The sequence below is a fragment of the Micromonospora rubida genome (assembly GCF_009908295.1).
Classification (GTDB): Bacteria; Actinomycetota; Actinomycetes; order Mycobacteriales; family Micromonosporaceae; genus Micromonospora; species Micromonospora rubida.
In genome coordinates this window covers 1-56599 of the sequence record NZ_JAAALO010000007.1, presented here as the reverse complement: position 1 = coordinate 56599, position 56599 = coordinate 1, and the positions used below count along the sequence as shown (strand labels likewise).

Sequence of the window (56599 nt, the reverse complement as noted above, 5' to 3'; positions counted from 1 at the left end):
GTCGACAACCTGGCGCTGACCAACTACGGGCACTTCACCACGATGCGGGTGCAGGACGGTGCGGTCCGCGGGCTAAGCCTGCACCTCGACCGGTTGGTCACCGACTGCGCCACGGTCTTCGGGGCCGAACTGTCCCCCGGGTACGTCCGGGGGCGGATCCGCGCGGCGATCGCCGGGGCCGAGGCCCCGTTGACGGTCCGGGTCACCGTGGCCGACCCCGGCCTGCGGATCGGCCGGCCCGCCGCGCCGGCCGATCCGCAGGTGCTGGTCACCACGCGCGCCGCCACGCCGCAGTGGCAGCCGCCGATGCGGGTGCGCTCCACCACCTACATACGTGACGTGCCCGCGGTCAAGCACACCGGGCTGTTCGGCCCCCTGTTCGAACGCCGCCGCGCCCAACTCGACGGCTACGACGACGCGCTGTTCACCGACGGCGACGGGCGGGTCGGCGAGGGGCCGACCTGGAACGTCGGCTTCGTCGACGGCGACACCGTGGTCTGGCCCCTGGCCGACGTGCTGGCCGGCGTGACCGTGCGGCTGCTCGCCGCGGCTCACGACGGCCCGCAGCGCACCGAGCCGGTCGAGCTGTCCCGGCTGTCCGGCATGGCGACCGCCTTCGCCACCAACGCGGCCGGCGGGATCCGGCCGATCGCCGCCGTCGACGGGGTCACGTTCGCGACCGGTCACCCGATCATCGGCCTGCTGTGCCGGCGGTACGCCGAGGTCGTACCGGAAGCTGTCTGACCGCGACGGGCGGGCCGCCGGGCGATGGGCGGCCCGCCCTCGACGTCGGTCGGCGACGCGCTCAGGCGGCGACGCGCTCAGGCGGCGACGCGCTCAGGCGGCGACGCGCTCAGGCGGCGACGCGCTCAGGCGGCGACGCGCTCGGCCGGGGGGCGGCGTCGGCGGGAGGCCTCGGCGAGCGCGGCCGGCCGCCAGGCACCGTCGGGCGCGTAGAGGTTGGTGCCGGGCGGAACGATCTCGTCGATCCGGTCCAGCGCGGCGTCGTCGAGGCCGACGGCGGCCCCCTTCAGCAGCCCCTCCAACTGTTCCATCGTGCGGGGCCCGATGATCGTGGAGGTGACCGCGGGGTGGGCTGCGGTGAAGGCGATCGCGAGTTCCGGCAGCGTGCAGCCGATCTCCTCGGCGAGCGCGATCAGCTGCTCGACCGCGTCGAGCTTGGCGGCGTTGCCGGGGACGTTCGGGTCGAACCGGGCCGGGGTGAGCGCGGGACGGCCGCTGGTGAGGTCGATGGGCTGATCCCTGCGGTACCGGCCGGTGAGGAACCCGGAGGCGAGCGGGCTCCACACCATGACACCCATGCCGTAGCGCTGGCAGACGGGCAGCACCGCCGCCTCGACCTGCCGGGCCAGCAGCGAGTACGGCGACTGCTCCGTGCGGAAGCGGCCCAGGCCCCGCCTCTCGGCGACGTGGTGGGACTCGACGATCTCCTCCGCCGGGAAGGTCGAACAACCGAACGCGCGGATCTTGCCGGCGCGGACCAGATCGGTCAGCACGGACAGGGTCTCCTCGATGTCGGTCTTCTCGTCCGGCCGGTGCACCTGATACAGGTCGATCCAGTCGGTGTCGAGGCGGCGCAGGCTCTCCTCCACCTCGCGGATGATCCACCGACGGGAGTTGCCGCTGCGGTTGCGCCCCTCCCCCATCTGGAAATGGACCTTCGTGGCGAGCACCACCTCGGCACGGCGGCCGCGCAGCGCCCTGCCGACGATGGTCTCCGACTCACCCGCCGAGTACATGTCCGCCGTGTCGATGAAGTTGATCCCCCGGTCGAGTGCGGCGTTGATGATCCGGCCGCAGTCGTCGTGATCCGGGTTGCCGACGGCACCGAACATCATCGTGCCGAGGCAGTACGTGCTGACCTCGATACCCGTGCCGCCCAGCGTGCGATAGCGCATGAGTGTCTTCCCCCCATTGGTGTTCGGGGCGGCCGTTCCGGTCAGACCGCCTCCGCCCCGCAGCGCCCAGGCTAGGAGTTCGAGTGGACTCGAAGTCAACCGTCAGCGGCGGATGAGACCGAGATCGGTCGCCGTGGCGACGGCGGCGGTACGGGAGTCGACGCCGAGCTTGGCGTAGACATGGGCCAGGTGGGACTTCACGGTGCCCTCGGTGAGATGCAGCCGCTGGCCGACTGCCTGGTTGGACAGTCCCTCGGCGACCAGGACGAGAACCTCGGTCTCGCGCCTGGTCAGGGCGGCCCTGGGGGTGCGCAGCCGATTCATGAGCCGGTCGGCGACGGTGGGCGCCAGGGCGCTGCGGCCGGCTGCGGCGGTGCGCACGGCGGCGGCCAGGTCCTCGGGCGGGGCGTCCTTGAGAAGATAGCCCGTGGCGCCGGCCTCGATGGCGGGCACGACGTCGGCGTCGGTGCCGTAGGTGGTGACGATCAGGACCCGAGGGGCTCCGGGTCGGGATGTGATCGCGGCGGTGGCCTCGGCCCCGTTCATCCCCTTGCCGAACTGCAGGTCCATCAGGACGACGTCGATGTCGCCCTCGGCGGCGCGGGTGACGGCTCCCTCGGCGGTGGCCGCCTCGGCCACGATGGTGAAGCCGGGCTCGGTCTCCAGCACGGCACGCAGCCCGGCCCGCACCACGGGGTGGTCGTCGGCCAGGAGCAGCCGGATGAGGGCCTCAGTCACGGCGGTTCCCGACGGCGGTGAGCGGGAGCTGGGCGGCCAGGGCGGTGCCCCGGCCGGCCGGGGAGTCGATGGTTAGCGTGCCACCCAGGGCGTGCACGCGGGCACGCATGGCGGCCAGGCCGAAGCCGCCGTGGGGCGGGCCGGCAGCGGACAGCCGGTCGTGGGCGAAGCCGACTCCGTCGTCGACGACGTCGACGGCGACGCGGTCGCCGAGATAGCTGAGGGTGACCTCGGCGTGGACGGCGCGGGCGTGCCGGACGGTGTTGGACAGGGCGGACTGGGCGATGCGCAGCAGCGCGACCTCGTGCGCGGTGGGCAGGGGCACGGGATCGCCGGTGAGGTGGAAGCGGGCCGTGAGCGGGTGGCGGGTGGAGGTGGTGGCGCACAGGCGCTCCAGGGCTCCGGCCAGGGTGGCGCCCTCCAGGGTGGGCGGGGTCAGCGCGGCGACGAAACGGCGGGCCTCGGCGAGGTTGTCCACGGCTGCCTGGCGGGCCTGGTCCACGTGGCGGGCGGCGGCGTCGGGCCTGCCGGGCAGGGCGCGTTCGGCGGCGCGCAGCAGCAGTTGGATGCTGGACAGGCCCTGGGCAAGGGTGTCGTGGATCTCGCGGGCCAGGCGTTCGCGTTCGGCCAGCACACCGGCGGCGTGCTGGGCTTCGGCCAGGTCGGCGCGGGTGGCGGTGAGTTCCTCGATCAGCTTCCGGCGCTGTTCGCTCTCCCGGTACAGCGCCTGGTACCCCCACACCACCGCCACCGCCACGGCCGCCCCGAGGGCCGGGCCGACCGCGATGGCCAGGGTTAAGGCGCCGGTGTGGGCGGCAAAGGCCGCGACGGCCGCCGCGGCGGTGGCGACGACCGCGACCAGGCCGGCACGGCGCGGCAGCAGGTGGAGCTGGAGGAAGTACAGCGGGAAGGCGGCCCAGACCCCGTCGGGAGACAGGGCCAGCAGCACCAGCCACAGTGCGCCGACGGTGGCCAGCCACACGGCGGCGGCGCGGCGGTCGGCGCGGACGCGCGGCAGCAGCTGGCCGGCCGCGTACGCCACCCCCATCGCGGCGGCCGTCACGACGACGGCCGTGGAGCGTGGCGCCCCGTCGGCCACGGCCCGGGCCGCGGCCAGGACGAGCAGGCCGACGATCAGCAGGTGCAGGCACCACGCGAGGGTGCGGGTGGTGGGGGTCGGCGCGGGAGCGGTCGTGTTCACGGTCCTTCCAGCGTAGGAGACGGCGGGCCGCCGGCGCGTCGATCGAAAGTTAGAGACCGCCTGCCACCTTCCGATCCGGGAACTGTCCCCCTGCGCCAGATGTCCCGACCGGGGATCGGCTGCGACGGTGGACGGGTACCGATTCCACCGAATGAAAGCGCAGGTCATGGCATGTTTGTCGCCTGGAGGGACCTCAGGTTCGCCAAGGGGCGGTTCGCCCTCGTCGGGGCCGTCATCGTGCTGATCACCCTGCTGGTCGGGCTGCTGTCCGGGCTGACCGCCGGACTGGGCCGGCAGAACGTCTCCGCGATCACCGGCCTGCCCGCGAACAAGATCGCCTTCGAGCCGCCGGGCGGCGGGCAGGACCTCTCCTACGCCAACTCGACGGTCACCGAGGAGCAGTGGCGGCAGTGGGCCGCAGCGCCCGGCGTCACGAGCGCCGAGCCGCTCGGGATCACCACGACCAAGGCCACCGCCGGGGACAGGAGCGCCGGCGTGTCCGCTTTCGGCGTCCGGCCCGGTGCCGCGCTGGCACCGGACAGCGACAGGATCGACGACGACTCGGCGGTGCTGTCCCGCGACGCCGCCGACGAACTCGGGCTCGGGCCCGGCGATGCCCTCACCGTCGCCGGCCACCCGCTGACCGTCGCGGCCGTGAGCGGTGATGCCTCCTTCAGCCACACCCCGGTGATCTGGGTCAGCCTCGACGCCTGGCAGGAGATCACGCCCACCGCCGGCGACGGCCCCAGCGCCACCGTCATCGCCCTGGACACCACCTCCGGCGTCGACGTGAAGGCCACCGACGAGGCCACGGGCACCAGGACGGTCTCCACGAGCAGCTCGCTGTCCGCGATCGGCTCCTACCCCTCCGAGAACGGCTCGCTGCAGCTGATGCGCGGCTTCCTGTTCGCCATCTCCGCCCTGGTCATCGGCGCCTTCTTCACCGTGTGGACGATCCAGCGCAGCGCCGATGTCGCCGTCCTCAAGGCCCTGGGCGCCTCCACCGCCAACCTGCTGCGCGACGCGCTCGGCCAGGCCGTCGTCCTGCTCGCCGGCGGCACCCTCGTCGGCACGGTCGTCGCGGTCGCGTTGGGTGCCCTCCTCGGCGGCACCGCCGTACCGTTCCTCCTCACTCCCGCCACCGTCCTCACCCCCGCCGCGGTGATGATCCTCCTCGGCGCGCTCGGGGCCGCCCTGTCCATCCGCCGGATCACCTCCGTCGACCCGCTGACCGCCCTGGGGAGTGCCCGATGAGCCTCAACCTGACCGACGTCACCCTCACCTACCCGGACGGGGACAGCCGCCTGACCGCCCTCGACCACGTCAGCCTGGACGTCCCCAAGGGCACCCTGACCGCCGTCATCGGCCCCTCCGGCTCCGGGAAGTCCAGCCTGCTCGCCGTCGCCGCCACCCTGATCACCCCCGACTCCGGCACCGTCACCGTCGACGGCACCACCACGGCCGGCCTGACCCGCGCCGAACTCACCGACCTGCGCCGCCACAAGATCGGCATCGTCTTCCAACAGCCCAACCTGCTGCCCTCCCTCACCGCCGCCGAACAACTCCAGGTGATCGCCCACCTCGACGGCCGCTCCCCGACCCGGGCGCGCGGTCGCGCCATGGAACTGCTCGACGCCGTCGGCCTGGCCGCCCAGGCCAACCGCCGCCCCCACCAGCTCTCCGGCGGGCAGCGCCAGCGCGTCAACATCGCCCGCGCCCTGATGAACGACCCCACCGTCCTGCTGGTCGACGAACCCACCAGCGCCCTCGACCACGAGCGCGGCGCGGCCGTCATCGACCTGATCACCCGCCTCACCCACCAGCAGGCCACCGCCACCGTCCTGGTCACCCACGACCGCACCCTCCTCACCGCCGTGGAACAGGTCGCCGAGGTGGACGACGGGCGCCTGCGCCTGCCCGCCCCGGCCCGCTGAGCACGACACCGGAGGATGTCCGGGTATTCCGGGTTGGTCCGGGCGTTCAGGGCCCGCCCACGCAGGGACGATCGCGCTGGATCGAGGACGGTCTTGCACGTCTGGCCGGTCGCCGGCGGTTCCCGGGAGGCCGGCGCCGGCTGTCCGACTCCCGGCCGGTCGGGGCGACGTCATCGGCGCGACTCGATCGGACGGACGGGCAGGCATCGACGCGCCGCTTCTTTAAGATCTTGAAATTAGTCATGTTTCGTTACCTGGGCGTTATTGACGTGCCCCACGTCACTCCGGTTGACTGCGACCGGAACCGCTTCCGCAACCGGTTCCGCAACACTCCCCCACGACCCGGGAGCGTCACGTGCCGATCACCATCGCCGACGTCGCCATCCGGGCGGGGGTGAGCAAGACGACCGTCTCCCGGGTCCTCAACGGCAAGGGCGAGCTCGGCCAGGCCACGGCGGCCCGGGTCCGCGCCGTGATCAAGGAACTGGGCTACGTGCCCAGCGACCGCGCCGTCGGCCTGGCCCGGGGCCGGGCCCGGGTGGTCGGCATGCTGGTCCCCTCGCTCACCTGGCCGTGGATGGGCGAGGTGCTCCAGGGCGCCGTCGACGTGGTGGAGAGCGAGGGCTACGGCCTGCTGCTGTTCACCTGCAACCGGGGGGACGAGTCGATGCGGCGGTTCGCCTCCCAGGTCTCCGCGAAGTCCTTCGACGGCCTGCTGGTGGTCGAGCCGGAGGGCACCCTGGACTACATCACCGCGCTGCACGACCGAGGGCTGCCGGTGATCCTGATCGACGACCGTGGGCGCCAGCCACAGTTCCCCTCCGTCCAGACCACCAACCGGGCCGGCGCCCTGGCCGCGGCCGAGCACCTGCTCGCCCTCGGCCGGCGCCGCCCCCTGGTCGTCACCGGCCTGCACCGGTTCGGCTGCACCAGCGAGCGGCTGGCCGGCTTCGCCGAGGGGTACGCCCGGGCCGGCCTGCCGCTGGACCCGCACCTGGTGGTCGAGGGCGACTTCACCCTCGACTGCGGGCGGGCGGCGGCACAGCGGCTGCTGGCGGCCGGGACGCCCTTCGACGCCGTCTTCGCCCACAACGACCTGTCCGCCGCCGGGGCACTCCAGGCGCTGCGGGCCGCCGGCCGCCGCGTCCCCGAGGACGTGGCGGTCGTCGGCTTCGACGACCTGCCCCTGGCGGCGCACACCCACCCCCCACTGACCTCCGTGCACCAGCCGTTGCGCCAGATGGGCGAGGCCGCCGCCCGCGCCCTCATCGCCCACTTCGACGGCACCCCGCTGCCCGACACGCCGACCGTCATACCCACCACGTTCACCGTCCGCGGCTCGACCGGCGGGGCCTGAGCCGGCCGCACCACCCGCAACCCGAGAGACACACCATCCACGCCACCGGTCGGGGCTTCGAACCGACTGGGCGCGGCACCGCACACCCCTACCCCCACCACCGACCCCGCTCCCCCGGCGGGGAGCATCGAGGGAGACCGCCATGAGAAGACGCCAGTTCGTCGCCGTCGCGCTGGCCGGCGCGATCGCCGCCACCGGGACCGCGTGCAGCGAGACCGCGAACACCCGGGCCCGGGACAAGGGCGGCAGCGGCGCGACCGTGCTCAACGTCGGCATGCCCAACGGCCCGCAGACGGAGAACCACAACCCGTTCCTGACCACCTCGTCGGCGGCGTCGCTGGGCTACCGGTGGCAGATCTACGAGCCGCTGATGATGTGGAACCCGGTCAAGCCCGCCGATCCGTTCAAGCCGTGGCTGGCCAGCAAGGCCGAGTGGACCGCGGACTACCGCTCGGTCACCGTCACCCTCCGGGACAACGCCACCTGGTCCGACGGCAAGCCGGTCACCGCCGCCGACGTCGCCTTCACCTACAACCTGCTCAAGGCCAACGAGGCGCTCAACATCGCGGCCACCCCGTACACCTCGGTCACCACCGCCGGCAACCAGGTGACCCTCAGCTTCGCCTCGCCGCAGTTCGTCAACCAGCAGAAGATCATCGCCCAGGTGCCGATCGTGCCGCAGCACATCTGGTCGGCGATCAAGGACCCGGGCACCAACGTCAACAAGAACCCGGTGGGCAGCGGCGCGTACACCCTCACGTCGTTCACCCCGCAGACCACCACCCTGGCCGTACGCACCAGCGGCTACTGGCAGGAGCTGCCGAAGGTCAAGGAGCTGCGCTACACGTCGTTCACCGACAACAACGCGCAGACCACGGCGCTGGCCAACGGCGAGTCCGAGTGGAGCTTCGTCTTCATCCCCAACGTCAAGACGGTGTTCGTCGGCAAGGACCCGGCCAACCACAAGGTGTGGGCGCCGCCGGTGCTCGGCATCCACGGCCTGTACGTCAACACCACCCGCAAGCCGTTCGACAACCCCGCCCTGCGCCGGGCGATGAACATGGTGGTCAACCGGGAGGACATCTTCCAGCAGGCCTCCGCCGGGTACTTCCACCCGCTGGTGACCAGCGTGACCGGGCTGCCGAGCCCGGCCGGCGACGCCTACATCGCCGCCGAGTTCAAGGGCCAGCAGCACCGGGTCGACGTCGACGGCGCGAAGAAGGTGCTCACCGACGCGGGCTTCCGGTACGCCGGCGAGAAGCTGGTCGACCCGAGCGGCAAGCCGGTCACCCTCACCCTGACCGACCCGTCCGGCTGGTCGGACTACCAGACGAGCCTGGAGATCGTGAAGGACAACCTGTCCACCATCGGCATCACCGCCACCGTGGACAAGGCCAACCAGGACGCCTGGTTCCGCAACGTCGAGGAGGGCAAGTTCGACGCGACCTTCCGGTGGACCAACGGCGGCGCGACCCCGTACGACATCTACCAGACGGTGATGGACGGCCGGCTGCTCAAGCCGGTCGGCAAGGCCTCCCCCGCCGGCAACTTCGGCCGCTTCGACAACCCGCAGGCCACCGCCGCGCTGGCCGCGTACGCCAACGCCACCGACGACGCCGCCCGCACCGCGGCCCTGGCCACGCTCCAGAAGGTCTTCGTGGAGCAGACGCCGATCATCCCGGTCGGCGCGGACAACGTCGGGGCCGCGTACAGCACGAAGAACTGGACCGGGTGGCCGGACGACGCGAACGCCTACGGCGCGGGGCAGCCGACCCAGCCCAACGCGGCGGACGTCGTGCAGCACCTGCGGCCCGCCGGATCCTGAGCCGGGCGCCGGTGGTCCGGGCGGTCCACCCTCCGCCCGGACCACCGGCGGCCACGCCGCGACCATCCCCTGAGCAGACAGGAACCCGGCATGACGACGCCCACCCCGTCGGCCCCGGCCGCCGGCGAGGAGGTGCTGGAGGCGATCGGCCTGACCAAGCACTTCCCCGTCCGCAGGCGGCTGCGCGACCTGTTCTCCCGTACCCGAACGGCCGTGCACGCGGTCGACGACGTGCAGCTGACCCTGCGCCGGGGCCGGGTCACCGCCCTGGTCGGCGAGTCGGGCTCCGGCAAGTCGACCGTCGCCCGGCTGCTCGCGCAGCTCTATCCGCGTACGGCGGGCACCATCGCGCTGCACGGCGAGCCGGTCACCGTCCGTGGTGGGCGGCCGTTCCGGGCGTACGCCCGGCGGGTCCAGCTGATCTTCCAGGACCCGTTCGCGTCGCTGAACCCGGTGCACACGGTGCGCTACCACCTGACCCGGGCGCTGCGCGTGCACGGCAACGCCGGCCGCACCGACGCCGACCTCGACGCGGCGCTGCGGCGGCTGCTCGAACGGGTCCGGCTCACCCCGGCGGAGCGCTACCTGGACTCCTTCCCGCACGAGCTGTCCGGCGGGCAGCGGCAGCGGGTCGCCATCGCCCGCGCGCTCGGCGCCGACCCGGAGGTGCTGCTCGCCGACGAGCCGGTGTCCATGCTCGACGTGTCGATCCGGCTCGGCGTGCTCAACCTGCTGCGCGAGCTCAAGGAGCGGTTCGACCTGGCGATTCTCTACATCACCCACGACATCGCCTCGGCCCGCTACTTCGCCGACGAGACGCTGGTGATGTACGCCGGCCGCCTGGTCGAGGGCGGGGACAGCGAGACGGTCACCCAGCGCCCGGCGCACCCGTACACCCGGCTGTTGATCGGCTCGGCGCCCGACCCGGACCGGATCACCGGCGACGGCGGGGCGGACGTGGCCGAGCGCGGCGACGGCGAGCCGCCCAGCCTGATCCGGCCGCCCGCCGGCTGCCGGTTCCACCCGCGCTGCCCGGTGGCCCTGTCGCGCTGCGCCGAGGAGCTGCCCCCGAGGCTGGCGGTCGGCGACCACGACGGGCACTGGACGGCCTGCTGGCTCTACCACCCCGACGTCACCGAGGCCGGCACGGCGGCGGCCACGGTGGGCGGGGAGGCCGGCCGGTGACCTTCCTGCTGCGACGCCTCGCCTTCTACCTGTTCACCGCCTGGGCGGCGCTGACCATCAACTTCTTCATCCCCCGGATGATCCCCGGCGACCCGGTGAAGTCGCTGGTCTCCCGCTTCCAGGGGCAGCTCAGCACCGACGCCATCCACTCGCTGTACGTGCTGTTCGGCCTCGACTCCGACGACAGCCTGTGGGACCAGTACGTCGACTACTGGCGACAGCTCGCCCACGGCGACCTGGGGCTGTCGTTCACGGCGTTCCCGTCGCCGGTGTCGGAGGTCATCGGCGACGCGCTGCCCTGGACCCTCATCCTGGTCGGCGTCACCACCGCGGTCAGTTTCGTGCTCGGCACCGGCCTCGGGGTGCTGGCCGGCTGGCGGCGCGGCTCCTGGGTCGACGGGCTGCTGCCGGTCACCACGTTCCTGTCCTCGGTGCCGTACTTCTGGCTGGGCCTGGTGGCGATCGCGGTGCTGGCCGGGCCGGGCAGTTTCTTCCCGTCCTCCGGCGGCTACGAGCCGGGTCTGGTCCCCGCCCTGGACAGCATCTTCCTGGGCAGCGCGGTGCAGCACAGCCTGCTGCCCGCCGCCACCATCCTGATCTCCTCGATGAGCGGCTGGATCCTCAGCATGCGCAACATGATGGTCACCGTCGCCGCCGAGGACTACATCACGGTGGCGCACGCCAAGGGCCTGCCCGAGCGGCGGGTCGCGATGAGCTACGCGGCGCGCAACGCGCTGCTGCCCAACGTCGCCGGGTTCGCCCTGTCGCTCGGCCTGATCGTCGGCGGCACCCTGCTCGTGGAGATCGTCTTCTCGTACCCGGGGCTCGGGTTCCTGCTCTTCCGGGCCGTCAGCGCCAAGGACTACCCGCTGATGCAGGGCATCTTCCTGGTAATCACGCTCTCGGTGCTGGTGGCCAACCTGCTCGCCGACGTGGTGTACCTGTTCCTCGACCCGCGCACCCGCAAGGAGGGCTGAGCCGTGAGCATTCCCACCTCCAGCGTGGAGCAGGTCATCCCGGAGCAGGGGGCGATGGCCCAGCCCAGCGTCCAGCCGAGCCGCCGCCGTCGGTTGCGGTTCGTCAGCGGCGGCAAGGCCGCCACCGGGCTGGCCGTGGCCGCCGGGTACGTGCTGCTCGCGGTCATCGGCCCGTGGATCGCACCGTACGACCCGGACGCCCGCAGCTCCGACCTGCTCCAGCCGCCGTCGGCGGCGCACTGGTTCGGCACCACCCACCTCGGGCAGGACGTGTTCAGCCAGATCCTGGTCGGCACCCGTGGGGTGATGCTGGTCGGCCTGACCGCGGGCGTGGTGGCCACCGTGCTGTCCGTCCTGGTCGGGGTGACCGCCGGCTACCTCGGCGGGCTCGCCGACGACGGCCTGTCCGCGCTGTCCAACGTGTTCCTGGTGATCCCGGCGCTGCCGCTGATCATCATTGTCACGTCCACGGTCTCGGGGGCCGGCGACCTGGTCGTCGCCCTGGTCATCGGCCTCACCTCGTGGGCCTGGGGGGCCCGGGTGCTGCGCGCCCAGACGCTGTCGCTGCGTCGGCGCGACTACGTGGAGGCCGCGCGGGCCACCGGCGAGCACACCTGGCGGATCATCGGCTTCGAGATCCTGCCGAACCTCACCGCGATCATCGCCTCGGGCTTCGTCGGCACGGTGATCTTCGCGGTCATGTCGGAGATCACCCTGGCCTTCATCGGCATCTCGTCGGTCTCGTCGTGGAACTGGGGCACCATCCTGTTCTGGGCGCAGAGCCAGCAGGCCCTGGCGCAGGGCGCCTGGTGGTGGTTCGTGCCGGCCGGGCTGGCCATCGCGCTGCTCGGCACCGCCCTGGCACTGATCAACTTCGGCATCGACGAGTTCGTCAGCCCCCGCCTGCGCAGCGCCGGCCGGTCCCGGGTCCGCACGGCCGACGGGCGCACCGTGCGGATGCGGGTGGGCTTCACCCCGGTGCTGGCGCCCCGGCCGGCGCCGCCGGTCGCGTCCGGACAGCGAGAGGAGGCCGGTCGATGAGCGAGCCGGTGCTGGAGATCCGTCGACTCAGCGTCGACTACGGCCTCGGCGACTCGGCCGTGCGCGCCGTCCGCGAGGTCGACCTCACCCTGCACCGGGGCGAGGTGCTCGGCCTGGCCGGGGAGAGCGGCAGCGGCAAGTCCACCCTGGCGTACGGGCTGACCCGGCTGCTTCCGCCGCCCGGGGTGATCAGCGGCGGTCAGGTGCTCTACCACCCCGTCGACGGCCCGCCGGTCGACGTGCTCACCCTGTCCCCCGCCCAGCTGCGGGCGTTCCGCTGGGCGGAGACGTCGATCGTGTTCCAGGGCGCGATGAACTCCCTCAACCCGGTACACAAAATCTCCACCCAGCTCGTCGACGTGATCAGGGCGCACCAGCCGGGGCTGAGCCGCCCGGCCCGGCTGGCCCGGGCCCGGGACCTGCTGCGGCTGGTCGGCATCTCCGCCGACCGGCTGGACAGCTACCCGCACCAGCTCTCCGGGGGCATGCGGCAGCGGGTGATGATCGGCATGGCGCTGGCGCTGGAGCCGCAGGTCGTCATCATGGACGAGCCGACCACCGCCCTGGACGTGGTGATGCAGCGGCAGATCCTCAGCCAGCTCGCCGAGCTGCGCGAACGGCTCGGCTTCGCGGTGCTGTTCATCACCCACGACCTGTCGCTGCTGGTGGAGTTCTCCGACCGCATCGCCATCATGTACGGCGGCCGGATCGTCGAGCAGGCCCCGGCCGCGCAGCTGTACGGCGCGGCGCTGCACCCGTACACCGACGGGTTGCTGCACTCCTTCCCCGCCCTGCGCGGGCCGCGCCGGGAGCTGACGGGCATCCCCGGCTCCCCGCCGGACCTGCGCGCGATGCCCGACGGGTGCGCGTTCCACCCGCGCTGCCCCCGGGCGCTCGCGCCGTGCGACAGCCGGCTGCCGACGCTCGGCCCGCCGGCCGACGACCCGGGCCGGGCGGTCGCCTGTTGGCTGCACCCGGCCGACGAGGTGGTCGCCCGGTGACCGGGCCCGTCCCCGCGTACCGACCCACCGCCGCACCGAGGAGCAGCATGGAGTCCACCGCCGCCGGGTCGGCGACCACCGACCCGATCGACACCCTCCCGGCTTCGTTCCGCTGGGGGGTGGCCACGTCGTCGTACCAGATCGAGGGCGCGGTCGACGAGGACGGGCGAACACCGTCGATCTGGGACACCTTCTGCCGGGTCCCGGGAGCGGTGGCCGGCGGCGACACCGGCGACGTGGCCTGCGACCACTACCACCGGATGCCGCAGGACGTGGCCCTGATCGCGGGCCTGGGCGTGGACGCGTACCGGTTCTCGACGGCCTGGCCCCGGGTGCAGCCGGGCGGGCGGGGCCCGGCCAACCCGGCGGGCCTGGCCTTCTACGACCGACTGGTCGACGAGCTGCTCGGCCGGGGCGTCGACCCGTGGATCACGCTCTACCACTGGGACCTGCCGCAGGAGTTGGAGGACGCCGGCGGCTGGCCGGCGCGGGACACCGCCTACCGGTTCGCCGACTACGCGATGCTGGTCTTCGACGCCCTCGGCGACCGGGTACGGACGTGGACCACGCTGAACGAGCCGTGGTGCTCGGCGATGCTCGGCTACGCGTACGGCAAGCACGCCCCGGGCCGCCGCGACCTCGGCGACGCCATCGCGGCGGCGCACCACCTGCTGCTCGGCCACGGGCTGGCGACCCGGCGGATCAGGGCGGCGGCCACGGGCCCGGTCGAGGTGGGCATCACGCTGAACCTGGGCACCGCCGACCCGGCCACCGACAGCGCCGCCGACCGCGACGCCGCCCGGGCCGCCGACGGGCTGGGCGCGCGGCTCTACCTGGACCCGCTCGTGCACGGCCGGTACCCCGACGACGTGCTGGCCGACCTGGCGGCCGACGGGGTGACGGTCCCGGTGCGCGACGACGACCTGGCGGTCATCGCCGCCCCGCTCGACGTGCTCGGGGTCAACTACTACTTCGGGCAGGTCTTCTCCGGGGTGGACGCCGACGGCCGGGACCGGGACGCCGACGGCCGGCCGGTGCGCCGGGTGATCCCCCGGGGCCGGCCGCGCACGGCGATGGGCTGGGAGATCGTCCCGGAGTGCTTCACCGACCTGCTGCTGCGGATCAGCCGCGACTACCCCGGCCTGCCGATGGTCATCACCGAGAACGGCGCGGCGTTCGACGACCGCCCGGACGCGCGCGGCTTCGTCGCCGACGACGACCGGGTGGACTACCTCGCCGAGCACCTGCGCGCGGTGGCCCGGGCCCGTCGGGCCGGCGCGGACGTGCGCGGCTACTTCGCCTGGTCGCTGCTCGACAACTTCGAGTGGGCGTACGGCTACGAGAAGCGGTTCGGCCTCGTCCGGGTCGACTACGACACCCAGGAACGCGTCCCGAAGCGCAGCGCGCTGTGGTTCCGCGACACCGCCCGGCGGGTGCGCGGGCGGGACTGAGCGGCCGGGCCGCCGGGCGGCTGAGCGAGGGGGCGGCCGGGACTGAACGACCGGGGCGCCGTCCCTGGCTCCGGTGTCCGCAATCCATGCCCTCACTTTTTTCAGTGCTTGACATAAGAGCTGCGGCGGTGTTGTCTCACTCATGACCGTCGATTCCCTGCCGGGCAGGGCCGGGCGACGGCGGCCCCGGCGACGGTCGCGGCGCACTGGCCGCGCCGCCCGCCCGCCCGTCCCGTCCCGGCGGACCGTCCACGCCCCCGCACGGGTGCGCCGCCGGCACCGCCGCCCCGTCGAAGGGAGCACTCCGTGTCCCCCGCCCCACCCACCACCCGCCGCCCGCCGGCCCGCGCCGCGCGGGCCGGCGCCCTCGCGCTCTGCCTGACCGCCGGCGTCCTGACCCTCGCGCCCCCGGCCGCGCAGGCCGCCGGTGAGAGCGTGAACGTCTGGCTCACCACCACCTCCGACTCCGGCGGACGCGCCGTCACCCGCGGGCTGCAACAGCAGGCCCCGGTGGCCTTCGCGGCGTCCAGCGGCGCGGCCACGCACACCGTCACCGTCGACGAGAACACCCGCTACCAGCCGTTCGAGGGCGCCGGAGCGTCGATCACCGACACCACCGCGTACCTGCTGCGCGGCGGCCCGGTCAGCGCGGCCACCCGCGACGAGGTGATGCGCAAGCTGTTCAGCCCCACCGACGGCATCGGGCTGTCCTTCGTCCGCAACCCGATCGGGGCCTCCGACCTGTCCCGCCCGGGCCACGTCTCCCTCGACGACACCTGCTGCGACCTCAACGACTTCGGCGCAGGCGGCTACGACACCAACGTGGAGCTGCTCACCGCCCAGGCCCGGCAGCTCAACCCCGCCCTGCGGGTCAAGGTCGTGCCGTGGAGCGCGCCCGGCTGGATGAAGGACAACGGCCGGATGGACCAGATGGGCTGGCTGAAGTCCCAGTACTACGCCACGTATGCCCAGTACTTCGTCAAAACCATCCAGGCGTACGCGGCGCGCGGCGTGAAGGTCGACTACCTCTCGGTGCAGAACGAGCCGAACTGCTGCCAGTCCGGCAACCCGACGGCGATGGACTACCCCGGGATGAGCTGGAACTCCTCCGGCCTGGCCGAGCTGACCAAGAACTTCGTCTACCCCGCGTTCCGGGCCGCCGGCATCACCACGAAGGTGCTGGTGCACGACTGGAACTACGGCGACTACGCCACCATGGGCGCCGGGGTGCTCGGCGACGCCGCCGTCCGCAACGACCCGCTCTTCGGCGGCATCGCCTGGCACGGCTACTTCGGCGACCCGGCGGTCGGCAGCCAGGTGCAGGGCCAGTACCCGTCGGTGCCGCAGTTCAGCACGGAGCACTCCGGCGGCACCTGGATCGGCAACCAGCACAACGAGGACATGGCCGACATCGTCAACTACGCCCGGAACTGGAGCCGGAGCATCGTCAAGTGGAGCCTGGCGCTCAACCAGAACATGGGCCCGCACAACGGCGGCTGCGGCACCTGCACCGGCCTGATCACCGTGCAGGAGGGCGGCTCCCGCGCCGGCCAGGTCGACTACACGATCGAGTACTACACGACCGGGCACCTGACCAAGTTCGTCCGACCCGGGGCGCAGCGGATCGCCTCCACCGCCAACGGCACGGTGCAGAACGTCGCGTACCGCAACACCGACGGCAGCAAGGCGCTGCTCGCCCACAACGGCGGGACGTCCGCCCAGTCGGTGAAGGTGGTCTGGGGCGGGCAGTCGTTCACCTACACCCTGCCGGCCCGGACCACCGCCACCTTCACCTGGTCGGGCACCCAGTCCGGGCCCGGGACGCCCACCGGGCCGACCGGGACGATCACCGGCCTCGGCGGCAAGTGCCTGGACGTCACCGACAACAGCAGCGCCGACGGCGCCGCGGCGCAGATCTGGAGCTGCGCCGGCAGCGCCAACCAGACCTGGACCCGCGCCTCCGACGGGACGCTGCGGTCGCTGGGCAAGTGCCTCGACGTCTCCGGCGGCGGCACCGCCGACGGCACGAAGGTGCAGCTGTGGACCTGCAACGGCAGCGCCGCGCAGCAGTGGACGGGGACCTCGGGGCGGGACCTGGTGAACCCGCAGGCGAACAAGTGCCTCGACGTCACCGGCAACACCTCCGCCGACGGCACGAAGACGCAGATCTGGTCGTGCACCGGCGGGGCCAACCAGAAGTGGAACCTGCCGGCCTGACGGCCGCACGGTCGGCGGTGCCCGGGACAGGGCGCCGCCGACCGGGGCGGCAGCGCGGGATGGAAGCTCCGGATACCCGCCCCGGCGACTGGTCGTGTCGGCGGCACCGGCCGGGACCATCACCCGGTGTCGGTTCAGTCGACCGGTCGCGTTCTCTGCCTACCCCCTCCGCTCGAACTAGGGTGGTCTCATGATCACCTGCGTGGTGCGCTACACCATCGACCCGACCAAGCTGGAGGCGTTCGAACGCTTCGCCCGCGAGTGGATGCGGCTGGTGGCACGACATGGCGGCCTCCACCACGGCTACTTCCTGCCGGCCGAGGGTGCCAGCGACCGAGCGGAGGCCCTGTTCAGTTTCCAGAGCCTGGCCGCCTACGAGCGCTACCGCTCCCGGTTCGGCAAGGATCCGGAGTTCATCGCCGCCGACCAGATCCGCGACAGGTCAGGATGCGTCCTGCGCTACGAGAGGACGTTCATGCGCCCGCTTCTGCCGGGCTGAGGGCGCGCATACGGGTCGATCTGCTGCTGGGCTGCGGAGTGACCCTGCTCGGCGGGTGGTGGCTGTGCGAGGTGCCGAGACGTTCACGTCCCAGGGCGACTACGGCGGCGGTTGGGGCTGGGAGATCGTGTTCGATGCCACCGACACCGGGGCCCTGCGGATGCGGATGGACAACCTGATCCCCGCCGACCAAGCCACGGCCGAAGTGCCCGCCGGACCGTATCCGGTGATGGTCATGGACGCACGCCGCGCCTGACCGCGCGCCCGCAGCGGCCGTACTGGGACAATGGCGGCATGCAGAAGATCTCGCTCGCAGCCCTCGCCCGCCAACAGGTCGATCGCGCAGCCGCCGCCGGTGGCCGTCACACCGCCGATACCGTCTACGGCGGCCACGAGAAGGTGCTACGCCAGACGGTCATCGGCATGAGCGGGGGCGCACGCCTCGCGGAGCACGAGAATCCGGGTGAGGCCACGGTGCAGGTGCTCCAGGGCCGGGTCCGCATGATCGCCGGTGAGCAGTCGTGGGAGGCGCGCACCGGAGACCTGCTCATCGTGCCCGACGCACGCCACAGTCTCGAAGCGTTGGAGGATTCCGCGATCCTGCTGACCGTTGCCAAGTTGCCCTGATCCACGGCGTCAAACAGGCCACCGGTGGGCGGGCCAACGCCCCGCCGCCGACGCTCCCGGGCGGGGGTGAACCTGCGCCTGATCGACGCCGACCGGGTGGGGACGTGCGGGCCGAGGTGACTCGGGCCTGCGGGGGAGTTCCATTTCGGTTGGCCCGGCGGGAATGGATACTCCCAGGGGTATGTTGTGACGGTCGTAGCCGCGACCCGGGATACCCCCCGGGGTATAAGTGTTAGAGTGGGAGCGGAGGTAGTTGAGATGAAGTTGCGTCCCGAGATGACCGGCGAGGCGCTGACCCGCCTGAAGCGAGCGCGAGGGCAGCTCAACGCGGTCATCGAGATGATGGAGAGCGGTCAGGACTGCCGCGAGGCGCTGACCCAGCTCGCTGCGGTGTCGAAGGCGATCGACCGGGCGGGATACAAGATCATCGCCTCCGGCATGCGGCACTGCTCCGGTGCCCGCGATCGCGGCGAGCAGCCGGAGATGACCGAGGAAGAGCTGGAGAAGCTGTTCCTGGCGCTGGCGTGATCCGCCAGGGCTGATGCCGGCGCCCCGGCGGCGTGTTCGCCGCCGGGGCGGGTAAACGCGTGTTCGAGTTCGGCCAAGGGCCACGACTGTCCCCTACATACCCCGGGGGGTATGCAGGGTGGGTGAAAGGAGTAGACGGATGACGGTGCAGGTGTCGGTCATCGCGACCTCGTCCCTCGGGGACCGCAGCTACCTGGCGACGGACGGCCGGGTGGCGGTGGTGGTGGACCCGCAGCGGGACATCGACCGGATCGTGTATCTCGCGGGCGAGAAGGGTGTGCGGATCACTCACGTGGTGGAGACACACATCCACAACGACTACGTCTCCGGCGGCCTGCAACTGGCCCGCCTGACCGGCGCGGAGTACCTGGTCTCCGCCGCCGACGAGGTGGGCTTCGACCGGATGCCGGTCACCGACGGCGACGAGGTGGCCGTGTCCGACCTGCTGCGGCTGCGGGTGGTCGGCACTCCCGGGCACACCTTCCACCACCTGTCGTACGTGCTGGACGAGGCCGGCGACGGCGGCTGCTCCCCGGTGGGGGTGTTCACCGGCGGGTCGCTGCTGTTCGGCACGACCGGGCGTACCGACCTGCTCGGCCAGCAGCACGCCCACACCCTGGCCCACCACCAGCACGACTCGGCGCGGAAGCTGGCCGACCTGCTTCCCGACGGCGCCCAGGTGTGGCCCACCCACGGCTTCGGCAGCTTCTGCTCGGCCAGCCAGGCCGACGCCCCGGAGTCGACCATCGGCCGGGAGAAGCAGGCCAACCCGGCGCTGCGGCTGGCCGCCGACCAGTTCGTCACCGAGACCCTCGCCGGGCTGGACGCCTACCCCGCGTACTACGCCCACATGGGCGTGGCCAACGCCGCCGGGCCCGCCCCGGTCGACCTCAGCCCGGTGACCCGGGCCGACGCCACCCAGTTGCGGGAGCGGATCGCCGCCGGCGAGTGGGTGGTCGACCTGCGCCACCGCAAGGCGTACGCGGACTCGCACCTCGCCGGGACGGTCAGCCTCGGCCTCGACGGGCCGATGTCGACGTGGCTCGGCTGGCTGATCGACTGGGGGGTGCCGATCACCCTCCTGGCGGAGACGCCGGAGCAGGTCGCCGACGCCCAGCGGGAACTGGTCCGCATCGGCATCGACCGCCCGGCCGCCCAGTCCACCGGAGCCCCCGAGCAGTGGGCGAACGGCCCGGCGGACCTGCGGAGGCTGACCGTCGCCGACTTCCCGGCCCTCGCGGACGCGCAGGCCGGGAACACCCCCGAGGGTCTGCCCGCCCCTCAGGTCGTCCTCGACGTGCGGATGACCAACGAGTGGAAGGCCCGCCACATCGACGGTGCGGTGCACGTGCCGCTGCCCGACCTGCCCAAGCGGCTCGGCGACGTGCCGGCCGGCACCGTGTGGGTGCACTGCGGCTCCGGCTACCGCGCCGCCGCCGCCGCGTCGCTGCTGGCCAACGCCGGCCGCGAGGTCGTCCTGATCGACGACATGTTCGGCCACGCCGAGCAGGCCGGCGTCCGGATGGCCGCCACCACCTGACCATCCCGCCCTCGTGCCCAGGCGACCGGCGCCGGCCCCGGCGCAGGGGGTGCCCCCCTGACCACTCGGGCCCGACCAGCGGAGCGGTTCGCGTCCCGTACCGAAGCGACTTTCGACGAAGGAAGAACATGACCACGACCCCGACCACCCCCTCGACGCTCGACGCGGCCACCCTGCGCGAGCTGATCGCCGCCGGGCGGACGCCCCGGCTGCTCGACGTGCGCACGCCCGGCGAGTTCGAGACCTCGCACATTCCCGGTTCCTACAACGTGCCGCTGGACCTGCTCAAGGAGCACCGCGAGGAGCTGCGCCGCCACCTCGACGAGGACGTCGTGCTGATCTGCCGCTCCGGGGCCCGCGCCGCCCAGGCCGAACAGACCCTCGCCGGGGCCGGCCTGCCCAACCTGAGGGTGCTCAACGGCGGCATCATGGCCTGGCAGGCCGCCCACGCCCCGATCGCCCAGGGCAAGCCCCGGTGGGACCTGGAGCGCCAGGTCCGCCTGGTCGCCGGGTCCATCGTCCTGGCCAGCGTCCTCGGCTCGGTGTTCGTGCCGCAGCTGAAGTGGGTCGCCGGTCTCATCGGCGCCGGCCTCACCTTCGCCGCGGTCACCAACACCTGCGCGATGGGCATGCTGCTCGGCAAGCTCCCCTACAACCGGGGCGCCAGCTGCGACCTGGACACCATCGTCGGCCAGCTCCGTGGGGGGTCGACCACCGGGCGGCGGGCATGACCGGCGGCCTCGCGCTGACCGTCGGGCTGGCCGTGCTGATCGGGATCAGCCTCGGCCTACTCGGCGGCGGCGGCTCGATTCTCGCCGTGCCGCTGCTGGTCTACGTCGCCGACCTGCCGGCCAAGGAGGCCATCGCCACCTCGCTGCTCGTCGTCGGCGTCACCAGCGCGGTCGGCGTGTTGCCGCACGCGCGGGCCGGGCGCATCCGGTGGCGCACCGGCCTGACCTTCGGCGTGGCCGGCATGACCGGCGCGTACGCAGGCGGCCGTCTCGCCGAGTTCATCCCGGCCGGGGTGCTGCTGACCGGGTTCGCCCTGATGATGCTGGCCACCGCCGTCGCGATGATCCGCGGTCGGCGCGACGCCGAGGGCCGGCCCGTGCCGCACGAGCTTCCCGCCGGGCGGGTCGTCCTCGACGGTGTCGTGGTCGGCCTGGTCACCGGCCTGGTCGGCGCCGGCGGCGGCTTCCTGGTGGTGCCGGCGCTGGCCCTGCTCGGTGGCCTGCCGATGCCCGTCGCCGTGGGCACCTCGCTGGTCGTCATCACGATGAAGTCCTTCGCCGGCCTCGCCGGCTACCTGTCCAGCGTCAGCATCAACTGGGGCCTGGCCGCCGCGGTGACCGCCGCCGCCGTCGTCGGCAGCCTGCTCGGCGGCCTGGTCGCCGGCCGGATTCCCGAGGACGTGCTGCGCAAGACGTTCGGCTGGTTCGTCGTGGTGATGGGCGTCTTCGTCCTCGCCCAGCAGCTTCCCGACGCGGTGCGGACCAACCCGCTGCTGTGGATCGCGCTCGGCCTGGCCGCCGTGGTGACGGTCGGCGTCACCGTCCGGCAGTACCGCCGGCGGGGCCGGCACACCACCCGTGAGGCCGTGGCGGCCGGACGCCGCTGAGACCCGCCTCGTGGTGCGGCGGGCGCCGGCCGCTGACGCGGGCAACGCACGGGGTGTGATCGTGCGGGTCAGCGGGCGCGCGGCCTGCGGGCCGGTCGCGTGGACGCCGCAGGGCGGGCGGCGGGCGAGCGGGGCACGCCGCCGTCGCGCAGCAGCCGGGCCATCGGCAGGGTGGCCGCGCCCATCGCGACCGCGTCGGGCCCGAGCTGGCACAGCTCGATCGAGGCCTGGGCGTACGGCTGGCGCAGCGCGTGCCGCGCGGTGGCCTCCCGGATCCGGGGCAGGAACCGCTCGCCGAGGGCCAGCCCGGCCCACCCGCCGAGCACCACCCGCTCGGGGTTGAACAGGTTGATCAGGTTCGCCACCCCGGCGCCGAGGTAGCCCACGGTCTCGTCGAGCACCGCCTCGGCGGTCTTCGTCGAGGAGCGCAGCAGCTCGCCCAGCGCGCTCTCCTCGTCGCCGCCGGCCGCCGGCCGGCCCCGGTTGGCCTGCCGGTAGCGGTCGAGGATGCCCTCCGCGCCGACGTACGCCTCCAGGCAGCCCAGGTTGCCGCAGCGGCACTGGCGACCGCCGTACGCGATGGTGGTGTGCCCCCACTCGCCGGCGCTGCTGTGCGCGCCCCGGTAGCTGACCCCGTCGGTGATCACGGCGGCGCCCACCCCGGAGCCGACCAACGCGACGACGGCGTGCCGGGTGCCCCGGCCGGCGCCGAACCACATCTCGGCCTGGCCGAGCGTCTTCGCGCCGTTGTCGACGTGCACGGGGATGTCGGTGCCGGCGCAGAGCATGGCGCCCAGCGGCACCCCCTCCCAGCCGAGCGTCTGGGCGTGCACGACGGCGTCGGCGGTGCGCTCCACCGTCCCGGAGACCGCCACCCCGAGCCCGAGCACCGCGCCGGGGTCGACGCCGGCCTGCTCGGTCACGGCGGTCAGCCCGTGCAGCAGGTGGGCCACCACCGCGCCGGGGTCGGGCTCGGCGGCGGCGATCGGGTACTCCGCCTTGGCCAGGGCGGTCATCGTCAGGTCGAACAGCTCGACCTGGATCCGGGTCTCCCCGACGTCGGCGCCGACCAGGTAGCCGTAGCTCGGGGTCACCCGCAACAGCACCCGGGGGCGGCCGCCGTCGGACTCGACCGAGCCGGCCTCCTCGACCAGCCCCTCGTCGATCACCTCGCCGACCAGGTTGCTCACGCTGGCCAGGCTCAGCGCGGTGGCCTGCCCCAGCTCGTGCCGGCTCAGCGGCCCGTCCAGCCAGATGCGGGTGAGCAGCACCGCGCGGTTGGCGCGACGCATGTCCCGCACGGTGGTGCGTCTGGCGTCCATCGGTCCGGTCCTCCCCCTGGGGCACCAACGACCGGCACCCACACCAGCATGCATCAGCACCACGATTAATGCCATGAACTAAGGTTTGAAGTATGCTGCGGACCGGCCGGGGCGACGGCCCTGCCCGGCCGGCGCCCCGGTGCGGCACCCCGCCCGGCGCGCGCCGCCGCGACCACCCCCGTCCCACCCACCTCCTGCCGTCCCGCGCCACCCCACCGGAACCCAAGGAGCACGCCCGTGGCCGACCTGACCGCCCTGCCCGCCCACTTCCGCTGGGGCGTGGCGACCTCCGCGTACCAGATCGAGGGCGCCGTCGACGCCGACGGCCGGGCACCCTCCATCTGGGACACGTTCTGCCGGGTGCCCGGCGCGATCGACAACGGCGACACCGGCGACGTCGCCTGCGACCACTACCGACGCTGGCCCGAGGACGTCGCGCTGATGCGCGGGCTCGGCGTCGACGCGTACCGGTTCTCGGTGGCCTGGCCCCGGGTGCTGCCCGAGGGCACCGGCCGGGTCAACCCGGCCGGGCTGGCCTTCTACGACCGGCTGGTCGACGCCCTGCTGGAGGCCGGCATCCGGCCGTTCGTCACGCTCTACCACTGGGACCTGCCGCAGGCCCTGCAGGACCGGGGCGGCTGGCCCGCCCGGGACACCGCGTACGCCCTCGCCGACTACGCGGCCGTGGTGGCCGGCGCGCTCGGCGACCGGGTCCGCGACTGGACGACGATCAACGAGCCGCTCTGCTCGGCCTGGATCGGCCACCTGGAGGGCCGGATGGCCCCCGGCGCCACCGACCTGGCGCTGGCCGTCCCCGCCGCCCACCACCTGCTGCTCGGACACGGCCTGGCCACCGCGGCGATCCGCGCGCACGCCACCGAGCCCGCCTCCGTCGGTGTGGTGTGCAACCTCAGCCCGATCGAGCCGGCCAGCGACCGCCCCGAGGACGTCGCCGCCGCCGCCCGCGCCGACGGGCACGTCAACCGGTGGTGGCTGGACCCGATCTTCGGCCGCGGGTACCCCGCCGACATGCTGGAGGTGTACCGCACCGCGCCGCCGGTCCGCCCCGGTGACCTGGAGACGATCGCCACCCCGCTGGAGTTCTTCGGGCTCAACTACTACTTCCGGCAGCGGGTCGTCGCCGACCCGGACGGTCCCCCGCCGTACGCCCGCCAGGTGCCGGTGCCCGGGGCCGTCGAGACGGCGATGGGCTGGGAGACCCACGCGGCGGGCCTGGAGCAGCTGCTGGTGCGCCTCGCCGAGGAGTACGGCGCCGGACCGGTGCACGTCACGGAGAGCGGCGCCGCCTGGCCGGACCGGGTGGCCCCGGACGGCACGGTCGACGACCCGGAGCGCACCCGCTACCTCGAGGAGCACCTCGCGGCGTGCGCCGCGGCGGCCCGGCGGGGCGTGGACGTGGCCGGCTACTTCGCCTGGTCACTGCTGGACAACTTCGAGTGGGCGTACGGCTACGACAAGCGGTTCGGTCTCGTCCACGTCGACTACGCCACCGGGCAGCGCACCGTCAAGACCAGCGGCCGCCGGTACGCCGAACTGATCCGCGCCCACCGCAGCGTCCTGGCCTGACCAGATCCGGTCATCCGCCCGCGCCTGCCGGGACGCAAGTGGCCCGCGGAGCACATCGGCTCCGCGGGCCACCGTCACGATCGGTGCCGCCAGGGTCAGAGCAGGCCGAGCCCCTGCACGGCCGTGCGCTCCTCCTGGAGCTCGGCCACGGACGCGTCGATGCGCTGCCGGGAGAACTCGTCGACGTCCAGGCCCTGCACGATCTCGAACCGGCCGTCGCGGGCGACCACCGGGAACGACGAGATCAGGCCCGCCGGCACCCCGTAGGAGCCGTCGGAGACGATCGCGGCCGAGGTCCAGTCGCCCTCCGGCGTGCCGTTGATCCAGTCGTGCACGTGGTCGATCGCGGCCGACGCGGCCGACGCGGCCGACGACGCCCCCCGCACCTCGATGATCTCGGCGCCGCGCTTGGCGACGCGGGGGATGAACTCGTCGGCCAGCCAGGACCGGTCGCCGATCAGCTCGGCCGCCGGGCGGCCGTCGACCTCGGCGTGGAAGACGTCCGGGTACTGGGTGGCCGAGTGGTTGCCCCAGATCGTCAGCTTCTTCACCTGCCCGACGGTGACCTGGAGCTTGCGCGCGAGCTGCGCGATCGCCCGGTTGTGGTCCAGCCGGGTCATCGCGGTGAAACGGTCCGCGGGCACGTCGGGGGCGTGCGCCTGGGCGATGAGGGCGTTGGTGTTGGCCGGGTTGCCCACCACGAGCACCTTGATGTCAGGCGCGGCGCCGGCGTTGATCGCCTCGCCCTGGGGCTTGAAGATGCCGCCGTTGGCCGCCAGCAGGTCCCCGCGCTCCATCCCCTTGGTACGGGGGCGTGCGCCGACCAGCAGCGCCACGTTGGCGCCCTCGAACGCCTGCTTCGGGTCGTCGAAGACGTCCACGCCGGCCAGCAGCGGGAACGCGCAGTCGTCCAGCTCCAGGGCGGTGCCCTCGGCCGCGCGCACCGCGGCCGGGATCTCCAGCAGCCGGAGCTTCACCCGCCTCCCGCCACCGAGCAGTTGCCCGGACGCGATCCGGAACAGCAGCGCGTAGCCGATCTGTCCGGCTGCGCCGGTGACGGTCACGGTTAGGGGCGTCTGGGCCATCAGAGCTTCTCCTGCCGAAGGGGCGGTCTGTGCCGATCAGGGGCGCAGTCACCATATCGCGAGTCCCGGACGCGAGCTCACCAGCGCCTGGTGGCCCGGGTCACCTCCCCGCCGGCCGGTTCGGTCAGGCGGGGGCGGGGGCGTGCCTGAGGCTTCGAACACCATGACCTACGTCACCACAGGGTCCCGCCCCGGACCCCCCGAAGGACCGTGACCCCGCACGACGAAGGCCGCCCCGAGGTTGGGGCGGCCTTCGTCGTCGCGCGTGCGGACCGGCGCCGGTCAGGTCATCTCGTCGTAGCGGCGGTCGATCGGCGTCGGGGCGGCAACCGGCTCCGGCGTGCCGATCGAGTCGGCGGCCTCGACCCGCTGGCCGGGGGCGACCGGGTCGTCGTCGAGCTCCAGCGGCGACACCTCGTCGTCGTCGAGCCCGGCGTAGACCTCCTTGCCCCGCCCGCGCCGCCGGTCGTTGAGGAACGCCACCCCGACCGCGCCGAAGTACAGCGCGGTCAGGCAGAGGGCCAGGGCCGTCATGCCGAACGGGTCCGGCGTCGGGGTGACCACGGCCGAGAAGGCGAAGAACACGAAGATCGCGACTCGCCACCAACTGAGCAGCCGCTTCGCGCTGGCCAGCCCGACGAAGTTGAGCATCAGCACGATGAGCGGGAACTCGAACGCCACCCCGAAGAGCAGGATCAGGTTGGTGACGAACGAGATGTACCGGGTCACCTCGAGCGTCGTCGCGATGTCGTCGCCGGAGATGTTGAGCAGGAACTCCAGCCCCTTCGTGGTGACGAAGAAGGCCAGCACCGCGCCGGCGGCGAACAGCGGCGCCGCGAGCGAGGTGAAGATGTACGCGTACCGGCGCTCGTGCCGGTGCAGGCCCGGGGCGATGAACGCCCACAGCTGGTAGAGCCAGACCGGCGCGGCGATGATCAACCCGACCCAGAGGCCGATCTTCAGGTTGAGCAGGAAGACGTCGGCGACGCCGAGCTGCACGAAGTTGCACTTGCCCGTGACCGGATCGATCGACGCCGGAAGATCGCAGTACGGCTTCGACAGCAGCTTGCGCACCGGATCCGCCAACCAGATGCCGAAGCCGAAGCCGACGAGCAGGGCCAGGGACGCCCGGAAAAGCCGGTTGCGCAGCTCACGGACGTGCTCGATGAGGGTCATCGAGCCGTCGGCGGCCCGCTCGAAGGTGCTCGGGCCGCGTTTACGCAGGGCGAAGGCCACGGTGGTGGGCCCTTCCTTCGGTCAGTTGTCGCGGACGCGCTGCACCGGGTCGATGACCGGCTGCTGTGGCGCCTGCGGCGGTGCGTACGGCTGCTGCTGCGGCTGGACGTAGGCCTGCTGCTGCGCGTACGGCTGCTGGGACTGCTGGCCGGCCTGCGGCGGCATCGGCTGGTAGGCGGCCTGGGCGTCGGCCTTCTCCGCCAGGTCGCGGTCGTCGTCGTGCAGGCTCTTCGTCTCGGCCTTGATGATCCGCAGCGAGCGGCCCAGCGAGCGGGCCGCGTCCGGGAGCCGCTTCGCGCCGAACAGCAGGATCAGCACGACCACGAGTACGGCGATGTGCCACGGTCTGAGGGCACCCATGGGAAGCTCCAGTCGCTGTGTCGTCTCTGAGGGGTGTACCGAAGCCCATCGTACGTGCGTGAGGGCTCCTTGCCACCCGCCGGGCCGTTCGGTGGTCACGGCCGGTCGATGAAGTCTCGACCAACCCCGCGCGTCCCGTCAACCATCGGAGGCCGACCGTTTCCGCGCGCTATCGCCCCAAACGCGCAAGATCGCGCGCAGGACCGACCGTCGGTCAGTGGCCGCGCTTGGCCTTGATCACCGCGAGCCGCTGCTGGGTGACGGTCACCTGCCCCTGGAGGGCCTCCGCGCGCTCCTGGAGCGCCTCCGCCCCGACCTGCAACGCCTCCGCCTCGGCCTGGCGGCGTTGCAACGCCACCGCGGCCCGCCGCAGCCGGGGCAGCCGCGCCACCACCGGCCGCACGGCCAACGCCAGCACCACGAGCGCCAACACCACCACCGCCACCACGATCCACGTCACCACGGCGGCCAGCCTACCGGGACGCCATGGACGCCGCCGGGGTGGCCGACGGCGCGGCGTCGGGAGTGGCATACGCCTCCAGGGCGGCGACCGCCTGGGCACGGACCTGCTCGGCCAGCTCCGTCGGGGCCGCCACGGTGACGTCCGGGCCCAGCCCCAGCACGAACCGCCGGGCCCAGCCGAGGTCGGTCACCCGCAGCGACACCAGCCACCGGTCGCCGTCGCCGGCCTCGACCCGCTCGCACGGGTAGTACTCGGTGATCCACCGCTCGCCCCGGCCGATCCGCAGGGTGATCAGCGGCAGGTCCGGGGAGGGCCGGAACACGCCCTCGGAGAGGTCGTACGGGCGGGCCTGCGGCGGCGCCGCCGCCGGCTCATCCAGCTCGGTCACCGCGTCGATCCGGTCGACCCGGAACAGCCGCACCGCCTCCGCGCGGCGGCACCACGCCTCCGCGTACGCCCGGCCGCCCACCATCAACATGCGCAGCGGGTCGATCACCCGCTCGGTGCTCTCGTCCCGCGCGGCCGTGTAGTAGGTGATCCGCAGCGCCCGGCCCCGCTCCACGGCGGCGCGCAGCTCCTCGACCCGCCGGCTGTCGACGGGGAGGCGCACCTCGACCGGGGCGGCGACCAGGTCACCGGCCGCGTCCTCGATCTTGGCGAGGGCCCGCTCCACGGCCTCCCGGTTGGTGACCCCCGGGGTCTCCGCCAGCATCCGCAGCGCCACCACCAGGGCGAGGGCCTCGTCCGGGGTCAGCCGGAGCGGCCGGTCGATCCCGGCGTCGTAGGTGATGGTCACCCGGTCGCCGTCGAAGGCCATGTCGATCAGGTCACCCGGGCCGTACCCGGGCAGCCCGCACACCCACAGCAGCTCCAGGTCCTCCCGCAACTGCCGCTCGGTGACCCCCAGGTCCCCGGCCGCCTCGGCGATCTCGATCCCCGGACGGGCCAGCAGGTAGGGCACCAGGTTCAGCAGCCGGGCCAGCCGGTCCGCCGAGGCCCGGTTGCCGCCGGGGCGCGCAGCCGCCGAGCGGGCAGCGGGACGGGTCATCGGGTACCTCCGGTCACGGTCAGCTCCTCGTGCCGGGCGGCAATCTCCTTGAGTCGTTGGATGACCGCCTCGCGCACCTCCGGCGGGTCCACCACCCGCACGTCCGGGCCGTACCCCACCAGCTGCCGGGCCAGGGACTCCGGGTCCGCGTACGGCAGGACCAGCCGGTCGCCGCCCGGCCCGGACGTGGCCTCCACCGCCCAGCGGCGCAGCCCCGCCGCGCGCCCCGGGGCGACCAGCACGGTCGCCCGCCCGGTGCGTTCCACCGGCCCCGACCAGCGGGCCACGTGGCTGATCAGGTCCACCCCCGCCGGCGGCTGGTAGCCGCCCGGCACGCCGGCCACCCGGACGGCGCCGACGACCCGGGAGAGCCGGAAGCAGCGGGTCGCCGCCCGGTCCAGGTCGTGGCCCACCACATACCACCGGCCGCGCCAGCAGACCACCCCCCACGGCTGCAACCGGCGGCGGGTCGGGGCGTCCCGGTCGGGCACCCGGTAGTCGAAGCTCACCTCGCGGCGGTCCCGGGCGGCGGCCGTCAGCGGCGCGAACGCCGGGTCGACCGTGACCATCGGCTCCAGGCCCAGGGTGGCCTGCGGGTCCACGTCCACCCCGGCGGCGCGCAGCTTCGCCAACCCGGACGACGCTGCGGCGGCCAGCCCGGCGTGCTGCCACAGCCGCGCGGCGATGCCCACCGCGGCGGCCTCGTCGGGCTCCAGCGGGATGTCCGGCAGCGCGTATTCCCGGTGGGCGATCCGGTAGCCGGGCTCGGCGTCGAAGACGCTCGCCGTGCCGGTCTCCAGCGGCACCCCGAGCTCCCGCAGCTCGGCCTTGTCCCGCTCGAACTTGCGCTGGAACGCTTCGTGGTCCTTCGCGTCTTCCGGATCGTGCTCGTAGCCGGGCACGGTCGCGGCGATCTGCGCGGCGGTCAGGAACCGTCGCGTCGACAACAGGCAGATCACCAAGTTGACCAGGCGTTCGGTGCGGGTCCGCGACACGGGGTGAACGCTAGCAGCCCGCGCGGCACGCCCGTGCACCCGCGCGGGCGCGTCGCGGCAACGCCTTCATCGGTGACTCTCCGTCTCCGGGCGAGGATCTCGGCGCGGTCATATGGTGACCCCATGTCGGAAACGGACGTCAAGGCCGAGAGCGTCGGGACCGTGGTGGTGGCGGGCGTGGCGAACCTCGCCATCGCCGTGGCGAAGCTGGTGGCCGGCCTGATCTCCGGCTCCGCGGCCATGCTCTCCGAGGCCGCCCACTCGGTCGCCGACACCACCACCGAGGCGCTGCTCTACCTGGCGCTGCGCCGGGGCGCGCGCCCCGCCGACGTCCGGCACCCCTTCGGGTACGGCAAGGAGAGCTACGTCTGGGCCTTCCTCGCCGCACTGTTCACCTTCGTCGCCGGCGCGGGTTTCGCCATCACCCACGGCGTCACCACCATCCTGGTGCACGAGCACAGCGGCAACTACCTCGTCTCGTACGTCGTGCTGGCGGTCTCGTTCGCCATCGAGTCGGTCTCCCTGGCCCGGGCGGTGCGGCAGATCCGCGGCGAGTCGCGGCGCTGGCGCACCACCCCCCGGCGGTTCCTGCGGCTCACCGCCGACACCGCCGTCAAGGCCGTCTTCCTGGAGGACAGCGCCGCCCTCGTGGGGCTGCTGCTGGCCGCAGTCGGCCTGACCCTGTCGCACTGGACCGGCGACGAGCTCTACGACGGCCTCGCCTCCATCGCCATCGGCGTGCTCCTGCTGGTCGTGGCCGTCGTCCTCGCCAAGGCCAACATCTCCCTGCTGGTCGGCCGGGCCATCCCCGAGCGGCTGCGCCTGGAGATCGAGCAGGAGCTCAACGGGCTGCCCGCCGTCGAGCGCATCGACACCCTGCTCACCATGCAGCTCGGCCCGGACGACATGCTGGTCGCCGCCAAGGTCGACTTCCGGGACGAGGCCACCGGCGCCGACATCGAGGCCGCCGCCGACGAGGCCGAGCGGCGCCTCATCGAGCGCTACCCGGAGATCGGCTACGTCTTCCTCGACCCCACCCCCTCCCGCCCCGAGGCCCGCCACCGCCGCGCCCGGCACACCCAGGAGGACCCGTCCCCCTGACCCCGCCGTGGCGGCACGCACCCGGGGGCCGCTAGCGTGCCGGGCATGGTGCGATGGCGGGCGGGAACCGTGACGGCGCTGCGGCGGGAGTGGACGGGCGCGGTGGAGCTGGACGTCGAGCTGACCGACGGCGGCACCATGCGGGCCCTGGCCTACCCGGAGCTGGTCGGCCGGCCCGTACCCGGCGACCGGGTGCTGCTCAACGCCGGCGCGCTGCTGATGGGCCTCGGCACCGGCGGGTACGCGCTGGTCGTGGCGCTGCCCGACCGGCTGCCGGCGGATCCGGTCGAGGCGGGCGACACCCGCGACGCCGGGCACCTGGTCAAGGCCCGCTACACCCCGCTGCAACCGATCCTGCTCGGCGTCGACGAGGAGGCCAGCCCGCACCGGGCGGCACTGGAGACCGCCGAGGACGTCGCCGGGCTGCCGGTGGTCACCGCCGACCTGCACTCCGCCCTGCCGGCGATCCTCGCCGGGGTCCGCGCCGACGCCCCCGACGCCCGGGTGGCGTACGTGCTCACCGACGGCGGGGCGCTGCCGGCGTGGTTCTCCCGCACCCTCGACGGGCTGCGCGACCAACTCGTCGGCACGGTCAGCGTCGGGCAGGCGTTCGGCGGCGACCTGGAGGCCACCACCGTGCACAGCGGCCTGCTCGCCGCCCGGCACGTGCTCGCCGCCGACGTGGTCGTCCTCGCCCAGGGCCCCGGCAACCTCGGCACGGGCACCCGGTGGGGGTACTCGGGGGTGGCCGTCGGCGAGGCGGTCAACGCGATCGCCGCCCTCGGCGGGCGGCCGGTCGGCTCGCTGCGGATCTCCGACGCCGATCCCCGCCCCCGGCACCGGGGGGTGTCCCACCACAGCCTCACCGCGTACGGCCGGGTAGCGCTCGCCCCGGCGGACCTGGTGGTGCCCGACGGCCTGGCCCCGCCCCTGGCCCGGGAGGTGGACGCCGCGCTGGCCCCGCTCGCGGGGCGGCACCGGATCGTCCGGGTGCCCACCGACGGGCTCGACGCCGCGCTGCGCGCCAGTGCCGTGCCGCTGTCCACGATGGGCCGCGGCCTGGACGCCGACCACGCCTACTTCCTGGCCGCCGCCGCCGCCGGCCGGCACGCCGCCGCGCTCGCCCACTGAGACGACCAGGGCGACAGGGCTAGGACCGGGCAGGCGACAAACCGGGCTGAGCGACGGTTCTGGCAGACGACGGACCGGGCGGGCGATCAGGCCAGGAAAATCAACGCCAGCCAGCCGCCGACGATCACCGCCAGCGCGACCGCCAGCACCCAGGTCGGCACCTTGTAGTCGCCGCGCCGGTTGCGCTCGACCTCGGCCCGGATCTTCTCGCGCCGGCGCTCGACCCAGTTCAGCTTCTCAGCGCCGCGGTCGCGCTCGGGGGGTTCAGACGTCGTCATGGCAGGGCCAGCCTACCCGGCGGGCCCCCGCCCACTGCGGCCAGCGCCGCGGACGGGGGCCCGGCCGGTCACATGCTGGCGATGAGGCGTTCCACCCGCTCGTCGTACGCCCGGAACGGGTCCTTGCACAACACGGTGCGTTGCGCCTGGTCGTTGAGCTTCAGGTGCACCCAGTCGACGGTGAAGTCCCGCCGCTTCTCCTGCGCGTGCCGGATGAACTCGCCCCGCAGCCGCGCCCGGGTGGTCTGCGGCGGCGTCTCCTTGGCCTCGAAGATCTCCGGGTCAGTGGCCACCCGGTCCACCTCCCCGCGCCGCTCCAGCAGCCCGTACAGGCCCCGCCCGCGCCGCACGTCGTGGTACGCGAGGTCCATCTGCGCCACCCGGGGGTGCGACAGCGGCAGGTCGTGCTTGCGCTGGTACCGCTCGATCAGCCGCAGCTTCGACACCCAGTCGATCTCCCGGGACACCGGCTCCAGGTCACCGGTCTCCACCGCGCTCAACACCCGGCCCCACAGCTCCACCACCCGCTTGGCCGTCTGGTCCCCGCCGCGTCGCTCCACGAACTCGATCGCCTTCGCCAGGTACTCCTGCTGGATCTCCAGGGCGCTGACCTCCTTGCCGGAGGTCAGCCGCACCTTGCGCCGGCCGGTGATGTCGTGCGACACCTCGCGGATCGCCCGGATCGGGTTCTCCAGCGTCAGGTCCCGCATCACCACCCCCGCCTCGATCATCCGCAGCACGATGTCCGCGGAGCCGACCTTCAGCAGCGTGGTGACCTCGTTCATGTTCGAGTCGCCGACGATGACGTGCAGCCGCCGGTACCGCTCCGCGTCCGCGTGCGGCTCGTCGCGGGTGTTGATGATCGGCCGGCTCCGGGTGGTCGCCGACGACACGCCCTCCCAGATGTGCTCGGCACGCTGGGACAGGCAGTACACCGCGCCGCGGGGCGTCTGCAGCACCTTGCCCGCGCCGCAGATCAACTGCCGGGTGACCAGGAACGGAATCAGCACGTCCGCCAGCCGGCCGAACTCGCCGTGCCGGGAGACCAGGTAGTTCTCGTGGCAGCCGTAGGAGTTCCCGGCCGAGTCGGTGTTGTTCTTGAACAGGTAGATCTCGCCGGCGATGCCCTCGTCGTGCAGCCGCTTCTCCGCGTCGATGAGCAACCCCTCCAGGATCCGCTCCCCCGCCCGGTCGTGGGCCACCAGGTCCACCACCGAGTCGCACTCCGGGGTCGCGTACTCCGGGTGGGAGCCGACGTCCAGGTAGAGGCGGGCGCCGTTGCGCAGGAACACGTTGCTCGACCTGCCCCACGACACCACCCGACGGAACAGGTATCGCGCGACCTCGTCAGGGGACAGCCGCCGCTGCCCGCGGTAGGTACAGGTGACGCCGTACTCGGTCTCGAGGCCGAAGATTCGCCGCTCCATGATGTGACATTAGCCCTCTCAGGCCCCGAATGGGCAGGGCTGACCACCCCGATGCCGCGACCGACCGGCACGCCCCGCGCCGGGCGGCCCACCGCCCGCCGGGCCTCGGTGGGCGGGCACCGTCCCCCCGACGAAGCGTCCGGGCCGCTGGGGTGGTGTCCGGACACAAGCGACCGGCCGCCCCACGAGGGGACGACCGGTCGCGTGACGGTGCCGTCGGCGGGGACGGGCGGGCTACGCCTCGGGCGTGTCGTCCGCCTGCTGACCCTCCAGGTCCGCCGAGCCGGCCGAGGTGGTCGGCTTCTTCGCCTCCTCGGTCGGCGTGGCCGGGTGCTCCGGGCGCTCCTCGGTCGACGTCGAGCCGTTCGTGGCGTCCGTGTCGGCGTCGGCGTCCAGCAGGGTGGTCAGGGCCGCCCCGGTGATCCGCCGGAACGTCCGGCCCACCCGGCGGCGGTCCAGGACCGCCACCTCGAGCTGGTTGGCCGCGATCGTGCGGGCCGCGCCGCCCTCGCCGCCGACGCTGCTCAGCGCCGCCAGGGCCAGCCGGACCGCCTCGCCGAGCGACATGTCCGGTCGGTGCTGCGACTTGAGCGACCCGGCGATGGCGTCGGCCTGCCCACCCATCGCCATCCGGCCCGGCTCGTCGTTGACCGAACCGTCGTAGGTCAGCCGGTAGAGCGCGTCGTCCTGTGGCGTCGCACCCACCTCGGCCACGCAGATCTCCACCTCGAACGGCTTCGACTGCTCGGTGAAGATGGCGCCGAGGGTCTGCGCGTACGCGTTGGCCAGCGCCAGGCCGGTGACGTCGCGCCGGTCGTAGCTCAGGCCGTTGAGGTCGGCCATCCGGACCCCGGCACGGCGCAGGTTCTCGAACTCGTTGTACCGGCCGACGGCGGCGAAGCCGATCCGGTCGTAGATCTCGCTGACCTTGTGCAGGGTGCTGGAGAGGTTCTCCGCGACGAAGAGCACCCCGCCGGAGTAGCTCAGCACGACCGCGCTGCGGCCCCGGGCGATGCCCTTACGGGCCAGCTCGGAGCGGTCGCGCATGATCTGCTCGGGCGAGGCGTAGAACTGCATGGCCACGGCGGCGGTTCTCCTTCTGGGCGCTGGGCTGACGACTGCTGACTGGGCGGGACGGGCTCAGCCGCCCGGGTTCTCCATCCGGCCGGCGACCACGGCCTCGGCGACGGCGGCCGTCTCGGCGTCGGTGAGCCGGTGGGTGCCCTCCGCCGTCGCGGTCATCACCACCGGGTAGATCCGACGGGTCAGGTCCGGCCCGCCGGTCGCCGTGTCGTCGTCGGCCGCGTCGTAGAGCGCCTCGACCGCGAGCCGCGCCGCGTCGTCGATCGACAGGCCGGCGCGGAAGCGCTTCTTCAGCGCGGACCGGGCGAAGATCGAGCCGGAGCCGATCGCGTCGTAGCCGGTCTCCTCGTAGGGGCCCCCGGTGACGTCGAAGCTGAAGATCCGGCCGGCCCGCGCCGGGTCGCTCGCGGCCAGGTCGAAGCCGGCGAACAGCGGGATGACCGCGAGGCCCTGCATGGCCGCGCCCAGGTTGCCGCGGATCATGGAGGCCAGCCGGTTGGCCTTGCCGTCGAGCGAGAGCATCGCGCCCTCGATCTTCTCGTAGTGCTCAAGCTCAACCTGGAACAGTCGCATCAGCTCGATGCCGATGCCTGCGGTGCCCGCGATGCCGACCAGCGAGTAGGCGTCGGCGGGGTGCACCTTCTCGATGTCGCGCTGGGCGATCAGGTTGCCCATGGTGGCCCGGCGGTCACCGGCCATGACCACACCGCCGGCGGCCGAGATGGCCACGATGGTGGTCGCGTGCGGCGCCAGGTCGGCGGCCATGCCCGGGGGCAGCGGCCGGCGGCCGGGCAGCATCTCGGGAGCGGCCCTGCTCAGGAATGTGGTGAAGGAGGACGTCCCCGCGTTGGTGAACACATCTGGTAGACGCCCGGATGGATCAAAGCCCGCTGCCACGTGGTTCCTCTCAGGTACGTGATCGCCCTGGCCAGCCTCGTGGGACTGTCACGGAACTGGCCAAGACCACCGTTGCAGTTGAAGCAGAGTATCCCGCGCACCCATCCGGTGCGATGGTCGTGGTCCAGATGTTGCGGGTCCGCGCCGCCACAGATCGCGCAGACCCCGCCCTGCTCGGCGAGCAGCTCGTCGAACTCCTTCTGCCCGATCCCGTACCGCCTGCGCAGGTGGTACTCCCTCGTGCCGCCGTAGAGCCGCTGCTTCGTCTCTTGGCCTTTGGCGTTGTGGCAAGGCTTGCAGTATCGGCCGTAGCCGGAGCGCGCGGCGCGGTTGCGCGGGAAGTTCTCAAGAACCTTCGTCTCCCCGCATGCCGGGCAGCGGCGGTAGCCCTCTGGCGTCGAGAGCACCGGGCGAACCTCCCGCCCCTGCTGCTCCCTCACTCGTCTGGCGTAGCTCGCCTTCGACCGCAGGTTGAAGCAGGGCTTACAGTAACTGCCACGGCCGTCAGGACGCCGGCTGTTGGCGCAGAACTGGTCGAGCGGTTTCCACTCTCCGCAGTCGCGGCAACGCCGCCGCCCGTCCTGGTCATCCAAGGGAAGCGGCATGTCCGAATTTACCCTCTATGCCCTATTCGCCCCCTTTCTGCACATAGCCCCTGACAAATTCCTCTGCGTTCTCCTCCAGGACGGAGTCGATCTCGTCGAGCAGGTCGTCGACGTCCTCGGTGATCTCGGCGTGCCGCTCGGCGACCTCCGGGTTCGCCTCGGTGGTGACGTCCTCGATCTCCTCGCCCTGCCGAGCCTTGCCCGACTGCGACTGCCCGCCGCTGTCATGAGTGGCCATTGCCGCCTCCTCCACGATCGTCTCCGATGAACTTACCTCGCGGGGATGACGAAAAGCCCGCCGCGCGCCGGCTTCTCCGGCGTGCCACGGGCTTTTGCCCCGGCGGGTCAGCCGCCGGTCAGCGTCTCCAACAGGTCCTTGGCGCTGACGCACCGGTCGAACAACGCGCCCACGTGCGCGCGGGTGCCCCGCTCCGGCTCCATCATCGGCACCCGCACCAGCGACTCCCGGCCCACGTCGAAGATGACCGAGTCCCAGCTCGCGGCCACCACCTCCGAGGCGTACTGCGCAAGGCAGCGGCCCCGGAAGTAGGCCCGGGTGTCCTCCGGCGGCTCGGTCATCGCGGTGCGGGTCTGCTCGTCGGTCAGCAGCGTCTTCATCGAGCCGCGCTGCACCAGCCGGTGGTAGAGCCCCTTATCCGGTCGCACGTCGGAGTACTGCAGGTCGACCAGCTGGAGCTTGTGCGCGCCCCAGCCGAGCTTCTCCCGCTCCCGGTAGCCCTCCAACAGCCGCAGCTTCGCCACCCAGTCCAGCTCGTCGGCGCACAGGAACGCGTCGCGGCCGAGCCGGTCCAGCACGCTCTCCCAGCGGTCCAGCACGTCGTTGGTCTGCGCGTCGGCGTCCGTGCCGTACCGGTCGTCCACGAAGGACCGCACCCGCTCGAAGTACGCCCACTGCAGGTCCAGCGCGGTCAGCCGGCGCCCGTCGCGCAGCCGCATCCGGTGCTTCAGCGACGGGTCGTGGCTGACCGCGCGCAGCTCCGAGACCGGGTCGGCGATGCCCAGGTCCGGCCCGAGCGCCTTCTCCTCGATCATGGTGAGGATCAGGGCCGTGGTGCCGACCTTCAGGTACGTGGAGATCTCCGACAGGTTCGCGTCGCCGATGATGACGTGCAGCCGGCGGTACTTGTCGGCGTCGGCGTGCGGCTCGTCCCGGGTGTTGATGATCGGCCGCTTGAGGGTGGTCTCCAGCCCGACCTCGACCTCGAAGAAGTCGGCGCGCTGGGAGATCTGGAAGCCGCTGGCGCCGCCGTCCTGGCCGATGCCGACCCGGCCAGCGCCGCAGACGATCTGCCGGGTGACGAAGAACGGCGTCAGGTACGCCACGATGTCGGAGAACGGCGTCTGCCGGCGCATCAGGTAGTTCTCGTGGGTGCCGTAGCTGGCGCCCTTGTTGTCGGTGTTGTTCTTGTACAGGTGGATGGGCTGGGTGCCCGGGATGGTGGCCGCCCGGCGGGACGCCTCGGCCATCACCCGCTCCCCGGCTTTGTCCCACCGCACCACGTCCAGGGGGTTGGTCACCTCCGGAGTGGAGTACTCCGGGTGGGCGTGGTCGACGTAGAGCCGGGCGCCGTTGGTGAGTATCACGTTGGCCAGCCCCAGGTCCTCGTCGGCGAGGGCCTCGGCGGGGTCGTACGCGGCGCCGGAGTAGGTGAAGCCACGGGCGTCGCGCAGCGGCGACTCCTCCTCGTAGTCCCAGCGGGCCCGGCCGCCCCGGTTGAGTTCGGGGCGTGCCCCGTAGGCGTTGACCACCTGGGACGAGGTGACCATCGGGTTGGCGCCTGCCTGGCCGGGCACGGAGATGCCGTACTCGACCTCGGTGCCCATGATCCGTCTTACGCTCATCGACCTACCCGCTCCACTCGCCGACCCGGTCCCCCATCACGTCGAGCGTAGTCCGCGCCGCGCGGTGCGGGGGCGTGGCGGGCGGGCCGCGTCGAGTGTCGCCCGAGGACGGTCCCGGGTGCCGGGACGCGACAGGACCCGCGACAGTGCTGTCGCGGGCCCCGCAGCGTGCTGGTCGGTCTACAGGTACTGACCGGTGTTGCTGGCGGTCTCGATCGACCGGCCGGCCTCCGTGCCCTTGCCGCCGGAGACGAGCGTGCGGATGTAGACGATCCGCTCGCCCTTCTTGCCGGAGATCCGGGCCCAGTCGTCCGGGTTGGTGGTGTTGGGCAGGTCCTCGTTCTCCCGGAACTCGTCGACGCAGGCGTCGAGAAGGTGCTGCAGGCGCAGGCCCTTGCGACCGGAGGTGAGGAACGCCTTGATGGCCATCTTCTTGCCCCGGTCGACGATGTTCTGGATCATCGCGCCGGAGTTGAAGTCCTTGAAGTAGAGGACTTCCTTGTCACCGTTGGCGTAGGTCACCTCGAGGAAGCGGTTGTCCTCGGTCTCGGAGTACATCCGCAGCACGACCGCGTCGATCATCGCCGCGACGGTGGCCTGGGGATCGCCGCCGTGCTCGGCCAGGTCGTCGCCGTGCAGCGGCAGCCCGGCGAGGATGTACTTCGAGAAGATGTCCTTGGCCGCCTCGGCGTCCGGCCGCTCGATTTTGATCTTCACGTCGAGCCGGCCGGGGCGCAGGATGGCCGGGTCGATCATGTCCTCCCGGTTGGAGGCGCCGATGACGATGACGTTCTCCAGGCCCTCCACGCCGTCGATCTCGCTGAGCAGCTGGGGGACGATGGTGTTCTCCACGTCCGAGGAGACGCCGGAGCCACGGGTCCGGAAGATCGAGTCCATCTCGTCGAAGAACACGATCACCGGGGTGCCCTCGCCGGCCTTCTCCCGGGCACGCTGGAAGATCAGCCGGATGTGCCGCTCGGTCTCGCCGACGTACTTGTTGAGCAGCTCCGGGCCCTTGATGTTGAGGAAGAAGCTGGTGTGCCGGTCCTTGCCCAACCGCTCGGCGATCTTCTTGGCCAGGGAGTTCGCCACCGCCTTGGCGATGAGCGTCTTGCCGCAGCCTGGCGGCCCGTAGAGCAGGATCCCCTTGGGCGGGCGGAGCTGGTGCTCGCGGAACAGGTCGGCGTGCAGGAAGGGCAGCTCCACCGCGTCGCGAATCTGCTCGATCTGGGACTGGAGGCCACCGATGTCGGTGTAGTCGACATCGGGCACCTCCTCCAGGACCAGCTCCTCGACCTCGCTCTTCGGAATCCGCTCGTACGCGTACGCCGAGCGGGGCTCGATCATGAGCGAGTCACCGGCCCGGATCGGCGAACCGATCAGGGTGTCGGCGAGGTGCACGATCCGCTCTTCGTCGGAGTGGGACACCACCAGCGCCCGGTCGCCCGGTGCGCCGTCGGGACCCGCGAGGATCTCCTTGAGCATCACCACCTCGCCGACCCGCTCGAAGCCGAACGCGTCGACGATGTTGAGCGCGTCGTTGAGCAGGACCTCCTGGCCACGCCGCAATTCCGCGACGTCCAGCGAGGGTGAGACGGCGACCCGGAGCTTGCGCCCCCCGGTGAACACGTCCACCGTGCCGTCCTCGTGCGCCGTCAGGAAGACACCGTAGCCACTCGGCGGTTGCGCGAGGCGGTCGATCTCCTCCTTGAGCGTCACGATCTGCGCCCGGGCCTCCTTGAGAGTGCCGACGAGCCGTTCGTTGTTCTCGGTCAGCCGCGCCAACTGTGCCTGGGTGGCCGCCAGCCGCTCTTCGAGCTGCCGGACGTGTCGGGGGCTTTCGGTCAACTTGCGCCGCACCAGAGCGAGTTCCTCTTGAAGGAACGCGACCTGCGTGGAGAGATCGTGGGCCTCCTTCTCCCACCGTGCGGCGCGCGAGTCCGCGTCGTCACTGCGTGCCACGTCCCACCTCCCCGGGGGGCTTGAACGTTCTGCCCTAACACTAGCCGCTATGAGGCCGATTCGGTCCCACGCAACGCCCTCGTCACCGAACCTTGATCGCCAGGGTGGCCGCGGGGGCAGGTCCCGGCGTTCGGGTACCGTCGTGACGTGGGACGGGAGAACATGGGGGGTGCACCGATGGCCGAGGTCGCGACCGACACGTTGCAGGTCTGGGTGGATCAGGACCTCTGCACGGGCGACGGCCTGTGCGTGCAGTACGCGCCGGAGGTCTTCGAGTTCGACGTCGACGGCCTGGCGTACGTCAAGGGTCCCGACGGCGAGCTCCAGCTGGCCCCGGCCAGCCGGGTGGACGTGCCCGCGCACCTGCGCCTGGAAGTGATCGACTCGGCGAAGGAGTGCCCGGGCGACTGCATCCACGTGGTTCGCGGCAGCGACGGCGTGGAGGTCGCCGGCCCGGAGGCCGAGGACGACTGACCGAACGACCGGGCCGCCCCCGCGGGGGCGGCCCGGTCGGCCCGGGTCTCAGAGCACCGGCCGGCCGACCACCGAGGCGACCAGCCGGGAGAACTCCTCCAGCCGGGCGATCTGCCCCGCCCCGCCGTCGTCGAGAGTCTTGCCGAACCGCAGCGCGTCGTGCCTGGGCGCCCCGGCTGCGTCGTCGCCCGGCGGCGCCTCGTCCAGCGAGGTGAGCAGCAGGTATACGTCGATGCTGTCGACCCGGATCCCGCCGTCGTCGGCCCGGGTGAGCCGCCGCCGGCAGCCCACCTCGGTGACGGTGGACACCGGCACCACCCGCAACGACGAGGTCATCGCCCCGGGCGGCCCCTCCCCCGGCGGCACGTCCTCGCCGTGCCACAGCACGAGGCGGCTGCCGTCGCAGACCACCACCTCCTGCCACACCCCGTTGACCTCGTTGACGAAGCGTTCCAGGGTGAAGCCGAGCACGGACGCGCCGCGCAGCACCCCGCCGAGGGCCTCCAGGGCGACGTCCGGGTCCCGCAGGTAGGCCCGGGCCGCCGATTCCAGGTCGGTGTAGGGCGACCAGTCGGGAAAGACCGCCGGCACGTCCTGACCGCCGAAGCCGGGCTGACTCACGACGCCTCCCCCCGTTCGCCGCCGTCGCCGCACCGGCCCGCGCCGGGCCGGGCCGTCCACTCGCCCATGCCGCCTCCCGCCGACCGGGCCGGGCCGGCGGGCGGCACCCCGCCCGGCCCGGTCGCCCGTCCGCTCACGCCTGACCGTTTCGCTGGCTGGTCACGGCGCGTCCCGCTCCTCCGTGGCCTCGGAAGGCGCCCCGGCGGCCGTGGCCGCGGCGGCCTGCCGGGCCGCTTCGGCCGCCCGCAGCACCTGCCGCCGCTCGGCGTACGCCTCGGCGCCCTTGCTGGGTTTGCGCCGCCGAGGCGGTGCGGTGACCCCCGGGGCGAGCTTGCGGGCGGAGACCAGGAACGCGGTGTGCGCGATCATCCGGTGGTCGGGGCGCACGGCCAGTCCCTCGGCGTGCCAGTCGCGCACCAGCGACTCCCAGGCCCGCGGCTCGGTCCAGCCGCCGCGCTCGCGCAGCGCCTCCACCAGCTCGGACAGCTGCGGGGTGGTGGCCACGTACCCGATGAACACGCCGCCGGGCAGCAGCGCCCGCTCGACCATGTCGAGGGTCTCCCACGGCGTCAGCATGTCCAGGATGATCCGGTCGAAGCCCGTCTCGGCGCATCCGGCCACGTCACCGACGTGCAGGTGCCACGCCGGGTGCGGGCCGTCGAAGAACGCCTCGACGTTGCGCCGGGCGATCTGGGCGAAGTCGTCGCGTACCTCATAGGAGTGCAGCTCGCCGGTGCTGCCGACGGCCCGCAGCAGCGAGCAGCTCAGCGCCCCGGAGCCGGCGCCGGCCTCCAGCACCTTCGCGCCGGGGAAGACGTCGCCCATGGCGACGATCTGCGCCGAGTCCTTCGGGTAGATCACCTGGGCGCCGCGCGGCATGGACAGCACGTAGTCCGACAGCAACGGGCGCAGGGCGAGGAAGGCGGTCCCGCCGCCGGAGGTGGTCACGACGCTGCCGTCGGGCAGCCCGATCAGGGTGTCGTGGTCCAGGATGCCCCGGTGGGTGTGGAACGCCTTGCCGGGTTCCAGGGTGACCGTGTGCATCCGCCCCTTCGGGTCGGTCAGCTGCACCCGGTCGCCGGGGCGGAACGGCCCCCTGCGATGGCCCCTGCCCGGCGTGTCTGATGCCGCGCCGGGACCTGGAGTCGTCGGCACGGGCGGCAGCGCCGGGGGGTCGGCGGGCACCGGTGCGCCGGGGTCGGCCGGCAGGGCGGAGGGATGTGCGGTCACGTGTTCATCTTCCGTTTGGGTTCCAGGAGCTGCGCCAGATCCGCGATGTGCAGAACGCCGACGACATCTTCGCCTGCCGTCACGACGTACTGCGCGCCCGGGTGGGTCTGCACGACCTCCATCACCGCCTCGCCGTCCAGGCCGACCGGCAGGGCGGGCAGGGTGGCCAGGGAGCGGGACACCGCGTCGACGGTGATCCACGGCTGCCGCTCCGGCGGCACCGCGGCGGTGGCGACCGGGTCGAGCAGTGCCACCGGCCGGCCGGTGGTGTCGGCGACGACGAGGGCCGCGTCGGGCCAGGGACCCTCGGCGCGGCGGCGCTGCGCCTCGGCGAGCGGGGTGCCGGTGGGCACCGGGAAGACCGGGCGGGCCAGCCGGCGCAGGTCGATCAGCGGGAACCGGCGGCTGATCCGGGCCAGTCGCACGGACTGCCCCGCGCCGCGCCACAGGGTGAACGCGACCAGCAGCATCAGCGGCAGCGCGAGCGGCACCAGCAGCCGGTTCACCGCCAGGACGACGACCAGCGCGGCGGTGCCGACGGCGACGGCCCGACCGACCCAGCCGGCGACCTCGGTGCCGGTGTGCCGGTCCCGGGTCAGCGCCCACACGGCGGCGCGCAGCGCCCGGCCGCCGTCCAGCGGCAGCCCGGGCAGCAGGTTGAACACGGCGACGATGACGTTGCTCACCGCGAGCTGGAAGGCGAGCTGGTTGGCCAGGGTGCCGTCGGGCAGGGCCAGGGTGGCGACCACGGCGGCGGCGCCGAGCACCGCGGAGACCGCCGGGCCGGCCAGCGACACCAGCAGGTCGACCCGGGGGCTGGGGGCGTCGCGGTCCATCTCGGTGTACCCGCCGAGCAGCTCCAGGGTGATCCCCCGCACACCGATGCCGTAACGGCGGGCGGTCAGGGCGTGGCCCAGCTCGTGCAGCAGCACCGAGCCGAGCAGTGACACGACGAACCCGAAGCCGATGAGGTAGCCGCCGAGCTGGGACAGGTCGAGCTGGCTGCGGGCGAACTCGGCGTACATGACGGTGACGAGCAGGGTCAGCAGCAGCATCGACCCGTTGAGGTGCAGCGGCACCCCGAACACCCGGCCGATGGTGAATCCGGCGGACCGCTGTGGCCGCCGCCGCGGCCGGGTCGTCTGCTGCTCCATCGTCCCGATGCTACGTACCCGCCGCCGACGCCCACCCCTCGGAGCGGCGGGGACGGGCTTGTCGGACCGGTGGCCTAACCTTCCGGACATGACGGCGGAACCGGTGATCGACCAGCAACAGGCGAAGGCCACGGCGGGGATGCCGGCGACGACGGAGGTGCCGGCCACGGTCCGGGCGTCGCTGTCGCCGTCGCGGGCGGCCGACTTCAAGACCTGCCCGCTGCTCTACCGGTTCCGCAGCATCGACCGGCTGCCCGAGCGGCCCAGCGTGGAGCAGGCCCGGGGCACGCTGGTGCACGCGGTGCTGGAGCGGCTGTTCGACCTGCCGGCGGCCGGGCGCACCCCGGAGGCAGCCGGCGACCTGGTGGGCCCGCAGTGGGACCGGCTGGTCACCGAGCAGCCGGAGCTGGCCGGCCTGTTCGACGCCGGCGACCCGGCCGGCACGGCCGAGTTCCTGCGCGCGGCGGCGGGGCTGCTGGAGGGCTACTTCGCGGTGGAGGACCCGCGCCGGCTGGAGCCGGCCGAGCGGGAGGCGCTGATCTCCGCGGTGGTCGACGACGAGTTGCTGATCCGGGGCTACCTCGACCGGCTGGACGTGGCCCCCGACGGGGCGCTGCGGGTGGTCGACTACAAGACTGGCGGTGCCCCCCGGGAGGCGTTCGAGGCCCGGGCGCTGTTCCAGCTCAAGTTCTACGCGCTGGTGCTGTGGCGCACCCGCGGCGTGGTGCCCCGGGTGCTGCGGCTGCTCTACCTCAAGGACGCCGAAATCTGCGACTACGCCCCCGACGCCGACGAGTTGCTGCGCTTCGAGCGGACCGTGGTGGCGCTGTGGCAGGCGATCGAGACGGCCACCGCCCGGCAGGATTTCCGGCCCCGTCCGAGTCGGCTCTGCGACTGGTGCAACCACCAGGCGCTGTGCCCGAGCTTCGGCGGCACCCCGCCGCCGTTCCCGGCCGCCGCCGGCAGCGCGGACCCGATGGTCGACGCCCGGTCCCGGCCCGCCCCGCCCGGGGCGGACGAGTGAGCCTCCTCCCTGAGGAGGAGACGGGGTTCACCGCCGGCGACGATCGATCCCGCGTGGGGGCGGCTAGCGTTCCGGTATGACCGGAGGGCCGAGGGCGTTGCTGCGCCGCCACCCGCTCGCCGCCGATGCGCTGTCCGCCGTCGCCCTGGTGCTGGTGGACGTCGTGTTCGTCCTGCTCTCCCCGCAGGAGTTCCACCTCGGTCCGCTGCCCGTCGCGGTCGGCTGGAGCGTGTTGTGCGCCGCTCCGGTGACGCTGCGCCGGGTCGCCCCGTGGCCGGCGGTGGCCGCCGCCGTGGCCACCCTCGCCCTGCCGGCGCTGCTCGGGCCCGCCCCCACCACCCAGAGCCTCACCTTCGTGGTGCTCACCTACACGATGGCGGCGCACCGGCCGGTGCGGGCCGCCGCGGCGGCCACGGTCGTGCTGTGGCTGCCGGCGGCGGCGGTCAACGTCCTCACCCCCTCCGACGACGCGGCGCTCGGGGTCGGCCCGGCGTACCTGGTGCTCAACAACCTGCTCACCGCCGTGGTGGCGTACGCGGTGGGGCGGGCGGTGCATGCCCGGCGCACCTCGACGGAGGCGCTGCGGGAGCGGGCCCGCTCCGCCGAGCAGAACCAGCGGTCCCTGGCCGAGCAGGCCGTCGCCGACGAGCGGCGCCGCATCGCCCGGGAGCTGCACGACGTGGTGGCGCACCACGTGAGCGTGATGGGCGTGCTGGCCACCGGCGCCCGGCGGGTGCTGCGCCGGGACCCGGACGCCGCCGACGAGGCGATCGCGACGATCGAGGACACCAGCCGGGCCACCCTGCGGGAGATGCGCCGGCTGCTCGACGTGCTGCGCACCGACGCCGAACCGGCCGCCGACCTGGCCCCGCAGCCCGGCCTGGCCGGCATCGAGGCCCTGGTGGAGCAGGTGCGCGAGGCCGGCCTGCCGGTGACGCTGCGCACCGAGGGCACCCCCGGGCACCTGGAGGAGGGGGTGGCGCTGACCGTCTACCGGATCGTGCAGGAGGCGCTGACCAACACCCTCAAGCACGCCGGGGACGCCACCGCCGTGGTCCGGCTGACCTTCGGCGCGGCGTTCCTGGCCGTCGAGGTGACCGACACCGGCCGGGGTCCGGGGCCGGCCCCGGACCGGATCGGACACGGCGTGGTGGGCATGCGGGAGCGGGTCGGCCTCTACGGCGGGACACTGCGCACCGGGGCCCGCCCGGGCGGTGGCTACCGGGTGTACGCGAGGATTCCCGTGGAGCGGTTCGGGGCGGTGCCGGCGTGACCGGGGCCCGTGCCACGATCAGCAGCGGGCCCGCTACGGGTTCGGCGCGACGGGAGGACAGGCGATGAGCGATGGCGTGACGACGGCGCGGCCCGTGCGGATCCTGCTCGCCGACGACCAGCCGCTGCTGCGCACCGGCTTCCGGATGGTGCTGGGCACCGAGGACGACCTGGACATCGTCGCCGAGGCCGGCGACGGCCTGGAGGCGGTGGAGCTGTCCCGCCGGCTGCTGCCCGACGTGGTGCTGATGGACATCCGGATGCCCCGGATGGACGGGGTCGCCGCGACCCGGGCCATCGTCGACGCCCGGCTGCCGGTGCGGGTGCTGATCCTGACCACGTTCGACCTCGACGAGTACGTGGTGGGGGCGCTGCGCGCCGGGGCCAGCGGCTTCCTCGCCAAGGACGTGCCGGCTGAGGACCTGGTGACGGCGATCCACACGGTCGCCGCGGGCGAGGCGGTGGTGGCGCCGCGGATCCTCAAGCGGCTGCTGGACCGCTTCGCGGACTCGCTGCCCGACCCGGCCGCCGCACCGCCGAAGGCGCTCAACACCCTCACCGAGCGCGAACGGGAGGTCCTCGTGCAGGTGGCCCGAGGGCTGTCCAACGCGGAGATCGCCAGGGCGCTGTCGGTCAGCGAGACCACCATCAAGACGCACGTCGGGCACGTGCTGACCAAGCTGGGGCTGCGCGACCGGGTGCAGGCCGTGGTGCTGGCGTACGAGTCGGGTCTGGTGCGCCCCCGGGCGTAGCCGTGGCGGCTCCGGGCCCGCCTGTCCGCGTACCGGCGGGGTCGCCGCTGCGAACGATGGCGCTGTTGCGATCGTCACCTACCGTGACCGGCGGCGGGCTCCTGGGGTTTGACCCTGACGTGGCGCGAGGGCCTACCGTTCGCGGCGGGCGACGGCGTGCCGTGGTCCATAACGGTCAGGGGCAACCCTGAGCCGGCCTCCGGGCCGACCCGCAGCGGGAAATCCGCCACCGCTCCCCCCGGAGTCGGACGGATCGGCGGCACCGGTCGCCGAGGATGAGGACATGCCGCACCGGCCAACGGGGGCGGTGCGGAAGCAGCCAGACGGAAGAGGTAGATGACGTGACCGCCACGGTAGGCCGCCAGGCGCGGGCCGCAGCCTGCGCAAGCGACGTGTGGAAGGTGTACGGCAGCGGCGAGGCGCAGGTCGTCGCGCTGCGGGGGGTGAGCGCCGAGTTCGAGCGGGCCCGGTTCACGGCGATCATGGGCCCGTCCGGGTCGGGCAAGTCGACGCTGATGCACTGCCTGGCCGGCCTGGACTCGGTCACCCGGGGCACGGTGTCGATCGGCGAGACCACGGTGACCGGCCTCGGCGACGCCGGGCTGACGAAGCTGCGCCGGGACAAGGTGGGCTTCATCTTCCAGCAGTTCAACCTGCTGCCCACGCTGACGGCGAAGGAGAACATCCTGCTGCCGATGTCGATCGCCGGCCGCAAGCCGGACCCGGCCTGGTACGACACTGTGATCGACACGGTCGGGCTGCGCGACCGGCTCGACCACCGCCCGGCGCAGCTCTCCGGCGGCCAGCAGCAGCGGGTGGCGTGCGCCCGGGCGCTGGTGGCCCGCCCCGAGGTGATCTTCGCCGACGAGCCGACCGGCAACCTCGACTCCCGCTCCGGCGCGGAGGTGCTGAACTTCCTGCGCAACTCGGTGCGCGAGCACGGCCAGACCATCGTCATGGTGACCCACGACCCGACCGCCGCCGCGTACGCCGACCGGGTGGTGTTCCTCGCCGACGGACAGGTCGTCTCGGAGCTGATCGAGCCGACCGCCGACACGGTGCTGGACACCATGAAGAAGCTCGACGCCCCGGTCATCACCGAGGTGGGCAACTGATGTTCCGGGCCACCCTCAAGAGCCTGCTGGCGCGCAAGGTGCGCCTGATCCTCTCCGGCCTGGCCGTCGTGCTCGGCGTCATGTTCGTCTCCGGCGCTTTCGTGCTCACCGACACCCTCGGCCGGTCCTTCGACGCGGTCTTCGCCGACGCGTACGCCGACGTCGACGTCAACGTCGCCGCCAAGTCGAAGATCGCGATGGACGAGGCGGGGGGCGAACAGGTCTCCCCCGCGTTCCCGGCCGACGTGGTGGGCCGGGTCCGGGCGGTGCCCGGCGTGGCCGAGGCCACCGGCGTGGTCAGCGCCGACGGCGCGCGGCTGATCGGCGGCAACGGCAAGGTGGTCACCTCGTTCGGCCCGCCCCAGCTCGGTCATAACTGGACCGGCGAGAGCGACCTGGTGAAGCTGCGGGAGGGGCGCGCGCCGCAGGCCGACGACGAGATCGTGGTCAACGCGGCCCTCGCGACGGCCGCGAAGGTCAAGGTGGGCGACCGGGTCGGCGCGCTGACCGCGTTCGAGTCCGAGCGCCGCGACTTCACCCTGGTCGGCGTGTTCGGCTACAGCGGCGGGCGGGACTCCGTCGGCGGGGCGAGCGAGATCGCGTTCACCACCCCGGCCGCGCAGCGGCTGATGCTCGGCAAGCCCGACACGTTCAACAGCGTGACGGTGCGGGCCGCCTCCGGGGTGACCCCGGAGGCGCTGCGCGACGACCTGACCCGGGCGCTCGGCCCCGGCTACGAGGTCAAGACCGGCGAGCAGCTCTCCGCCGACGCCGCGGCCGGCCTCAAGGAGATGCTGTCCTTCTTCAACAAGGTGCTGCTCGGCTTCGCCGCGGTGGCGCTGCTGGTCGGCACGTTCCTGATCCTCAACACGTTCTCGATCATCGTGGCGCAGCGGACCCGGGAGCTTGCCCTGATGCGGGCCATCGGGGCCAGCGGGCGGCAGATCATCGGGTCGGTGGTGCTGGAGGCCCTCGCGGTCGGGCTGGTCGCCTCGGTCCTCGGCCTCGGCGCGGGCATCGGGGTGGGCGCGCTGCTGGCCTGGGCGTTCGGCACGTTCGCCGGCGGGCTGGCCCTGGCCGGGCTGGGCGTGCCGCCGGCCGCCGTGGTCAGCGCCTTCGCGGTCGGCATGCTGATCACCCTGGTGGCGGCGCTGCTGCCGGCGCTGCGGGCCGCCCGCATCCCGCCGATCGCGGCGATGCAGGACGTGGCCACCCCGGACCGGCCGCTGACCCGGATCACCGTCTCCGGCGCGGTGGTCACCGCCGTCGGCGGCGCGCTGCTGGCGGTGGGCCTGACCGGAAACGCCGGCGGCAGCACGCTGCCGGTGATCCTGGGCGGGGTGCTGTTCACGTTCATCGGGGTGGCGCTGCTGACCCCGCTGCTCAGCCGGCCGGTGGTGTCCCTGCTCGGCGGGTTGTTCGCCTGGTCGGTGCCGGGCCGGCTGGGCCGGCTCAACTCGGGGCGCAACCCGCGCCGGACGGCCATCACCGCCGCCGCCCTAATGGTCGGCATCGCCCTGGTCACCGGGGTGACGGTGATCCTCGGCTCGGCCAAGTCCAGCATCGCCGGCACGGCGGAGACCACCATCGACGCGCAGCTGGTGATCTCCGGGGCGCAGACCGGGCCCAGGCCGCCGGTGTTCGACCCTGCGGTGGTCGACCGGGCCGCCGCGGTGCCGGGGGTGAGCGCGGCGGTGGGCGTCTACAACGACAACGCGGTCGTCGACGGCGGCCGGACGATGTACGTGGTCGCGCTGACCGACCTGGCCGCGATGGGGCAGATCTACCACACCACCGCGCAGGCGGGCACGATCGCCACGCTACGGCCGGACCAGGTGGCGCTGAGCGTCTCCGGCGCGAAGGAGCTGGGCAAGTCGGTGGGTGACCGGCTGACCGCCCAGTTCGCCCGGGGCGAGGGCCCGCACGCGTACACGGTGACGGCGGTCCTGCCCGACGACCGGGCCATCGGGTCGATCATGCTGCCGAGGGAGGCCGGGGCGGAGTTCACCAGCCCGCAGCCGTTCACGGCGCTGGTGCAGCTCACCCCGGGCACGGCAGTGTCGCAGGTGCAGCCGCAGTTGGAGGCGCTGGTCGCGAACAATCCGGAGGTGTCGGTGGCCGACCGGGCCAGCTTCATCGAGCAGCAGACCAGCGGCTTCGACACGCTGCTCACGATGATCCAGATCCTGCTGGCGCTGGCCATCGTGATCGCCGTGCTGGGCATCATCAACACCCTGGCGCTGTCGGTGCTGGAGCGGACCCGGGAGCTGGGCCTGCTGCGGGCGATCGGGCTGCGCCGGGCGCAGACCATGCGGATGATCACCGTGGAGGCGGTGGTGATCTCCGTCTTCGGCGCGCTGCTCGGCGTCGTCGTCGGCACCGGCCTCGGCGCGGCGGTGGTCCGGGCGCTCCGGGACGAGGGGATCACCGACCTGGTGCTGCCCTGGTCCCAGATCGGGATCTTCCTCGGCCTGGCCGCGCTGATCGGGGTGGTCGCGGCGGCGCTGCCGGCGGTCCGCGCCGCCCGGATCAACATCCTGGGGGCGATCGCTCACGACTGAGCCGAGGGTGCCCCTGCCACTTCGTGAACGGTGGCAGGGGCACCCTGCCGACAGCGGTGAAGAAGGCGGGCGAGGCGATCGCGCCGCGCCCGACCTTTCGGGGGGTGTGGGTCAGGCCGGCGGTTCGCCGAGCAGGGCGGCGAGCAGCTCCAGGTCCGCCTCGGTCAGGCTCTCCAACTGGTGTACGCCGTCGGCCGGCTCGATCGGCACCTCCGCCGGCACGGCCAGCACCGCCGCGCCGGCGGCCAGGGCGCTGGCCACCCCCGTCGGGGAGTCCTCGATCGCGACGCACCGGGCGATCGGCACGCCGAGCAGCCGGGCGGCGGTCAGGTACGGCTCCGGGTGCGGCTTGGTCGCGTCCACCTCGTCGCCGCAGACCACCGCGTCGAAGCTGTCCCGCCCCAGGGTGTCCAGCGCCACCTCCACCAGGGGCCGGACGCTGGAGGTGACCAGGGCGGTCGGGACGCCCGCCGCGCGGACCGCGCCCAGCAGCGCCAGCGCGCCGGGCCGCCAGCGCAGCCCATTGCGGAACAGCTCCAGGATCCGCACGTCGATCCACGCCGCGCTGACCAGCGGGTCGCGGTGCGGCTGACCGAGGTCCTCGTGCAGGATGCGCATCGAGTCGGCCATGCTGATGCCGATCATCGCCCTGCGGGCGGCGGCGGACAGGGTTCCCCCGTACTCGGTCGCCAGCTCGCGCAGTGCGACGTCCCACAGCTTCTCACTGTCGACCAGCGTGCCGTCCATGTCGAAGAGCACGGCGGCGGGATGGTGGCTGCTCAGCGGGTCCTCCAGTGCTCGCGCGGTCGACGCGATCCTCTCAGCCGGCCCCGCCCTCCGACGCCCGGACCCGCTCGGGGGTGACCTCGGCGACCCTTCCGGGGGGCGGCGTCAGCCCAGGTTGCAGGCCGACAGGCCGGACTCGTAGCCGCGGAAGAAGGAGTCGGTGCGCTGCTCGGCGGTGCCGTGCGCGCCCTCGGCGAACCACGGCTGGTCGGGGTCGTCGCCGACGGCGAGCAGCCCCTCCCGGAACTCCTCCAGATCACCCTCCTCCAGCGTCAGCTGCTGGGCCCGGATCGAGCCGCCGACGTACGCCCCGGCCATGCAGTCGGCCTGCAGCTCCTGCTGGATGGTGAATTCGTAGCGGATACCCAGGCGGACCTGCACGCCGTGGGCGTACTCGTGGCCGAGCAGGTAGTACAGGAACGCGTCGCCGACCTGCCGGAACGCCGAGACCGACCAGTTGACGTCGTAGGCGATGAAGTCGCCCGCCGAGCAGTACACGGCGTTGTTGCGCGGCAGCGCCTGCCCGCCGCAGGACACCTCGCCCTCCCGCTGGTACGCCACCACCCGCCGGACCGGCTCGAACCGCCGGCCGGACTCCCGGAACTGCGCGGTCCAGTACACCTCGGCCTTGTCCACCGCGGCGGCGAGGTCCTCCTTGAACTCGGCGACGCTGGTGGCGCCGTCGGCGCGGGTGCGCTCCGCGCCCGGTGCCGCCGACTGCCGGGGCCGCTCCGGGCCGGGTTGCTGCGGCGCACCCTCGTCCACCCCGCCGGCGACGCAGCCGCCGGCCAGCATCAGCGCGACCAGCAGACCTGCCAGCGGCCCTCGCGGCCGACGTCCCGCGCGTGCTGTCACAGCGCCTCCCCGGTTCGCCCTCGCCGGTGCAGTACCCCGGCCCCGCTTCGATCATGCCGCCGACGAGGGCCCCCGGTGACCCTCCGATCGGCTCGCGTCGTCGCCCCGCCCGGGCTCGCCGTCGTCGCCCCGCCCGGGCTCGCCGTCGTCGCACGGACGGCGGCCCGGGCTCGGCCCGGCGGGGTCGGGCGAGGCCGCCCGGCCCCCGTCAGGGGCTGGCGGCGAGGAAGACGAACGCGGCCAGCAGGACCAGGTGCACACCGCCCTGGAGCAGGGTGGCCCGGCCCGGCACCACGGTCAACACGCCCGTGACGACGGTCAACGCCAGCAGCGCCAACTGGGTGCCGCCCAGCCCGAGCAGCAGCGGCCCGTCCAGCCAGATCGAGGCGATGGCGATGGCCGGGATGGTCAGGCCGATGCTGGCCATCGCCGAGCCGAGGGCCAGATTGAGGCTGATCTGCACCCGGTCGCGGCGGGCGGCACGGGCTGCGGCCAGGGTCTCCGGCAGCAGCACCAGCAGCGCGATCACCACGCCGACGAACGCCTGCGGCAGGTTCGCGGCGGACACCCCGGCCTCGATGGCTGGTGACACCATCTTCGCCAGACCCACCACGGCGACCAGCGCCACCACCAGCAGGGCGAGGCTGGCCAGCGCGGCCCGGGGCGACGGCGGGTCGGCGTGCCCGTCCCCGTCGGCGTCGACCACGGTCCCGTCGGCGCGCACCGGCAGGAAGTAGTCGCGGTGCCGGCCGGTCTGCACCAGCACGAACAGCCCGTACAGGGCCAGCGAGGCCACGGCGGCGAAGGCGAGCTGGGCCGGGGAGAACTCCGGGCCGGGCCGGGCCGTGGTGAAGGTCGGCACCACCAGGCTCAGGGTCGCCAGGGTGGCCACGGTGGCCAGCGCCCCACCGGTCCCCTCGGGGTTGAACACCGCCACCCGGCGGCGCAGCGCGCCGAGCAGCAGGGACAGGCCCAGGATGCCATTGCAGGTGATCATGACAGCGGCGAAGACCGTGTCCCGGGCCAGCGCCTGCGTCTTGTCGCCACCGCTGATCATCAGGGTGACGATGAGGGCCACCTCGATGACCGTGACCGCGACGGCGAGCACCAGCGAACCGAAGGGCTCACCGACCCGGTGGGCGACCACCTCCGCGTGGTGCACGGCCGCCAGCACCGCCCCGGCCAGGAACACCGCCACGATCACCACGACCACCGGGGGTAACTCCCGGCCCCAGGTCAGAGCCAGGACCACGACGGCGAGCAGCGGAACGACGACGGTCCAGTCGGTGACACGGGAACGCAGGAGGGCTGGCATGGCGCCAACCCTGCCAGAAATCGTGATCATCGCCCACCCGAACTACGGCAAGCCCCCGCAGGTGGGAACGGGTCCGACCGCGACGACCACCGCGATCGCCTCAATCACGCCCGACGATGTCAGCATCGGGAACCCGCCAGAGCACCAGCTCCGTGTCCGGCACCCGCTCGGCGAACCACCCGTCCCGGGCCGCCGCCGCGAGCAGGCCCCGCAGGTCGTCGTCGAACGCCGCCAGCCGCGGCCCGAACAGGTGCGGCACCGCGTCCGACCGCGAGTGCACCCACGCCACCACGTCGTCGACCGACCGCCGCACCACCGCCCCGGACGGCACCCGCAACCGCTGCGGGCCGACAAAACCCGCCGCCGCCAGCACCGCGGCCTCGCCGCCCGGCGTACCGTGCGGCAGGAACCCCCGGCCGGCCCGCCGCACCGGGCCCAGATAGCCGCGCACCAGCTCGGCCATCGCCGCGTACGGGGGCGCCGGACAGGGCAGCCCGGCCGTCGACAACGGGTCCTTGGCGTCGCTGATGTGCACGAACGCCCCGCCCGGCAGCAGCATCCGGCGCACCGTCGCCGCGACCCGGTCCTGCTCCATCCAGTGGAAGGACTGCCCGAACGCGGCCACCCGGAAGACCCCCAGCCCGGCCGGCAGGTCCTCCGCCCGCGCCCGCACCCACCGGACGTCGCCCGCGCCCGCAGCGGCGGCCCGCTGCCGCGCCCGCGCCAGCATCCCGGGGTCCGGGTCGATCCCCACCGCCTCCGCGAACCACCCGGCCAGCGGCAGCGTCACCGTCCCCGGGCCGCAACCCACGTCCAGCAACCGACCCGACCCGTCCAGGCCGAGGGCCTCCGCCAGCACCGCCCCGAAACCCTCCGCGTACGGCAGCCGCCCCCGCTCGTAGTGCACGGCGGCACCCTCGAACAGGGACTCGTCCCAGACCCAGCCCTCCGGCACGCCCCACTCCCCTCACCCAACGCGGTCAGCACCGACCCGCCGCGAGCCGAACCGGCCGACCACCGCGATCCGCCACCGGCCTTGGGCCGTTGTTGTGGTCGTGGCGTGCTGGCCCGAAGAGCCCAGAGCTGCGTGTACGGCAAGGTTCGCCGGAGCTGCCACGATAGTCTGCCGATCATGCACGGGTTCACTGATGTCGATCGCCATCCAGACCCGAACTCGTGGGTGGCGGTCCTGGACCGCCTCACGGAGGAGCCGTTCTACCAGGCATACCAGCAGCGGGTACGTGAGCTGCTCCATCCGGCACCTGGTCGTCACTACCTCGAAGTCGGCGCTGGCACAGGGGCAAGCGCGGCCAAGCTGGAAGATGATCACGATGTCAGCGTGGCAACCCTCGACTATGCGCAGACCATGTCCACCGCGATGCGAGCGCGCGGCTTAACTCAGTGTGCGGTCGCCGACGCCCATCGCCTGCCATTCCTCAGCTTTTCCTTCGACGGGGCGTGGGCCGATCGCACCGTGCAACACCTCGCCAACCCTTACGCCGCAATCAAGGAGATCATCAGGGTCGTCCGGCCCGGCGGTCGGGTCGTTCTAGCAGACCCCGACTACGACACTCAGGTGCTCGACATCGCCGACCAAGGCTTGGCCCGACGCGTCCTGAGATTCCGGGCTGATGCCCTCCTCCGCAACGGCACCCTGGCTCATCAACACGCCGGCCTGCTCGCCGCACACGGCCTGGTCGACATCACCGTCGAACCCCGAACTCTCCTGGTCCGAAACCCCACTGCTGTCGACAACGTTCTTGGTCTCCGAAGCTGGGCCGCCACCGCCGCCCAACGCGGCACGCTCGACCCCACCGAGGCGCGTGCCTTCGAAGACCAGTTCGACGATGCTGTCACAGCCCGTCGGTTCACGTACGCGGTCACGTTCTTCCTCACCGCCGCCACCGTCAACGGAAACGCAACCACCCGCTAGAGGTTTCGGTGAAGAGCAACATCTGGCGTCCGGGGCTGGGCGGGTGCCACCCTGGGGACGTGCGTTACCACCCTCAACGGCACGTCTGGGCGGCGCTGTCCATCACCGACGTTTGTTCGCTGCTCGGCGGGTGTCCGGCTCCTTGGTGGCTTTCCGGTGGATGGGCCATCGACCACTGGCTTGGAGCGGTCAGCCGCCGGCACGCTGACATCGACGTCAGCACCCTCCGGCCGGCGCTCTCGGCCCTGCTCGGCAGCATGCCCGCGCACCTTCGGCCGTTCGCGGCAATGAGCGGGCGCCTTCTCCCGTTGAGGGAGCACCTCGACGATCCCGAGCTGCACAACATCTGGCTACACGACGAGGACCGCGATCACTTCGTCCTTCAGGTCAACCTGGAGGACGGCGACGAGTCGGTCTGGCGGTACCGCCGCGATCCACGGATCGGTCTCCCGTGGAGTGCGGCCGTCGCGACTGTGCGCGGCGTGCCGACCGGAACGCCGGCCACCCAACTCCTCTGGAAAGCGCAAGATCCACGCCCTCAGGACGAGCATGACCTGAGCGTCGCTCACGGCCTGCTCCTCCCCGAGCAGCGCCGCTGGTTGCGCATGGCCATCCGTACCGCCCACCCGCGCTCGCCGTGGGCCGACGACTCCCGGCGGGCGGCTACACGTTGAAGCGGAACTCAGAGCCCTTTCCCCGCCGCCCGACGCGGTCACGGCACGGCTGTGGGAGCCGGCATCCGGGCGGCCCGCGTCGAGGACACCCGGCAGAACGGCATGCACGTGCTTCGGCACACGTACGCCTCGGTCCTGCTCGACGAGGGCGAGAGTCGAGGGGCCGATGGCAGAGCTGATCCTCAGTCGACCGCATGACTCCTTCGCTCTTCTCAGGCGCATCTGGGTGAAGGTGGACGGGCACAGAGTTGTCGGGCTGCGGCCAGGGCAGTCAGCCAGGATCAGCGTCGACGAGGGTCAGCATGTGGTCCAGGCAGCCCTGGACTGGACCCGTAGCGAACCCCTGGCCCTTCACCTGGACGCCGGCCAGTCCGCATCGCTCGAAGTATCCTGCCCGGTGCGCGCCTGCTGGCAGACGTGGTCCCGGCCCTTGCGGGCTCTCGACCTGCGGCGCACCTGACCTCTTCGTCCCGAACTCTCGGCGAGCCGGTCGGGTGGGGTGTTGTCCGAAGTCAGCCGGCATCCTGAGGATCGTCGGGGTCGGATGCGGTCGGTTGGGTTGCTGTACTCCACAGCTGTACTTCCTTGGCTGCGCGGAGGACGTTGCGGGCGGCGGTGGCCACCGGGCAGTCTGCTGTCCGGCAGATCGGGCAGTGGCCGTCGGGTCGGGGTTGGTGGTCGCGGAGGACCCAGCGGGCGGTGAGGATCAGTCGGTTGCGGATCTGGGCCAGG

56 protein-coding genes and 1 pseudogene (1 of these 57 cut by a window edge) are annotated in these 56599 nt (G+C 72.9%); 30 read left to right on the top strand and 27 right to left on the bottom strand.

What is annotated here, in order from left to right:
- Positions 1–744, top strand: partial view of an aminotransferase class IV gene (locus tag GVV04_RS24060; protein WP_161690720.1) — the 3' portion only. Its footprint begins 9 nt before the window's first position; 744 of the gene's 753 nt are visible here — the last part of the coding sequence; its start codon lies off the left edge, out of view; the stop codon is at positions 742–744.
- Positions 745–869: 125 nt separating this feature from the next.
- Here the strand turns inward: GVV04_RS24060 and GVV04_RS24055 are convergent, their stop codons facing one another.
- The 3 genes from GVV04_RS24055 to GVV04_RS24045 all read right to left on the bottom strand — a co-directional run bounded on the left by GVV04_RS24055 (position 870) and on the right by GVV04_RS24045 (position 3858).
- Positions 870–1919 (bottom strand): aldo/keto reductase, encoded by a 1050-nt coding sequence (locus tag GVV04_RS24055; protein ID WP_161690718.1) that lies wholly within the window; start codon positions 1917–1919, stop codon positions 870–872.
- Between the two features lie 102 nt (positions 1920–2021).
- The gene (locus GVV04_RS24050; protein WP_161690716.1) at positions 2022–2657 is read right to left on the bottom strand and encodes a response regulator; all 636 of its coding nucleotides are present in this window, start codon (positions 2655–2657) and stop codon (positions 2022–2024) included.
- On the bottom strand, positions 2650–3858 hold the full coding sequence (locus GVV04_RS24045; RefSeq protein ID WP_161690714.1) for a sensor histidine kinase: 1209 nt from the start codon (positions 3856–3858) through the stop codon (positions 2650–2652). The genes GVV04_RS24050 and GVV04_RS24045 overlap by 8 nt, the downstream gene beginning before the upstream one ends.
- Positions 3859–4029: 171 nt before the next feature.
- Here GVV04_RS24045 and GVV04_RS24040 point away from each other — a divergent pair, with 171 nt between their 5' ends.
- The 17 genes from GVV04_RS24040 (at position 4030) to GVV04_RS23960 (ending at position 21658) form a co-directional block, all read left to right on the top strand.
- Positions 4030–5112: an ABC transporter permease gene (locus tag GVV04_RS24040; protein WP_161690712.1), complete on the top strand. Its 1083-nt coding sequence runs from the start codon at positions 4030–4032 to the stop codon at positions 5110–5112.
- Positions 5109–5792 (top strand): ABC transporter ATP-binding protein, encoded by a 684-nt coding sequence (locus GVV04_RS24035; protein ID WP_161690710.1) that lies wholly within the window; start codon positions 5109–5111, stop codon positions 5790–5792. The genes GVV04_RS24040 and GVV04_RS24035 overlap by 4 nt, the downstream gene beginning before the upstream one ends.
- Before the next feature lie 355 nt (positions 5793–6147).
- Positions 6148–7149 carry a LacI family DNA-binding transcriptional regulator gene (locus tag GVV04_RS24030; RefSeq protein ID WP_161690708.1) on the top strand — a complete coding sequence of 334 codons (1002 nt, stop codon included), beginning with the start codon at positions 6148–6150 and terminating at the stop codon, positions 7147–7149.
- A 142-nt stretch (positions 7150–7291) separates the two neighbouring features.
- On the top strand, positions 7292–8974 hold the full coding sequence (locus tag GVV04_RS24025) for an ABC transporter substrate-binding protein (RefSeq protein WP_161690706.1): 1683 nt from the start codon (positions 7292–7294) through the stop codon (positions 8972–8974).
- A 90-nt stretch (positions 8975–9064) separates the two neighbouring features.
- Positions 9065–10159: an ABC transporter ATP-binding protein gene (locus GVV04_RS24020; RefSeq protein WP_161690704.1), complete on the top strand. Its 1095-nt coding sequence runs from the start codon at positions 9065–9067 to the stop codon at positions 10157–10159.
- Positions 10156–11136: an ABC transporter permease gene (locus tag GVV04_RS24015; RefSeq protein WP_161690702.1), complete on the top strand. Its 981-nt coding sequence runs from the start codon at positions 10156–10158 to the stop codon at positions 11134–11136. Before GVV04_RS24020 ends, GVV04_RS24015 begins: the two co-directional genes overlap by 4 nt.
- A 3-nt stretch (positions 11137–11139) precedes the next feature.
- Entirely contained in the window at positions 11140–12177 is a 1038-nt protein-coding gene (locus GVV04_RS24010) for an ABC transporter permease (protein WP_328822546.1), read from the top strand.
- Positions 12174–13178, top strand: a complete 1005-nt coding sequence (locus GVV04_RS24005) for an ABC transporter ATP-binding protein (RefSeq protein ID WP_161690700.1) — start codon at positions 12174–12176, stop codon at positions 13176–13178. Before GVV04_RS24010 ends, GVV04_RS24005 begins: the two co-directional genes overlap by 4 nt.
- Before the next feature lie 47 nt (positions 13179–13225).
- A complete protein-coding gene (locus GVV04_RS24000) occupies positions 13226–14629 on the top strand; it encodes a GH1 family beta-glucosidase (RefSeq protein WP_161690698.1) in 1404 nt (467 codons plus the stop codon).
- Between the two features lie 306 nt (positions 14630–14935).
- Positions 14936–16846 carry a ricin-type beta-trefoil lectin domain protein gene (locus GVV04_RS23995; RefSeq protein ID WP_161690696.1) on the top strand — a complete coding sequence of 637 codons (1911 nt, stop codon included), beginning with the start codon at positions 14936–14938 and terminating at the stop codon, positions 16844–16846.
- 190 nt (positions 16847–17036) lie between these two features.
- Entirely contained in the window at positions 17037–17345 is a 309-nt protein-coding gene (locus GVV04_RS23990; protein ID WP_161690694.1) for an NIPSNAP family protein, read from the top strand.
- A 64-nt stretch (positions 17346–17409) separates the two neighbouring features.
- The gene (locus GVV04_RS23985; protein ID WP_161690692.1) at positions 17410–17601 is read left to right on the top strand and encodes a hypothetical protein; all 192 of its coding nucleotides are present in this window, start codon (positions 17410–17412) and stop codon (positions 17599–17601) included.
- Positions 17602–17639: 38 nt separating this feature from the next.
- Entirely contained in the window at positions 17640–17972 is a 333-nt protein-coding gene (locus GVV04_RS23980) for a cupin domain-containing protein (RefSeq protein WP_161690690.1), read from the top strand.
- A gap of 258 nt (positions 17973–18230) precedes the next feature.
- A complete protein-coding gene (locus tag GVV04_RS23975; protein WP_091089764.1) occupies positions 18231–18500 on the top strand; it encodes a metal-sensitive transcriptional regulator in 270 nt (89 codons plus the stop codon).
- Positions 18501–18639: 139 nt separating this feature from the next.
- On the top strand, positions 18640–20040 hold the full coding sequence (locus tag GVV04_RS23970; RefSeq protein WP_161690689.1) for an MBL fold metallo-hydrolase: 1401 nt from the start codon (positions 18640–18642) through the stop codon (positions 20038–20040).
- Positions 20041–20168: 128 nt separating this feature from the next.
- Positions 20169–20771 (top strand): rhodanese-like domain-containing protein, encoded by a 603-nt coding sequence (locus tag GVV04_RS23965; protein WP_161690687.1) that lies wholly within the window; start codon positions 20169–20171, stop codon positions 20769–20771.
- Entirely contained in the window at positions 20768–21658 is an 891-nt protein-coding gene (locus GVV04_RS23960) for a sulfite exporter TauE/SafE family protein (RefSeq protein WP_161690685.1), read from the top strand. Before GVV04_RS23965 ends, GVV04_RS23960 begins: the two co-directional genes overlap by 4 nt.
- 68 nt (positions 21659–21726) lie before the next feature.
- Here the strand turns inward: GVV04_RS23960 and GVV04_RS23955 are convergent, their stop codons facing one another.
- A complete protein-coding gene (locus GVV04_RS23955; RefSeq protein ID WP_161690683.1) occupies positions 21727–22980 on the bottom strand; it encodes an ROK family transcriptional regulator in 1254 nt (417 codons plus the stop codon).
- Positions 22981–23217: 237 nt separating this feature from the next.
- Here GVV04_RS23955 and GVV04_RS23950 point away from each other — a divergent pair, with 237 nt between their 5' ends.
- Positions 23218–24567 carry a GH1 family beta-glucosidase gene (locus GVV04_RS23950; protein WP_161690681.1) on the top strand — a complete coding sequence of 450 codons (1350 nt, stop codon included), beginning with the start codon at positions 23218–23220 and terminating at the stop codon, positions 24565–24567.
- A 95-nt stretch (positions 24568–24662) separates the two neighbouring features.
- Here GVV04_RS23950 and GVV04_RS23945 read toward each other — a convergent pair whose 3' ends face one another.
- From GVV04_RS23945 to GVV04_RS23920, 6 genes are all read right to left on the bottom strand, one after another.
- Positions 24663–25652: a malate dehydrogenase gene (locus GVV04_RS23945; RefSeq protein WP_161690679.1), complete on the bottom strand. Its 990-nt coding sequence runs from the start codon at positions 25650–25652 to the stop codon at positions 24663–24665.
- A gap of 282 nt (positions 25653–25934) precedes the next feature.
- Positions 25935–26888: a twin-arginine translocase subunit TatC gene (gene tatC / locus GVV04_RS23940; RefSeq protein WP_161690677.1), complete on the bottom strand. Its 954-nt coding sequence runs from the start codon at positions 26886–26888 to the stop codon at positions 25935–25937.
- Positions 26889–26909: 21 nt separating this feature from the next.
- Positions 26910–27248: a Sec-independent protein translocase subunit TatA gene (tatA, locus tag GVV04_RS23935; protein WP_161690675.1), complete on the bottom strand. Its 339-nt coding sequence runs from the start codon at positions 27246–27248 to the stop codon at positions 26910–26912.
- Positions 27249–27462: 214 nt separating this feature from the next.
- Positions 27463–27711 (bottom strand): hypothetical protein, encoded by a 249-nt coding sequence (locus tag GVV04_RS23930; RefSeq protein ID WP_161690674.1) that lies wholly within the window; start codon positions 27709–27711, stop codon positions 27463–27465.
- A gap of 10 nt (positions 27712–27721) precedes the next feature.
- Entirely contained in the window at positions 27722–28759 is a 1038-nt protein-coding gene (locus tag GVV04_RS23925; protein ID WP_161690672.1) for a helix-turn-helix transcriptional regulator, read from the bottom strand.
- Positions 28756–29754, bottom strand: coding sequence for a helix-turn-helix transcriptional regulator (locus GVV04_RS23920; RefSeq protein ID WP_161690670.1), 999 nt, complete (start codon positions 29752–29754; stop codon positions 28756–28758). The genes GVV04_RS23925 and GVV04_RS23920 overlap by 4 nt, the downstream gene beginning before the upstream one ends.
- 123 nt (positions 29755–29877) lie before the next feature.
- Here GVV04_RS23920 and GVV04_RS23915 point away from each other — a divergent pair, with 123 nt between their 5' ends.
- Positions 29878–30855, top strand: coding sequence for a cation diffusion facilitator family transporter (locus GVV04_RS23915; RefSeq protein ID WP_161690668.1), 978 nt, complete (start codon positions 29878–29880; stop codon positions 30853–30855).
- A 45-nt stretch (positions 30856–30900) separates the two neighbouring features.
- Positions 30901–31986, top strand: coding sequence for a DUF3866 family protein (locus GVV04_RS23910; protein ID WP_161690666.1), 1086 nt, complete (start codon positions 30901–30903; stop codon positions 31984–31986).
- A gap of 86 nt (positions 31987–32072) precedes the next feature.
- Here the strand turns inward: GVV04_RS23910 and GVV04_RS23905 are convergent, their stop codons facing one another.
- From GVV04_RS23905 to arc, 8 genes are all read right to left on the bottom strand, one after another.
- Entirely contained in the window at positions 32073–32264 is a 192-nt protein-coding gene (locus GVV04_RS23905) for a hypothetical protein (RefSeq protein WP_161690664.1), read from the bottom strand.
- Positions 32265–32332: 68 nt separating this feature from the next.
- Positions 32333–33691 (bottom strand): Pup--protein ligase, encoded by a 1359-nt coding sequence (pafA, locus tag GVV04_RS23900; RefSeq protein WP_161690662.1) that lies wholly within the window; start codon positions 33689–33691, stop codon positions 32333–32335.
- A gap of 234 nt (positions 33692–33925) precedes the next feature.
- Positions 33926–34774, bottom strand: a complete 849-nt coding sequence (prcA, locus tag GVV04_RS23895; RefSeq protein WP_161690660.1) for a proteasome subunit alpha — start codon at positions 34772–34774, stop codon at positions 33926–33928.
- Between the two features lie 57 nt (positions 34775–34831).
- Positions 34832–35671 (bottom strand): proteasome subunit beta, encoded by an 840-nt coding sequence (prcB, locus tag GVV04_RS23890; protein WP_328822545.1) that lies wholly within the window; start codon positions 35669–35671, stop codon positions 34832–34834.
- Entirely contained in the window at positions 35590–36111 is a 522-nt protein-coding gene (locus GVV04_RS23885; protein ID WP_328822544.1) for an endonuclease VII domain-containing protein, read from the bottom strand. Before GVV04_RS23885 ends, prcB begins: the two co-directional genes overlap by 82 nt.
- A gap of 187 nt (positions 36112–36298) precedes the next feature.
- Positions 36299–36514 carry a ubiquitin-like protein Pup gene (locus tag GVV04_RS23880; protein ID WP_117667512.1) on the bottom strand — a complete coding sequence of 72 codons (216 nt, stop codon included), beginning with the start codon at positions 36512–36514 and terminating at the stop codon, positions 36299–36301.
- Between the two features lie 107 nt (positions 36515–36621).
- Positions 36622–38139 carry a depupylase/deamidase Dop gene (dop, locus tag GVV04_RS23875; protein ID WP_161690654.1) on the bottom strand — a complete coding sequence of 506 codons (1518 nt, stop codon included), beginning with the start codon at positions 38137–38139 and terminating at the stop codon, positions 36622–36624.
- Between the two features lie 180 nt (positions 38140–38319).
- Positions 38320–40101, bottom strand: coding sequence for a proteasome ATPase (gene arc / locus GVV04_RS23870; protein ID WP_161690652.1), 1782 nt, complete (start codon positions 40099–40101; stop codon positions 38320–38322).
- Between the two features lie 177 nt (positions 40102–40278).
- On the opposite strand from arc, the gene GVV04_RS23865 reads away from it, so the two are divergent.
- On the top strand, positions 40279–40575 hold the full coding sequence (locus GVV04_RS23865) for a ferredoxin (RefSeq protein ID WP_161690650.1): 297 nt from the start codon (positions 40279–40281) through the stop codon (positions 40573–40575).
- Between the two features lie 48 nt (positions 40576–40623).
- On the opposite strand, the gene GVV04_RS23860 is transcribed toward GVV04_RS23865, so the two are convergent.
- The 4 genes from GVV04_RS23860 to GVV04_RS23845 are packed head-to-tail and all read right to left on the bottom strand — an operon-like array spanning position 40624 to position 43514.
- Positions 40624–41196, bottom strand: coding sequence for a hypothetical protein (locus GVV04_RS23860; protein ID WP_161690648.1), 573 nt, complete (start codon positions 41194–41196; stop codon positions 40624–40626).
- Positions 41193–41333: a hypothetical protein gene (locus GVV04_RS23855; RefSeq protein WP_161690646.1), complete on the bottom strand. Its 141-nt coding sequence runs from the start codon at positions 41331–41333 to the stop codon at positions 41193–41195. Before GVV04_RS23855 ends, GVV04_RS23860 begins: the two co-directional genes overlap by 4 nt.
- A 22-nt stretch (positions 41334–41355) precedes the next feature.
- Positions 41356–42426 carry a tRNA (adenine-N1)-methyltransferase gene (locus GVV04_RS23850; RefSeq protein WP_407938831.1) on the bottom strand — a complete coding sequence of 357 codons (1071 nt, stop codon included), beginning with the start codon at positions 42424–42426 and terminating at the stop codon, positions 41356–41358.
- Positions 42423–43514 carry a M50 family metallopeptidase gene (locus GVV04_RS23845; protein ID WP_407938835.1) on the bottom strand — a complete coding sequence of 364 codons (1092 nt, stop codon included), beginning with the start codon at positions 43512–43514 and terminating at the stop codon, positions 42423–42425. The genes GVV04_RS23850 and GVV04_RS23845 overlap by 4 nt, the downstream gene beginning before the upstream one ends.
- A 154-nt stretch (positions 43515–43668) precedes the next feature.
- Here GVV04_RS23845 and GVV04_RS23840 point away from each other — a divergent pair, with 154 nt between their 5' ends.
- The 5 genes from GVV04_RS23840 to GVV04_RS23820 all read left to right on the top strand — a co-directional run bounded on the left by GVV04_RS23840 (position 43669) and on the right by GVV04_RS23820 (position 50304).
- Positions 43669–44604, top strand: a complete 936-nt coding sequence (locus GVV04_RS23840; protein WP_161690642.1) for a RecB family exonuclease — start codon at positions 43669–43671, stop codon at positions 44602–44604.
- Between the two features lie 76 nt (positions 44605–44680).
- Positions 44681–45877, top strand: a complete 1197-nt coding sequence (locus GVV04_RS23835) for a sensor histidine kinase (protein ID WP_161690641.1) — start codon at positions 44681–44683, stop codon at positions 45875–45877.
- Between the two features lie 64 nt (positions 45878–45941).
- Entirely contained in the window at positions 45942–46628 is a 687-nt protein-coding gene (locus tag GVV04_RS23830; protein ID WP_161690639.1) for a response regulator, read from the top strand.
- Positions 46629–46969: 341 nt separating this feature from the next.
- A complete protein-coding gene (locus tag GVV04_RS23825) occupies positions 46970–47743 on the top strand; it encodes an ABC transporter ATP-binding protein (protein ID WP_161690637.1) in 774 nt (257 codons plus the stop codon).
- Complete coding sequence (locus tag GVV04_RS23820; RefSeq protein ID WP_161690635.1) at positions 47743–50304, top strand: ABC transporter permease; 2562 nt, start codon at positions 47743–47745, stop codon at positions 50302–50304. The genes GVV04_RS23825 and GVV04_RS23820 overlap by 1 nt, the downstream gene beginning before the upstream one ends.
- 111 nt (positions 50305–50415) lie before the next feature.
- Here GVV04_RS23820 and GVV04_RS23815 read toward each other — a convergent pair whose 3' ends face one another.
- From GVV04_RS23815 to GVV04_RS23800, 4 genes and pseudogenes are all read right to left on the bottom strand, one after another.
- Positions 50416–51063, bottom strand: coding sequence for an HAD family hydrolase (locus GVV04_RS23815; RefSeq protein WP_161690633.1), 648 nt, complete (start codon positions 51061–51063; stop codon positions 50416–50418).
- 132 nt (positions 51064–51195) lie between these two features.
- Positions 51196–51948: pseudogene (locus GVV04_RS23810) on the bottom strand (neutral zinc metallopeptidase); the annotation flags it as partial.
- Positions 51949–52153: 205 nt separating this feature from the next.
- Complete coding sequence (locus GVV04_RS23805) at positions 52154–53260, bottom strand: calcium:proton antiporter (protein WP_161690629.1); 1107 nt, start codon at positions 53258–53260, stop codon at positions 52154–52156.
- A gap of 100 nt (positions 53261–53360) precedes the next feature.
- Complete coding sequence (locus GVV04_RS23800) at positions 53361–54215, bottom strand: class I SAM-dependent methyltransferase (protein WP_161690627.1); 855 nt, start codon at positions 54213–54215, stop codon at positions 53361–53363.
- Positions 54216–54392: 177 nt separating this feature from the next.
- Here GVV04_RS23800 and GVV04_RS23795 point away from each other — a divergent pair, with 177 nt between their 5' ends.
- From GVV04_RS23795 to GVV04_RS23785, 3 genes are all read left to right on the top strand, one after another.
- Positions 54393–55193 (top strand): methyltransferase domain-containing protein, encoded by an 801-nt coding sequence (locus GVV04_RS23795; RefSeq protein ID WP_161690625.1) that lies wholly within the window; start codon positions 54393–54395, stop codon positions 55191–55193.
- A gap of 8 nt (positions 55194–55201) precedes the next feature.
- The gene (locus tag GVV04_RS23790; RefSeq protein ID WP_161690623.1) at positions 55202–55867 is read left to right on the top strand and encodes a nucleotidyltransferase domain-containing protein; all 666 of its coding nucleotides are present in this window, start codon (positions 55202–55204) and stop codon (positions 55865–55867) included.
- A gap of 166 nt (positions 55868–56033) precedes the next feature.
- The gene (locus tag GVV04_RS23785) at positions 56034–56327 is read left to right on the top strand and encodes a hypothetical protein (protein WP_161690621.1); all 294 of its coding nucleotides are present in this window, start codon (positions 56034–56036) and stop codon (positions 56325–56327) included.
- Positions 56328–56379: 52 nt separating this feature from the next.
- On the opposite strand, the gene GVV04_RS33350 is transcribed toward GVV04_RS23785, so the two are convergent.
- A complete protein-coding gene (locus GVV04_RS33350) occupies positions 56380–56598 on the bottom strand; it encodes a hypothetical protein (RefSeq protein ID WP_235966828.1) in 219 nt (72 codons plus the stop codon).
- Position 56599 lies beyond the last annotated feature (1 nt).

What these genes read in the sequence shown, in the direction of transcription:
- GVV04_RS23945 (WP_161690679.1), bottom strand. Translation starts at nt 25,652, where the DNA reads ATGGCCCAGACGCCCCTAACCGTGACCGTCACCGGCGCAGCCGGACAG.
- GVV04_RS24040 (WP_161690712.1), top strand. Translation starts at nt 4,030, where the DNA reads ATGTTTGTCGCCTGGAGGGACCTCAGGTTCGCCAAGGGGCGGTTCGCC.
- GVV04_RS23970 (WP_161690689.1), top strand. Translation starts at nt 18,640, where the DNA reads ATGACGGTGCAGGTGTCGGTCATCGCGACCTCGTCCCTCGGGGACCGC.
- GVV04_RS24005 (WP_161690700.1), top strand. Translation starts at nt 12,174, where the DNA reads ATGAGCGAGCCGGTGCTGGAGATCCGTCGACTCAGCGTCGACTACGGC.
- GVV04_RS23955 (WP_161690683.1), bottom strand. Translation starts at nt 22,980, where the DNA reads ATGGACGCCAGACGCACCACCGTGCGGGACATGCGTCGCGCCAACCGC.
- GVV04_RS23915 (WP_161690668.1), top strand. Translation starts at nt 29,878, where the DNA reads ATGTCGGAAACGGACGTCAAGGCCGAGAGCGTCGGGACCGTGGTGGTG.
- GVV04_RS23880 (WP_117667512.1), bottom strand. Translation starts at nt 36,514, where the DNA reads ATGGCCACTCATGACAGCGGCGGGCAGTCGCAGTCGGGCAAGGCTCGG.
- GVV04_RS23830 (WP_161690639.1), top strand. Translation starts at nt 45,942, where the DNA reads ATGAGCGATGGCGTGACGACGGCGCGGCCCGTGCGGATCCTGCTCGCC.
- GVV04_RS24055 (WP_161690718.1), bottom strand. Translation starts at nt 1,919, where the DNA reads ATGCGCTATCGCACGCTGGGCGGCACGGGTATCGAGGTCAGCACGTAC.
- GVV04_RS24000 (WP_161690698.1), top strand. Translation starts at nt 13,226, where the DNA reads ATGGAGTCCACCGCCGCCGGGTCGGCGACCACCGACCCGATCGACACC.
- GVV04_RS23840 (WP_161690642.1), top strand. Translation starts at nt 43,669, where the DNA reads ATGACGGCGGAACCGGTGATCGACCAGCAACAGGCGAAGGCCACGGCG.
- GVV04_RS23925 (WP_161690672.1), bottom strand. Translation starts at nt 28,759, where the DNA reads ATGACCCGTCCCGCTGCCCGCTCGGCGGCTGCGCGCCCCGGCGGCAAC.
- GVV04_RS23965 (WP_161690687.1), top strand. Translation starts at nt 20,169, where the DNA reads ATGACCACGACCCCGACCACCCCCTCGACGCTCGACGCGGCCACCCTG.
- GVV04_RS24035 (WP_161690710.1), top strand. Translation starts at nt 5,109, where the DNA reads ATGAGCCTCAACCTGACCGACGTCACCCTCACCTACCCGGACGGGGAC.
- dop (WP_161690654.1), bottom strand. Translation starts at nt 38,139, where the DNA reads ATGAGCGTAAGACGGATCATGGGCACCGAGGTCGAGTACGGCATCTCC.
- GVV04_RS23905 (WP_161690664.1), bottom strand. Translation starts at nt 32,264, where the DNA reads ATGACGACGTCTGAACCCCCCGAGCGCGACCGCGGCGCTGAGAAGCTG.
- pafA (WP_161690662.1), bottom strand. Translation starts at nt 33,691, where the DNA reads ATGGAGCGGCGAATCTTCGGCCTCGAGACCGAGTACGGCGTCACCTGT.
- GVV04_RS23910 (WP_161690666.1), top strand. Translation starts at nt 30,901, where the DNA reads ATGGTGCGATGGCGGGCGGGAACCGTGACGGCGCTGCGGCGGGAGTGG.
- tatA (WP_161690675.1), bottom strand. Translation starts at nt 27,248, where the DNA reads ATGGGTGCCCTCAGACCGTGGCACATCGCCGTACTCGTGGTCGTGCTG.
- GVV04_RS23795 (WP_161690625.1), top strand. Translation starts at nt 54,393, where the DNA reads ATGCACGGGTTCACTGATGTCGATCGCCATCCAGACCCGAACTCGTGG.
- GVV04_RS23980 (WP_161690690.1), top strand. Translation starts at nt 17,640, where the DNA reads ATGCAGAAGATCTCGCTCGCAGCCCTCGCCCGCCAACAGGTCGATCGC.
- GVV04_RS23990 (WP_161690694.1), top strand. Translation starts at nt 17,037, where the DNA reads ATGATCACCTGCGTGGTGCGCTACACCATCGACCCGACCAAGCTGGAG.
- GVV04_RS24020 (WP_161690704.1), top strand. Translation starts at nt 9,065, where the DNA reads ATGACGACGCCCACCCCGTCGGCCCCGGCCGCCGGCGAGGAGGTGCTG.
- GVV04_RS23805 (WP_161690629.1), bottom strand. Translation starts at nt 53,260, where the DNA reads ATGCCAGCCCTCCTGCGTTCCCGTGTCACCGACTGGACCGTCGTCGTT.
- GVV04_RS23960 (WP_161690685.1), top strand. Translation starts at nt 20,768, where the DNA reads ATGACCGGCGGCCTCGCGCTGACCGTCGGGCTGGCCGTGCTGATCGGG.
- GVV04_RS24025 (WP_161690706.1), top strand. Translation starts at nt 7,292, where the DNA reads ATGAGAAGACGCCAGTTCGTCGCCGTCGCGCTGGCCGGCGCGATCGCC.
- GVV04_RS23820 (WP_161690635.1), top strand. Translation starts at nt 47,743, where the DNA reads ATGTTCCGGGCCACCCTCAAGAGCCTGCTGGCGCGCAAGGTGCGCCTG.
- GVV04_RS23835 (WP_161690641.1), top strand. Translation starts at nt 44,681, where the DNA reads ATGACCGGAGGGCCGAGGGCGTTGCTGCGCCGCCACCCGCTCGCCGCC.
- GVV04_RS23975 (WP_091089764.1), top strand. Translation starts at nt 18,231, where the DNA reads ATGAAGTTGCGTCCCGAGATGACCGGCGAGGCGCTGACCCGCCTGAAG.
- GVV04_RS23865 (WP_161690650.1), top strand. Translation starts at nt 40,279, where the DNA reads ATGGCCGAGGTCGCGACCGACACGTTGCAGGTCTGGGTGGATCAGGAC.
- GVV04_RS23785 (WP_161690621.1), top strand. Translation starts at nt 56,034, where the DNA reads ATGGCAGAGCTGATCCTCAGTCGACCGCATGACTCCTTCGCTCTTCTC.